Raw genomic sequence first — 55716 nt, 5'->3', positions numbered from 1 at the left:
GCGGCTGTTCGAGGTACGCTTCGAGGCTGCGAATCTGCTGGCTGATCGCCGACTGAGTGAGGCTCAACTCATCGGCCGCCTTGTGAAAACTGCCGAGGCGCGCAGCCGCTTCGAAGCCGCGCAGGGAGCTGAGCGGCGGCCAGTGCTTGAGCATATCGATAAGTTCCTCTAATCAGTTGTGCGCTAAATCCATCGTTTGTTGCTGCGATTTCAGCGCCGTAGCATTCACCTCACGCCAAATCCCGGCAATTTCCATTGAATACAATGGCTTAATCGAGAGGTGCTTGTCATGCCGCGCAACGAGAATAACAACAACGCTTGGATGATGCCTGCCGAATGGGTGACGCATGCCGCGACGTGGATGGTCTGGCCGCATAACCAGGCGCTGTGGGAGTCGGGCTGGCGCGTGACTCTGCCGCTGGTGCAGGAGGATTTCGCCCGGGTCGCCAACGCCATCGCGCGATTCGAGCCGGTGAAAATGGTCGTTGATCCCTCGGCGGTAGCGAGCGCCAAAGCCCTGTGCGGGCCGAACATTGAGCTGATTCCGCTGGCGGTTAACGACAGCTGGTGCCGCGACTCCGGCCCGAGCTTTGTCTGCCACCCGCAACAAGGGCTGGCCGGTGTCAGTTGGCGCTTCAACGCCTGGGGCGGCAAGTCGGCGCACGACCTGGACGAAAGCCTGGCGCGGCGCGTACTCAATCATCTGGGGCTGGAATGCTTCGGCACGCCGCTGGGCAACGAGGGCGGGGCGATTCATGTCGACGGCGAGGGCACGCTGATCACCACCGAGTCGGTGCTGCTCAACCCCAATCGCAACCCGGGCATTGGCAAGGCCGAGATGGAAGACATCTTCAGCCGCTTGCTCGGCGTGAAGAAAACCATCTGGCTGCCGGGCGATCCGGATTACGTCACCGGCGACATGACTGACGGTCACGTTGATGGCGTCTGCGCCTTCGCCCGTCCCGGCGTGTTGCTGGTGGATGCGACCCACGACCAAAGCTCGGTGTACGCCGAAGTGGTCCGCGAAAACCGTCGTGCGCTGGAGTTGGCGACCGACGCCGAAGGGCGCAAGTTCGAGCTGATTGAACTGTTTGAAGCCAGCGAAGCGGTGGACAGCGACGCCGAAGTGTTCTGCGCCTCGTACACCAATTTCTACATCGCCAACGGCGCGATCATCATGCCGGCCTACGGCATCGAGGCCGACGAGGTGGCGGCCAAAGTGCTGGCGCAGGCGTTCCCCGGACGCGAAGTGGTGCCGGTGCGCATCAATCATCTGGCTCATGGCGGCGGCGGGGTGCATTGCATCACTCAGCAGCAACCGGCCTGGCCGGTGGAGGGTTGAGCGATGAGCCATCTGACCATCGCCACTACCCAGATGCCGTGCACCTGGGATCTGCCGCGCAACCTCGATCAGGCCGAGCAACTGGTGCGTGAGGCCGCCGCGAAGGGCGCGCAGGTGATCCTGTTGCAGGAGCTGTTCGCCACGCCATATTTCTGCATCGAACAGAGCCACAAACATCTGGCGCTGGCCGAGGAGTATCGCGACAGCCGTGTGCTGCAGCGTTTCGCCGCGCTGGCCAAAGAGCTGGGCGTGGTGCTGCCGCTGAGCTGGTTCGAGAGGGCCGGCAACGCCTTCTTCAATTCGTTGAGCGTGGCCGATGCCGACGGGCGCCTGTCGGGGGTGTACCGCAAAACCCACATTCCCAACGCCATCGGCTATCAGGAGAAGGAATATTTCAGCCCCGGCGATAGCGGCTTCAAAGTCTGGGACACCGCATTCGGCCGCCTCGGTGTGGGTATCTGCTGGGATCAATGGTTTCCCGAGACCGCGCGTTGTCTGGCGCTGATGGGCGCTGAAGTGTTGCTGTTCCCCACGGCTATCGGCTCCGAGCCGGGCTGCGCGGTGCTGGATTCTCGCGACCACTGGCAGATGACCATGCGCGGCCATGCCGCCGCCAATCTGCTGCCGGTAGTGGCGGCCAACCGGGTCGGGCGCGAAGTGGCGAGCACCGATCAGTCGCTGCAGATGAACTTCTACGGTTCGTCGTTCATCAGCGATCACAAAGGCCAGTTGCTGGCCGAAGCCGACCGCGACAGCACGGGCGTGCTGGTGCACCGCCTCGACCTCGAGGCGATGCGCGAAGAACGCCTGAGCTGGGGCATCTACCGTGACCGCCGGCCGGACATGTATGGCGCACTGCTCAGTCAGGATGGTCGCAACCTTCACGCACGCTGGAACGCTCAAGGGGTTTGATATGACTACGCATCACAAACGACTGCTCGGCGTTCTGGGCCTGGCCCTGACTTGCGTGATCCCGGCGCTGCATGCCGAGGACAAAACCCTGCGCCTGTACAACTGGGCCGATTATTTTGCCGAAGACACCCTGAGCCGCTTCACCGCCGAAACCGGGATTAAGGTGATCTACGACGTCATGGACGGCAGCGAAACCCTCGAGGCGAAGATGCTTTCAGGTGGCAGCGGCTATGACCTGATCTTCCCCGGCGACACTGTGGCCGAGCGCCTGATGCGCGCCGGCAGCCTGATGCCGCTGGACCCATCGAAGCTGACGGCACTGGCCGACATCGAACCCGGCTTGCAGAAATTGCGCAGCCATTACGAACACTCCAGCCAGGCCACCGTGCCTTACACCTGGGGCACCATCGGCCTGACCTACAACGCGGCGCAGATCAAGCAACGCATGGCCGACGCGCCGGTCAACAGCCTGGACATGCTGTTCAAACCGGAGCTGGCGGCGAAGTTTGCCGATTGCGGGATTTCGATGATCGACTCGCCGGATGAAGTGCTGGCAGTGGTGCTCAATTATCTGGGGCGCGATCCGCGTAGTGCGAAACCGGCGGATCTGGCGGCGGCCAGTGAGGTGCTGATGAAGCTGCGGCCTTATGTGCGCAAGTTCCAGTCGCAACCGGTGACCGATCTGGTCAACGGCAACCTGTGTCTGTCGCTGGGTTACAGCGGCGACATGACCCAGGCCCAACGCACCTCGGACAGCGCTGGCAAGACCACGAAATTTGAGTACCGCATCCCCCGCGAAGGCACCACGGTGTGGATGGACACCATGGCGATTCCGGTCGATGCGAAACACCCGGATTACGCCTACGCGTTCATCAACTTCGTGATGCGCCCGGAAAACATGGCGGCGATCAGTAACTTCACCGGTTACCCGACTTCCAACGCCAAGGCACGGGCCAGCGTCGATGCGGCAATGCGCAACAACCCGGACATCTACCTCGACGAGGCGACCTATGCTCGATTGATCCCGGGCAAGGACATTCCTCAGGCCGATATGCGTGCACGGATGCGCACCTGGACCAAATTCAAAACCGCCACCCACCCATGACTCAACCGCCGGCGCCCGGCCGCCGGCCCTTTTCAGGAAAACCAGAGATGTCGACGCGTCGTGAATTCATCAAACAGGTATCGGTCGCTGCAGGTGTCGGCGCTGCGTTCGTGGGGCTGGGCCTGGCACCCGGCAGACTTCTGGCGGCCAGCACGGGAGATTGGTTCATGCCCGACGAGGGTGACAGGCACGAACGCGCCTTCATTGCTTTCGGCGCACAGGATGCGTTCTGGGAAGATTTCACCGCCGATGTGCAGGCTGCGCTGGGCCGCATCGCCCGCACCATTGCCCGTTATGAACCGCTCACGGTGTTCTGTCGCAGCGGCGAACGCAGCCTCGCCGAAGAGTACTGCGGCACCCGCAATGTCACCTACGTAACCGCCGCGCTCGACGACATCTGGATGCGTGACATCAGCGCCAATTTTGTTATCGACGACAAGGGCGGCCTCGGCGCGGTGGACTTCAATTTCAACGGGTGGGGCGACGAACAGCGGCACAGCAAGGATGCGAAAATCGCTGCGCGAGTGGCCGCCGATGCACAGGCGACCTACCTGCGCAGTGAACTGGTGGGCGAGGGCGGTGGTATCGAGGTCGACGGCCACGGCACCGGGATCATGACCGAAAGCAGCTGGATCAACAGCAACCGCAATCCCGGCTGGAGCAAGGCCGATGTCGAGGCCGAACTGAAGGAACGTCTGGGCCTGCGCAAAATCATCTGGCTGCCGGGGATCAAGGGCAAGGACATCACCGACGCCCACGTCGATTTCTATGCACGGTTCATCAAGCCCGGCGTGGTCATTGCCAACCTCGACAACGACCCCGAATCCTACGATCACCAGGTCACGCTGGCGCACCTGGAGATTCTCAGGAAAGCCACCGACGCTGATGGTCGCCCGCTGCAGATCCACACGATTTCGCCGCCACTCAAGCCGCGCAAGAGCAAGTTCAACCAGAACAACCCGGATTTCGCTGCGGGTTACATCAACTATTTCGTGATCAACGGCGCGATCATCGCCCCGGAGTTCGGCGACAAGGAGGCGGACAAAAAGGCTTATGACCTGCTGTCGAAGCTGTACCCGGAGCGCAAAGTCGAGCTGCTGAACATCGATGCGATCGCTGCCGGTGGTGGCGGGATTCACTGCGTGACCAGTCATCAGCCACAAGCGTGATTGACTCTTTGGCCCATCGAGCCAACTATCGGCGCATAACAACATGACCGATGGGCCAGACCTTGATCGAACGACGTCAATTCAGCGGAGGCATGAAGGGTAAAAACCTCCGCTATCTGAATGAGCAATCCGCCGAGACCCGCATCACCCGCACCGGTTTTCTGCTGCTGGAACACTTTTCGCTGCCGGCCTTCACCCAGGCGCTGGACACCATCATCACCGCCAACCTGTTGCGCGCCGGACTGTTCAGCTCGCGCACGTTCGGGCTGAGCGAGGGTGAGGTGATCAGCGATCTGGGGTTGGTGATTCGCCCGGATGCGCGGATTGACGCCGCCAGCCTTGCGGATCTGGACTTGCTGGTGGTGTGCGGCGGCTACCGCACTGAGCTGAAGGCCAGCGAGGAGTTGAACAGCCTGCTGCGCTCGGCGGCGGAGCGCGGGGTCAGTCTGGCCGGTTTGTGGAACGGTGCGTGGTTTCTCGGCCGCGCCGGACTGCTCGATGGCTATCGTTGCGCGATCCACCCGGAGCATCGCCCCGCGCTGACCGAAATTGCCAAAGCCACCCAGGTCAGCAGCGAACCTTATGTGATCGATCGCGACCGGCTCACCGCGTCGAGCCCGTCCGGGGCTTTCCATATGGCGCTGGACTGGATCAAGAGCCTGCACGGCAAGGCGCTGGTCGAAGGCATCGAGGACATTCTGGCGTTCGAGGAGTCGCGGTATCGGCGGATCAAACCGGATGAAAACCTCTGCGTCAGTGCACCGTTGCGCGAGGTGGTCAAGCTGATGGACGCCAACCTCGAGGAACCGCTGGAGCTGGAACAACTGGCGGTGTACGCCGGTCGCTCGCGGCGACAACTGGAGCGCTTGTTCAAGGAGCAACTGGGCACCACGCCGCAGCGCTATTACCTGGAACTGCGCATCACCGAAGCCCGGCGCCTGTTGCAGCACACCGAGCTGTCGCAGATGGAAGTGCTGGTGGCCTGCGGTTTCGTTTCGCCGAGCCATTTCAGCAAGTGCTACAGCGCGTTTTTCGGTTATCGACCGTCCAGGGAAAAACGCCTGGTCAAATAGACCGAGGCGTTTTCTGCCTTCGACCTCAGAGGTGATCGGCGTCGATCACTGCCTGAGCAAACGCCTGCGGATCTTCCTGGGGCAGGTTGTGGCCGATGCCGCCGTTGATCAGGCGGAACTGGTACTTGCCGGTGAAACGCTTGGCGTAATCCTCAGGCGCCGGGTGCGGCGCGCCGTTGGCATCGCCCTCGAGGGTGATGGTCGGCACGCTGATGGATGGGGCGCTGGCGAGTTTCTGCTCCAGCGCCGCGTATTGCGGTTCGCCCTGCACCAGGCCCAGACGCCAGCGGTAGTTGAACACGGTGATCTCGACGTGATCGGGGTTTTCCAGTGCTTTGGCGCTGCGGTCGAACGTGGCGTCATCGAAGGCCCATTTCGGGGAGGCGAGCTGCCAGATCAGCTTGGCGAAGTCGTGGGTGTTTTTACGGTAACCGTCCCGGCCACGGTCGGTGGCGAAGTAGAACTGATACCACCACTGCAATTCGGCCTTGGGCGGCAACGGATTTTGCCCGGCAGCCTGATTGCCGATCAGGTAGCCGCTGACTGACACCAATGCCTTGACTCGCTCCGGCCACAGCGCCGAGACGATGTCCGCCGAACGTGCGCCCCAGTCGTAACCACCGAGCACCGCTTGCTTGATGTTCAGGGCATCCATGAAGTCGATCACGTCGCTGGCCAGCGCCGCAGGCTGCCCGTTGCGTGGCGTCTGATCGGAGAGGAAATGCGTGTCGCCATAACCCCGCGCATACGGCATCAGCACCCGATACCCCTTGGCGGCGAGCAACGGCGCGACCTTGTCATAGCTATGAATGTCGTACGGCCAGCCGTGCAGCAGAATCACCACCGGCCCCTGCGCCGGGCCGGTTTCGGCGTAGGCCACATCCAGCAGCCCGGCCTTCACATGCTTGAGCGGGCCGAACGGCGAGGGCGCGGAATAGCTGACGTTGTGGTCGCCGGTTGCCGGCTGCGCGGCGGCGGCCGTTGGCATTTGCGTCGCCGCCAGCGCGCCGAACAGCGTCACGGCGAGGATGTTCATACGGTTGAATGCTGCGTTTTTCATGCTGAAGTCTCCTTGGCAATCCTGTCGGGGGCAGGTGCGGGCTGAGCCCGGCAAACCTTGCAGGCATTTGAACGCCGGGACGTATCTGGTCCATGTCGAAAAAGCGCGATGATTCAAGTTCATGTATCGCCGGGGTGTCTGTACACACTGTGATACACGGTGGGTGTCGGGGCGGCGTGGCTTTGTATGGCCGTGTATCCAGCTCTGCACGTGATACACGGCGAGACCAAACGCGGGTTTTTCGACACATGGCCGCTACACCCGGCAGTCACAGTGCAGGCCTTCACACCATGACTGTCGAGAGGGCAATTGCATGCAACGCACACTGATTCTGGCCACTGTGGCCGCACTGGTTTCATTCACCGGCCTGGCGCAGGCGGCAGACGCTCAGGCCATGAGCTGGCAGCAGGGCTTGAGCCGTACCGACCTGATTCGTCAGGACCTGGGCGACGCGGATCGCGAGGTGATACAGGCACGTATCGATTTCGAACCGGGTGTCACCGCGCCGCGGCATGCGCATCCGGGTGTCGAAGTGGCGCACGTGCTCAGCGGCACGCTGGAGTATCAACTGGAGGGGCGGCCGGCGGTCACGCTAAAGGCCGGTGACTCGCTGTTCATCCCGGCTGGCGTGGCCCATGTGGCGAAGAACGTCGGCCAGGACCAAGGCGTGGAACTGGCGACCTATGTGGTGAAAAAAGGCCAGCCGCTGTTGGAGCTGAGGCCGTGATCGGGCTTATCTGGCGCGCAATAACTTGCGGTAATCCACTGGCGAAATCCCGCGGGCCTGACGGAAGGAATGGCTGAAAGAACTGGCCTGCGAGTAACCCAGCATCAGGGCAATGTTCATGATGCTGGTCTCGGTGCGGCGCAGGTAATGGTCGGCCAGTTCCATGCGCATGGTTTCCAGCACCTGATTGAAGTTTTCCCCTTCGGCCGCCAGTTTGCGCTGCAAGGTGCGCGGCGAAATCGCCAATTGCCGGGCCAGGCTTTTCAGGCTGAAATCACCGGTCGGCAATTGTTCGGTGAGCAGCGCGCGCAATCGATCTGTGACCGAAAACGCCGGATACGACAGGCACAACTGCCAGTCGGCCTCCAGCAGCATGCTGCGATGCATGCGCGGGTCGGCGCCCTGGATTCGTGTAGAGAGTGTCGACTCGGCAAACACCAGCGCATTGCAACCGGCCTCGAACTGCACCGGACAACCAAAGAAGTGTTCATACAGCGCCGGTTCGCCCACCGCCGAATGCATCATCCGGACTTCCAGCATCGGCTGATTGCTCGCGATCAACCAGCGGCCGAACGCTGCCCAGCCGACCATCAGCGCTTCCTGATGCAGGGCGCAATAGGGCTCCAGTTCACTGATGCGTTGATCTTCGAGGGTTACGCGGCCGTCGCCGATGACGATCCGGGTCTGGCTGGACGGACTGTCGTAAACGATCTTGCCGAAACGCAGAATCATGTTCAGCGATTCGCCCAGTGTCGCGCTGGTCATCAGCACATAACCCAGCACGCCGTAGGTGCCCGGGCGTACGGCGGCGCCGACCAGCAGGCCGAAATGCGGCAGGTTGCTGCTGAGCGCCGCCAGTTCCAGCAAGGCACGCAGTTGGCGCATGGGAATGCGCACGATCGAGTCGGACAACTGCTCGCGTGAGAGTCCGGTCTGCTGCAACAGCCAGTCGCCATCGCAGCCGTATTGTTCGGCGACATCAAGGACGTGGTTAACGAAGGCAGCGCTGGAAGTGGCGGGTCGCATGGGGGGAGGGGAAGTCCGGTAATCCGGTGATCTTGCTTTTCCGAAAGGTGAAGAAAGCGACGTCGCCAAGGCGCGCGGCGTCAATAGACCCTACATGCGCCCGATCACCGGAATACCGGTGCCAGTGACGGCCGACGCTTGTTCCGAGATCAGAAACAGAATGACCGCCGCCAGTTGAGCGGGCGTCACCCAGCGCTGATGCTCGGCGTCGGGCATGGCTTCACGGTTTTGCGGGGTGTCGAGCACGCTCGGTAGCACGGCATTGACCGTGATGCTCATGTCCTTCAGTTCTTCGGCGAGGCTTTCGGTCAGGCGCAAAACGCTGGATTTCGAAGCGGCGTAAGCGCCCATGCCCAGCCCGGCCTTCGCCGCCATGCTCGATCCGATATTGACGATGCGTCCCGCCGAGGATTGCAGCAGCAATGGCAGCAAGGCTTTGCTGGCGTTCAATGCGGTTCGAAGGTTCAGCGAGTAGAGCCGATCCCAGGCCTCTATCGCACTGCCCAGCAACGGCTCCCACGCATAGCCGCCGGCGCCGTTGACCAGGGCGTCGAGGCGTCCGAAATAGCGGTTGATCTGGTGGGCGACTGCCTGGCAATCGGCAAGGGAGGTCAGATCGATGCCGGACAGGACCAGTCGATTGTGGGAACTGGGCATCGCCATCGTCGCCTGATCGATCAGCACCAGATCCGCGCCCTGGGCTGCGGCCATGTCCGCCAGGGTCTCGCCGAGATTCCCCAGGGCGCCGGTAATCGCCACAACGCGCCGTGAGAGTGACTGAGTCATCAAGAGTCCTTTCCTTTTTAAGGGCGCATACTCTAATGATATCGGTGGCCTGTGGCATGCTTTTGGATGTCAACTTGTTGTGCAAAAGTGCCAAAATTTTATGCTTGGCAACACATCACGAAAGGGTCGTGAAACAGGCGTCAGAAAGTTGGCTTCTGACGGTGGGCGCCAAGCGGATTCTGAAAGCCTGGCGATGGTTTGGTCTGGCATTCTTGTCGCTGTTTCGCCAAGCGCAAGTCCTTCCTGAAGTCTTTAGCACGCTTTTTTTCCGGACGACGCCGTGCAATTCAGAAGTACGTTTTTTGCGTCACATAATCTGTTGCTGCAGCGAGTCAGCGCTGCTTGTATCCTTGCGCGCGACAAGGACACGCGGCCGCAGTCATCGAGTCGGTCGACCCGCCGCAGGAACGGAAACCGGACTTTCCCAAAGGTAGTAATGTGAAGCGTGATACCCGCCTGGTTGTGCTTTTGTTGTTGGTGATTGGTTGTTCCCTCGCCTCACTGACGGTGTGGAAAGTACTGGCCTCTCGAGAGCGCGCGCTGGAGGAAGTCAACATTCATGGCTTGAACCTGACCCAGGCGCTGGCGACTTATTCCGAAGGGATCGTTCGCCAGAGTTCGTTGCTGTTGCTCGGGATCGTCGAACGTCTGGAAACCGAAGGCAGTGGCCCCGCGCAGATCCAGCGTCTGAGCGCACTGGTCAATCGTCAGGAACCGCTGATGCCGCAGCTCAGCGGCATCACCATCTACGACAATCAGGGCCGTTGGCTGATGTCGTCCAACCGACCGATTCCGGCCGGGGCCAACAGCAGTGATCGTGTTTATTTCATCCATCATCGTGACGACCCGAGCCGCGAGACCTTTATCGGTCCGCCGATCCAGAGTCGCTCCAATCAGGAGTGGGTGATCACCGTCAGCCGCCGTTTCAATGATGCGCACGGCGAGTTTGCCGGGGTGGTGGCGGTGACCCTGGGTATCGAAAACTTCCTGCGCCTGTTCGGCAAGATCGACGTCGGGCAGGACGGGGCCATCGGCTTGTCCTACACCGACGGTACGTTGCTGGTGCGCTATCCCTTCCGCGAGCAGGACATGGGCCGCAATTTTTCCAAGTCGCCCATCTATGAGAAGTATCTGGTCGATCGATCGGTCGGCACCGCGTCATTTACTTCCAGCCTCGATGGCGTCGAACGGCTCTATGCCTTCCGCAAGAGCGACCGGCTGCCGCTGATCACCACTGTCGCCCTCGGCAAGCGCGAAGCCCTTGCTGCGTGGCGCATGGAGGCCTGGCTGTCGGCAGTGGTGGTCGCGGGGTTGCTGGGGCTTACCGGGCTCATCGGCTGGTTTCTGATTCTCGATATTCGCAGGCGTACCAGGGCTGAAGATCAATTGCGCGGGACGCAGCAGCAGTTGCTTTCCTCCAATCGTCAGCTTGAGTTACTGGCGATGAAGGACGCCTTGACCGGTCTGGCCAACCGGCGCTGCTTCGATGAGAGCCTCGCCATGGAAGCCCGGCGCGCACAACGTGACGGCACGACGCTGGCGTTGCTGATGATCGATATCGATTACTTCAAGCTGTTCAACGACTCGTTCGGGCATGTCGCCGGCGATGCCTGCCTGCAGAAGGTCGGCACAATCCTCGAAGGTTGTGTGCGGCGCCCGTCGGATCTGGTGGCGCGTTACGGCGGCGAGGAGCTGAGCGTGATCATGCCGGCCACCGACAGTGACGGTGCTGCAGTGGTCGCGCAACTGATCCTCGAACGCTTGGAGCAAGCGAACATCGCACACCCGTCCAGCCCATTCGGCCGGCTGAGTGTGAGTATCGGCATCGCTACGGCCTCGGGGGCGCAACTGCAATCCTTGCAAGGGTTGATCGAGGTCGCCGATCAGGCGCTGTATAACGCCAAGACGCTGGGGCGTAACCGGTTTGTGAAGTGATTGGTGGGCATTAATCCGATAGATCGCCGTCGGGCGGACTTTCACGCCGGGCGGCGAACCCGCTGGGTGTCTCTTGATGGCGGACACCCGAACTGGCGACTGTATTCCCGGCTGAATTGCGACGGGCTTTCGTAGCCCACTCGATAGCAGGCACTCGCCACATCCAGCCCTTCGCCGAGCAATAAGCGGCGGGCTTCCTGCAGGCGAAGCTGTTTCTGGTATTGCAGTGGACTCATGGCCGTCACGGCCTTGAATTGATGATGCAATGTGGAGCTGCCGAGACTGGCGACCCGCGCGAGTTCTTCGATGCGCAAGGGTTGGGTGTAGTGGTTGTTCAGCCAATCGATTGCCCGCGTTACCCGGCGTGTTTGCGAGTCAACGAGGGCAAGCTCATACAGACGACGACCGTGCACACCTCGCAGGAGCCGGTAATACAGCTCGCGAAGGGCGAGGGGCGCGAGCATGCCGATGTCTTTCGGTGTTTCCAGCAGCCGGACCAGCCGAAGCATGGTTTCCAGCAGAGGCACATCGACCTTTTCAATGAACAGGCCAAGCTCCGGCTCGTCCGGGACGCCCGTCGGGGGCGCATCGGCGATGACCTGCGCGATTTCCGTGGCTTCGAAATCAATGCGGATACACAGATAGGGCGCCTCCGGGCTGGCCATCAGCACGCGCCCGGACACGGGAAGTGTCACTGAGACCACCAGGTAACTGAGCGGGTCGTACAGGTAATGGTCGTCACCCAGGCCGACTTCTTTTTGTCCTTGCACGATCAGGCAAAGTGCCGGCTTGTGCACGGTGTGGATCAGCTCCGAAGGTGCGTCAAAACGGATTACATGCAAGGGCGCTACGGCGGTCTCATAGACCCCGGGTGCGCTAAACCGTTGCGTCAGCAAGCGAACCAGTTCGTCACGGTAGATGGCCGTGTTTTGCAGGATGAAAGCATCGCTCTGTTGCATTTCAGGCTCTCACAAGTGTCCATGAGCGTCTGCCCGGAACTGTCCAGGCAGACGATATTCACCCGACATCATTAAAGTGCTCATTGCCGATAAAGGACCATGCCGGCGTGATACAGCACGTCGTCATGAAAATGCCCGTCAGCGGTGAAGCCGGTGTCGTCCCAGTACTGGATATAGTCACCGGTTATTTCGTAGCGACCTTCATAAGCACTGTTATTTTTACCACGGGCCTCGTCATAACGCCCAGTGGTCAGAAGCTCGTGACGGATGAACCCATCAGCGGTGACCCACATCCCGGCGTAACGATGGTCAGGCGTGGTTTGTCTGGCATTTTTCATCAGCTTTTCTCCTCAGTCCTCATTCAATCCGAGCGGCCTGCCGTGGCCTGTGTCTGCATCCGTTGCGTGCTTTCAGATTACGTAGCAGAGCGCAGAGGTGTCAGAACAAAACTGCCGCAGATTTGCCTGATCCTCTCGGGCTTGCGGGCGGATCTTTCCTGTAATGGCTCAACCGGCCGTGACGGTCATGCCGCCGTCGGCCATGACAACCGAACCGACCATGAAGCTGGCACGGTCCGAGGCGATGAACGCGACCACTTCGGCGATTTCTTCCGGTTGTGCCGCACGGCCGATCGGCGCGGCCTCGCCGTGTTGGGCGAGAAATGCCGGGCCATCGTCGACTACATTGTTGAGGATGTTGGTCACCACATCTCCGACGCCGACGGCATTGACGCGGATGCCGTGGCCAATGACTTCAAGCGCCAGGGTGCGCGTCAGTTGCGCGAGTGCGCCTTTGGAAGCGGTGTAGGCGGCGATGGTGGGGAAGGCGAAGTAGGAGGCGTAGGACGCGATGTTGACGATCGAACCGGATTTATTCGGCATCATCGCCTTGACCGCTTCGCGGCTATGCAGAAATGCCGCCGTGGCATTGACCGCCTGAATGCGCTCCCAGTCTTCGCGAGTCATGTCGATGACCAGCTTGTTGATGATGATGCCGGCGTTATTGACCAGGATGTCCAGTCGACCAAATTGCTCGACGGCCAATGCGACCGCGCGTTCAGCGGCCCCGTCCTGAGTGATGTCGGCTACCAGTGGTACCAGCCCGGGGCGAGCCAGCGCCTCTACCTCAGGGCTGATATCTTCGGCGATGACTTTGGCGCCGCGGGCATGCAGCAGTAGTGCGATGGCCTTGCCGATGCCACTGGCCGCGCCAGTGATCAGAGCCACTTTACCGGCCACTTCGTTTGGTGTGCTGTGCTTGATATCGGTCATGATGTTCTCCAGCATTTTGATCGAGTAGGGATTGGCCGGGTCGGCGCCCGCAAGGCGCTGTCATCGGCGACGGGCCTACTGTCTCGCAGCGGGGCGAGGTCGGCTTTCGGGAGATTGCCCCGGCTGTCGGGGTTTTGCGCTGAATCTCAGCAAAAGGGCATGTTCATGACCAATACCGGGCAAACGGCGTTGCAACAGAAGTCCACTTCCTCCCAGGACTTGCGCATCACCGGGCAGTCGATGGGAGACTACCTGCCGGGCGAGCCGCAGGCGTTGCCAGCGTGTCCGGAAATCAAGGACATCGTGATCCGGTTTTTTACCCATGGCAGCGTGGTTGAACCCATTCTCGTGCCTGCGGTGGTGGAACCGCTGCTCGTCCTGGTTCTGGCGGGGTCGGCGAGGGTGGAGGAGCGCGTGCCGGGTGGCGAGTGGGAAGCGGCGGAGGTCAGCGCGGGCGATTTTTTCCTCACCAGTTCCGACGAGCCTTATGAGATGCGCTGGCAGACTCAAGGGGCCGACACCTTTGAAGTGATGCACCTTTATCTGGGGCTGCCGTTGATCGAGCACGCGTCGCGTGAGTTGTTGGGGGATTACGGGGGAGCTGTGCGTTTGCGTGATATTTCCGGGGCACGCGACGCGCGCGTCGCGTTTGTCATGGAGCAGTTGCGCACCGAACTGGTTCTGGAGCGCTCGCCCAGCGCTCTGTTTGCCCGCTCGCTGGCACAGGCGCTGGCCGTACATCTGGTGCGCAGCTATCGCGCCGAGGCCCGAGGCGGACGTCGGAGCAACGCTTTGCAAGCCTACAAGCTGCGCAAAGTCACTGACGCCATGAGTGCGGATCTGGGCGCTGAATTCAGTCTGGCAAAGCTGGCCAGACTGGCCGAGCTGAGCGAGTACCACTTCAGCCGTCTGTTCAAGCGTGCGACGGGTTTTTCGCCTTCGCAGTACTTCATCCGCTTGCGCATGATTCGCGCGCGGCAGCTGTTGCTCGAGACCGGGCGCAGTGTCATCGACGTCGGCCTGGAGGTCGGCTATTCAAGCCCCAGTCACTTCTCTCAGGTATTTCGTCGCGAGGTGGGCGTAACGCCCAGCGAGTTCCGTGGGGCTTGAGCATCGCTGCTTTATCTGTTTTGCAGATTGATGCACACCGACACGAATAGGCAAAAGTTGCGCAGGTTTCGGCACGCGCCGAGCAGGCATGTGCCCTTAATCTTTTCGACGTACCCCGCAGCAACGCCCGCACTTCAGCGGTCGCTGCTGAACTTCAATGCTGAGAGCAGGAGCTACGGATATGTCGAACATTCACAACAAAGTCGTGCTGATTACCGGTGCAAGCAGTGGTATTGGCGAAGCGGCGGCCAGGCTGATCGCCAGCAAAGGTGCCCATGTGGTACTCGGTGCCCGCCGTACAGAGCGTCTGGACCAACTGGTCAGCGAGATCCGGGCCGAGGGTGGCTCGGCCAGCGCCCGCGCACTGGATGTCACCGATCTGCAATCCATGCAGGCGTTCGTGACGTTCGCCAAGGCGCAACATGGCAAGGTCGACGTGATCATCAATAACGCGGGCGTGATGCCGCTGTCTCCCCTGGCCTCGCTGAAAGTCAATGAGTGGAACCAGATGCTCGATGTCAACGTGCGCGGGGTGCTGCATGGTATCGCTGCGGTCTTGCCGGACATGCAGGCGCAAGGGTACGGGCAGGTTATCAATATCTCGTCGATTGGCGGTCTTGCGGTCTCTCCAACCGCCGCGGTGTACTGCGCGACCAAATTCGCCGTCCGCGCCATCTCGGATGGTTTGCGCCAGGAAACGGACAAGATTCGCGTCACGGTGGTGTGCCCGGGTGTCGTCGAGTCGGAACTGGCCGATACGATTTCCGATGAGGTGGCACGCGAGGAAATGAAAGCCTTCCGGCGTGTGGCGCTCAACGCCGACGCCATTGCACGAGCCCTCGCTTATGCCATCGAACAGCCCGACGATGTTGATGTAAGTGAGATTGTGGTACGTCCGACGGCCAGCCCGTACTGAGCCATCCTGGAAGGCAATCGCTCTCAGGCTCAAAGCAGTCGTGCATCAACGGCTGCTTTGGGCCGCTTCATTTTCGAGGCCGCAACGAAAACCATCTGTCGCGCCGTCAGTCGCCGCCGCTGAACACTCCAGAACCGCAGCCCTCTACCGACTTACAAGTCCGGGGGTAATGACCATGAGCGACATTCGCAAAGAGCAGGCGTTGGCCGCCTGGCGAAAATTACTGGAAGAGCCAGAGATCCGTATGGACGCCGAGGATCAATACGACGAGTTGCTGAAAATGGCCGACACCATGGAGCAGGAAGGGCTGATTACAGCAACAGAATGGCGCCAGTTGGTGCGCAAGGCCGGTGCGAGGTTCGCCCAGGCCACCGAGGGGCTTTCGGGCGGAACCTGAGAATTTGGCGGGGCAGGGCGCAGAGCGACGGTGCCGCATTGACAGCGGCAACTGTTGTTAATGGGAATCTGTATTAATTGCGAATAATTTTGTATAGCATGCGCGGGAGTTTTTTGGCGGATTCACCCCCTGCATTGGCCTATTCGTAAAGGTTTCCCTCTCCATGCGTCGAACCCTGCTTTCCATTTGTGTGCTGCAAGCATTGTCGCCTGCCTCATGGGCTGATCAAACGGGGGCATCACCCTCAACGCTGGAGCTGGACGCTACCGATGTCATCGGTACGGCGAATTACGAAAGGGCGGACGGCCCGGTGCAGGGTTATCGCGCGACGCGCTCGGCCAGCGCCACGCGTACCGACACCTCGATCCATGAAACTGCGCAATCGATCAGTGTCGTCTCGAAGGATGCGGTCGAAGATCTGGGCGCCACCCGATTGCAGGACGCGCTGGACTACGCCGGCGGCGTGGGGCGGGCGAACAATTTTGGTGGGCAGGGTCTGACCACGTTTACCGTGCGTGGCTTCACCACTGGCGAGTTCTATCGCAACGGTTTTCCGATCAACCGCGGCTATCCGAACATGCCGGATGCCAACACAATCGAACGCCTCGAAGTGCTGCGCGGCCCGGCCACCATGCTTTACGGTCGGGGTGATCCTGGCGGCACCTTCAACGTGGTGTCCAAGCAGCCGTTGCCTGAAAGCAGCGTCACCCTGGGCAGCCAACTCAACGATCAGGGCATGAAACGCGGCACGCTGGACGCTTCCGGCCCGCTCGACGAAGAAGGGCGTCTGGCCTATCGCTTGAACATTGTGGGCGAGGGCGGCGACACCTTCCGCGATCATGTCGAAACCGAGCGCTACGGCATCGCACCGGTGCTCACCTGGCAGGCAACCGACGCGACCAAGCTGATTTTCGAAGGCGATTTCATGCGCAACAACGCGCCTCTGGATCGCGGCCTTACCCGTTACGCAAAACAGACGGGAACCGCTTCGCGCGACAGTTTTTTCGGCGAAAAAGACGCTGGCAAACTGCATAACGACAACAACATGGCGCAAATGCGTTTCGAGCACATGCTCAATGACGACTGGACCCTGGGCGGCGGGTTCCAGTGGCTCGACGGTTCGCTCAAGGGCAACGCAATCGAGGCCAATGGCATTGCCGATGACGGCCGCACTTTGGGGCGCAATTTCAACTATCGCAAGCTGGAGTGGACCGACAAGGATACCCAGCTCAACCTGACAGGGCATTTCGATACCGCGGGTTTGCAGCACACGTTGCTCACCGGCATCGAGTACGAGGATTACGACTACAAGTCGATCATCCAGCGCTCCAGCGGCGCCGTCGGTGCGTACCCGATCGACATCTTCGACCCGGTCTACGGCCAGCCGCGCCCGGCGCTCACCCGCACGCCGACGCACGACAAGGAAAACCTCAAGACGTATGCCGCGTTCGTGCAGGATCAGGTGGCGTTGACCGATAAACTCAAGGTGTTGGCCGGGGCGCGTTTCGAGCGCTTCGAACATGACTACGAAACTTACGTGCCCGGTGGCAAGAGCTGGCAGGCCAGTGACAACGCGGTGACTCCGCGCATCGGCGTGACCTATGACCTGACCGAGACATTGGCGATCTATGCCGACACGGCGCGCTCTTTCAAGCCGAACACCGGCGCCAGTCGCCAGGGCGGAGGGTTCGAGCCAGAGAAGGGCAAGTCCTATGAAATGGGACTCAAGTGGGAAGCGCTGGATCAGCAGTTGAGCGTCGACGCGGCGATCTATCAGATCGAAAAACGTAACGTGCTGACCACCGACCCGGTTGACTCGACCTTCAGCGTTGCGGCCGGCGAGGTGCGCAGCCGTGGATTCGACGTCAACGTGGCCGGCAACCTGACGCCCGAATGGCGGGTGATTGGCGGCTACGCCTATGTCGATGCCGAGGTAACCAAGGACAACGTGCTGCGCTCTGGCACGCGGCTGATGAACATCCCGAAGAACAGCTTCAGCCTGCTGAACATGTATGAGTTCCAGGACGGCACCTTCAAGGGACTGGGCCTGGGCACTGGCCTCAAGTACGTCGACGAGCGCGCCGGCCAAACCGCCAACACCGCGTTTTCGATGGGCAGCTATACCGTTGTCGACTTGCTCAGCTTCTACAAGATCAATGACAAGGTGCGGCTCAATCTCGACGTGAAAAACCTCTTTGACCGTGATTATGAAGAGGGCGCATTCGGCAACGTCTATGCCTACCCGGGGGCGCCGCGAACCGTGCAGGTCGGCGTTTCCTACACCTTGTAGCAGGGTGGAGCAAAATTCTCACAGGCCACAAATGAAACAGCCCTGAATATTCAGGGCTGTTTCTTGATTATCCGATAACGCTTGAAACGTTCTTGCTGTAGCCGCTGCCGGCCTCCGTCAGATTCGCGTAAAAGATACAGCCGATCAGTCTCGCGAACAGGCCTAACGTGTCTGCAAGATCCGGGTCATCGAAAATCACCGCCCTGGAGTCCAACGCACACAGCGCGCCCCAAAGTTGTCCGTCAGGAAGGAAAATGGGCGCGCCTGCGTAGCTTTCAATCAAATATTGCTTCACCACGGGGCGTGTGGAAAATCTGCCGTCGCGACTTATCTGCGGCACGAAAAGCACCTGAGGGTCTCTGCGAAACTCACTGCACAGCGTGGTTTCCAATTCCAGTGTGTCGCCGGAGTTGATCCCAAGCTCGATCGGATCGTAGGCGGAACAGACGATCCAGTCAGTCTCGGTGAATTTCGCGATCGCCGCGAACCGCGTCCCGGTCATGCGTGTAACAAGCTGCAGAATATTGGTTGTAGCTTCAATTTCAGCGATAGAGGAACGTTCCTCTGCGCTTAGCAACGCTCTGTCAATGGTGTCACTGAGGGGCATGCATTGTTCTCCGGTCATGATTTTTTAAGTTGGCGACTGCTAAACGCTTTTGAAACTGCCCATTTTGATACTAAACAAAATGGATTCGTTCACATCAAAGGTTTCTGATGGCTGCAATAGCGAAGCGTCATTGGCGTGCGGCTTGAGGCGCCGTTATCGGCGGCGTAGCCTTGATCTCATAAATGTTGGATGTCGCATTGAATGAAAGGTGAGGAAAGTGGAAGGTGTAGTGTTGAGCGAAAAGATGCAACGTGAAGCTGATCGGCTCCTGGCGCAGATTGTCCGGGCAGACTCGATGATCATCGCCGTGAAGGCGGGGGCTCGTGCGGATGGCTTCGTGCTTGGGCTGGAAACCAGCGAGGTTCTGCGTGCCGGCGATGCTGAAAAGCTGTACGTCATTTTTGAAGCGGCTTTGGTCGAGCGGCTGAAAACGCTTTCTCGCAGTTGAGCTGCAGAACATTTATCCGCTTGAACTAACGATTGACCGGTAAGTCAGGGTAGTTATCTGCCACGCTGATTTTGAGGTTATTAATGCGCAATTACACCATCGAGTACCTGTTCAACGGCGAGTCCCGTACGCATCAACTCGCGTTGCAGCAGTCGAAGCTCTCCATTCACGACGCTGCCATGCATCTGCTGGAACTGCATTTTGGGGATGCTGAGAACAGTCTGATCATGCCAACAGCTGACTCGACTGCTGAAGAGATACTGGAGCAGGCCAGTCTGGTGGGTATTAAGCAAATCGACGTGAAGGATGCAGGCGCTGACTGATTTCTTCTTCGCTCGCCCCCAGCCCCTGCGCGATGCCCAACCCTGTATTGACGATACTCACGTCGACACTCAGGCGAATTGACACGCAGTCGTTCGGAAATCGGGACATCAGCGTCCTTGAACCGCCAGTTGGTTCCAGTGGACAGGAGGGTATAACTGAGGCAGGCGGCGAAGGCGTCCCAGGCCATGGCTGCGCTGTTGAAGGAGATCGCTATTGGTTTGATTGCTACAAAAAAGCGAGTTTGCTTGTGAGTGGCGGCTAATGGCCGATCTGTGGCATTCGTGGAGGGCAGAAAACGGCCAAAAGCGGACACTCATAGCGCTGAAGCGGGCAGTCGCTTCCCATATCCACCTCGTTCAATCAGGCGGTGGTGCTAGCAAGCTTCGGTGCTTCCCTTTCAGACACGTCAGCAGCACATACAGCGGCATCGCCATCGCAAACCTGTAACCTTGCCTTTCGTTACAGTCACCTACAAAAAATAAAAAAATACTATTTTTGATTTTCCAGTTTCTGTAAATCTATCAGCCGAGACCCAAAACTAAACGTGCCGGGGATGTTAAAGGCTTTCTTCAGCCTCACATGAGCGTAGTCAGGGCCGGAAAGTAGCTCTCTAACTTTTCCCTCGTCAGCCTGCGATGTTTTAGCGCCAATAATTACCTCCACTAATGCGGTGTTCGGAAATGAGCGGTTTCCAGGCGCCGACGTCAACCTAAACTCTTTCTCATACCTCCAATCCTCGGATTTCGTGTACAGCCCTATCTCAAGCATTGCTTCAACCTGTTTATTATAAAAATTCTTCCCTTGCTCTTCCGTAAAATGCAATCCGTCCCAAGGCCGGCAGAACTCACCGAACTCATCAGTTAGCTCCAAAAATTTTTCCATATAGGGCGGATTAGGTAGGTACTTCACGTCCCCCATACCAGTGACACCATCAATCTGCAGGATTTCCGAATTGAATCCGAGGCATACCCCTCGATGGCCGTCTGCGTAATGGGACCAAAGCAACGCGTCATGGGCAGTTTTAGACAGTGAAAGTACGCCTATAGTCTGCATGAATAGATAGAGGGCTCGGTTTAAATATATATCCTTGCCATTCTCATCAACCCCCTTTCTAATACTGTCAAGCATAGTAACGAGGAATGATCGCCGCCCTTCGGGATGCGTATCTGTCTTATAGACATGTAATTTCGCGCGCTCATATTCAGACTGAATATCAATAGATACATCTAGAGGATCGTTCAGGTTCTGAGGTAGTGAGAAATACAATTCCTGATTGGTAATTATGTCCCAAGTCCTATTGAGGCACCCACGATACTTGTAGTAAGTCACTCCGTCGTCGTTACTCATGTTCTAGCTGCCTCCAATATATTTTATTTTAATACTTAAATAATACATCAAAGAATAAAGACTTAGGCCGCAGAAGTATCATAGGAATCGATAATGACGCAATAGTAGGAAGATGACATAAAGCTGCGCAAGGCGGCATAGTGACGACTGAGCAGGCACACAGGTCGTTGTACCTAAAGGACGCACGCATGATGCCGCTTCGATTGTCCACGGTAGGGACAACATGATCGATATCAAAGTCATGAGGCAGCTTCGCGTCGGCTGCGGCCCTTCGCGAAAGGCAGAAAACGGCCAAAAGCAGTCATTGCGACGATGCCGTACGATACACGCCTGCCGTTAGATCATTAGGGCTTACCCATGCAATTTCATGGTTTCGAATTCGGGCATATTGAGGTTGAGATTCAAAACCGTGCGTATGACCTTCATAACTTCTACCACGCCAGCACCATTAATTACGACATCATGGATAGGTCGGCTGTACTCATCTTTACTCGACGGACTGAAGCCTGGGTGCCGACCGAAGAAGCACACAAGATTACTATCAGCTTCCATGAGGTCGATTACTTTTCATCAAGTGGGCGGAATGATTACCCAATCGATGGCGACGATAGTGTTATTCATTCGATCGGAGCCGTGGAGTCCAACGCAGAGACACAGGCCTTTTACCTGACAGATCACATCCAACCAGATCATCATCTTGTCATGTGCTTCGAGTCTGGTCTTACATTACGAATACAGTCCGCTGAAGCACGATGCAAAATCGATTTTTAAACGGCAAAAATTTAGAAAAGGGGACAGAAAAGGGGACGGATTTATTTTCCAGAATGGGAAGTTCAGCTCGATCACCCGCTCTTGGGTCACGCTCTACCCATTTCCTCATACGAAGCATCGACGAACATGATGTGTTCATCGCAAGCCGCTTCAGTTACATCCCGGATTATTTCAGCAAGAGTATCAACATCCAACCCCTGAGCTTCGATGCAGGCCAGGCGTCCGGGTGACCAATCTATGACAGAGCACTGTGGATACTTCCCTAGCAGTGCGGACAGGGCCTTCTGAGGCGGCTCTTTGCAGGTGTACATGAAATCAAAGTACGGGGCGCTGGTGTCCTGAAGCGAGTACACCAGAGCCCAAGCATTTGATGGACCGGAAAAGTACATCGTGACGTAACGATGTGCCCATTCTGGCCCGCCATGTTTGATGAGGCGAAGTACTTCGACGATTGAATGACAATCGGGGATTCGGATCATGCGATCAGGGTCAAACGTTCGGCCAGGCACAGGTTGGGCTGCTACTTTACTGAGCAGAAATGCAGTCATTCTTGCTTTCTTATTCATCGTATTGTCTCGAGTTCGAATGTCCGCTTTTGGCCGAAAGCCGTCGGTCGCGAACGGCAGCAATCGGCCACAAGCTGACATTCTCACAGTATCTTGATAGACATCCTTGAGGCCTGAGAGGCTCTTTGAAATTGGGGACGACTCAATGCAACTCCACTCTAGGGCCGCGCTGTACTAGTCCTCTTAACTACCTGCCCAGAAGTCTGCTTGAGGTAAGGACTAAATAGTATTGCTGCCCTCAACGAATGTGCCGCCGACATGCAACTGCTCAAGTATTTTGAGAGCCAAGAGGCCATAGACTACTTCAGGCTTGGTGTCATTTCGGGCGTACCGGATGTGGGTAACGACATGTGAGGTGCCAAAGCGTCGATTCGCCTCCGATGTTCCTTCGAGTACGCTTGCAACGATAACAGCCTCAACTAATGGTTCGTGATTACATGCCCCCTGCGGCGGGAGACACTCACAGATCGGCTCATGCTGCTCACCAACTCCTAGGCGCAGTTGCAGGAGATTATGCCGAGGCCCAGTAATACGTGAAGCGGCAAGGTACTCTCCGTGGCGGACGAAATGCATGTGATGTGGCTCTGCTGTTTGGTTAGAGGGTGCACTCTTCGCGTCAGGAACTGCGTCCGCCCCCATTCATTGTTTGAGCGTCCCGAAGGAAAAGCGAGCACGAGAGGGCGGTCGCGTAAGTTGCCCGGCTTCTGTGCGGTACGCCCGTCGCGGTGTTCGCCACTGCGACGTGGGCGAATCATGTTTCGTCGCGGACCTGCATCAGCGCGAACCCCAGCAGATTCAGGCCTTGCCACAGGTTGGGGTTATTCGCGTTTACGTGATCCTGGGCGAGTCCGATGCCCCAGATGCTGTCAACCGGGCTGGCCTCAACGATGATGCGAGAACCGGTATTCTTGAGGAATGCGTTCAACTCCGGGTTTTGCGAGAACTTGGCCTGGTTGGCCCGGACGACAATTGCATATCGGTGTTGCAACCAATCGTGCTCGTTGAATCCGCGCACGTTGCGGCCAAGCGCCTTGGCCGCGTTGGGCGTAGGCGCCGTTAGCACTTGAGCGCGAATGTCCTGATCGCCGAACAAGGCTGCTTTCTCTGCCATCATGAAATGTTCGGCAGTCGCGTAGCGTTGCCCGTCGACAACAAATTCGGCTTCGAACCACTGGCTAAAGCACGAAGCGCTGACTCCGTGCCTGCTTCGCTGGTGTCCCCAGAAAAAGACATAGTTCAGCTCCTCACCAGCGTTGAAGCGGGAGCGGAGGTCTTCCAGATATTTGGAGTCGTGCAATTGGACTTCCTTCATGCTTTGTCAAAACCAAACAATGAACGCAGCCAGCCTGCCGACTTCCGTTCATAGAAGGGCGTGGTTTGCTTGAGCAAGTAATCGCTAAGGCCTGAATCTGCGTCATGAACGCGGTACAGGTCAACGGGTTCGCCATCCGGAGCCAAGTCCGCGGCAACGCTGCCCGCTTCGCGCATGACCTGTTCAAAATCGCCGTCCGCTTCGATCCCGATGATCAGATGAGGCTTTTGGTCAGACGAAGCGTCATGCATCAATGCCAGAAACGCGCGCTTCACATTGCGATGTCTGGCGAGTAGTTGCTTGAGCGAATGGACCATCTTCGAGGGATATTGCGACGGCTGTCCCAGCAGTACCTGAGTGTCCTTTTCGACCGTGCGCTGCACCGGTCCCTGGCCGATCTCATCGGAGAGCAGGTAGCGCACTTCCTCGGGGAAAAACTCTTTCCCGTAAGGAGACTTTGGATTGAGGAAAAGAGGAGTGCCCAGCGTGATTTCAAACAGCGATCTGGCCGGGATCTCTATATAGGACTCCTCGCTGTTTATGGATCTTCGTAGTGTATGCAACGAAGTGAAAAACGGGATGACAGCGGAGCCGTCGGGCTTTTGCCAGTGCGCAATGCTGATGTTGCTGCCTGCCTCAAGGTTGACTCGCCCTTCGCCAGTGCCGGCGGTGCCGAGGACGTAGATATCCGAATTCAGCAGCGTCTTGAAAAAATCAGGTCGGTGGGCGGGTTCATCCGCCGCCAGTCTGAGTGACTTTTCGAGGGTGTTTTCTTGCTGGGTATCCATGATGTCCATCGGCCGTTCCATCAATGCAGGCAAAAAATGGGTGACAAAGAACGCGCAGTTTTTCACGCTGCTGTGAAAACAGGAAGAACTGAAGCCTGATAAATCTGCCGCATCAGGAAGGCAACACCGCGTGATGACGCCGAGCCGCGTGGAAAGAATGCTCTATCTCGTCTTCAGTTTTGCGCACCGTAGAAGTGGTTGAGCAGTATCAACTCAATCACCGCTACAAAAACGCACAGCACGAGAAAGCCAGGACTGAAGACGCGCTTGCGGCCGGATGAGCTTATATCCATCCAGTTAGCGCCGGAATCGCCGGAAGTCAGCAGCAGGAACATTACCCACGCACAAGCCCAAACTTTGCCCCAGAAACCAGCATTTCTGAAAGAAGTCATCCGTGTTTTTCCGTATGCCGCTTGATTCGGCAGATCTTTATTTGCTGGTTAAGCTTGGCGGGAGGGCATTTACGCCTTCCAGAGAACGCTTCCGTGCCAAACGAGACGGCCGATTGATTTCCTCAACCCCCAGAAACGACAAAGCCCTGAATAATCAGGGCTTTGTCGTATCAAATATGGCGGAGGCGATGGGATTCGAACTCATGGACCTGTTACAGTCGACGGTTTTCAAGACCGTTGCCTTAAACCACTCGGCCACACCTCCGTTTGCGTTGCGGGCGCCATAATACCTGAATGAAACACACTGTCAAACTCTGTGCATGGCTTGTTACAGAGCGTCTGTTATGATCTTTGCCACTGAACGTTTCAAACCAACAGGAGTGTCGCCATGCGCGAACAGGATTACGCAGTTCACAACAGCGTGCAGGCTGAGCAGCTAGAGGTTAGCCGCGTCCTGCGCAACACTTACGGTCTACTGGCGCTCACCCTCGCATTCAGCGGTGTGATGGCTTTCGTGGCCCAGCAGATGCGCGTCGGCTATCCGAACATTTTCGTGGTGCTGATCGGTTTCTACGGGCTGTTCTTCCTCACCAACAAACTCCGTGATTCCGCGTGGGGCCTGGTGTCCGCCTTTGCGCTGACCGGTTTCATGGGTTTCCTGCTCGGCCCGATCCTCAACCGTTACCTGGGCATGCAGGGCGGCGCAGAAGTGGTCAGTTCGGCATTCGCGATGACCGCGCTGGTGTTCGGTGGTCTCTCGGCCTATGTGCTGATCACCCGCAAGAACATGAGCTTCCTCGGTGGTTTCATCACCGCCGGTTTCTTCGTGTTGCTGGGTGCAACGCTGGCGAGCATGTTCTTCCAGATCAGCGGCCTGCAACTGGCGATCAGCGCCGGTTTCGTGCTGTTCTCGTCGGTGTGCATTCTGTTCCAGACCAGCGCGATCATCCACGGTGGCGAGCGCAACTACATCATGGCAACCATTAGCCTGTATGTATCGATCTACAACCTGTTCATCAGCTTGTTGCAGATCTTCGGCATCATGAGCCGCGACGACTGATCGCTGTTTGTGAATCAACAAAAAACCCGCTTCGGCGGGTTTTTTGTTGCCCGTGCGAAAGCGTAGTGGCCTTTCGCCGACATTTTTTCAAGAAATCATGGCGCCTTTATGGAATTGGCCTACACCTAAGACAAGGAAGAACGGCAGGCGGTCGACAGGAGTCGGCATGCAGTAACACCTTCTACAGCCCCCGCGTCCCATTTTTCTTCTTCTGTTCAAGCCCGTAGCTTCGCCCGGGTTGTCGTATTCGTTCATCCGGAAAACAGGAGGTCCTCCAAGCCAGCCTACCCAGATTCAACCGTGAGTTGCTCTCGGCCCGCAAGCCGAGTCCCTGATTAACAAAAAAATAATGGAGGCCCTGGTGGTCGGACTCGATTCATGGGTCGCTGCAGGCGTTGTCCCAATCAAGGAGATCATCGATGAACCAGCCCCAAGGAAAGCGTGCCGTATTGGCTATCACAACAGCACTGTTCAGTGCCTCGACTCTTGCCGGTGTCTACCCCGATTTTGGCTATCAGCCACCCGCCAGCCAATATTCAGGTCCGTTGTTCGAACTCAGCCAGAGTTACCCGACCCAAGCTCCCCAAGGAGCGCTGCCGGATTTTTTCAAAAAACTTCCGGCCAAACCCGACAACAACTTTGAAACCTGGCGTGCCTACATGGAGGAGGTGAAGCACTATTGCCTGGAAGGCAATGTCGAGGTCGATTGGAATGTACAGAAGAACAAGCTGCGTCAGTGGTACCACATGCCTTGGCAGCACTATGGCCCGCTGGGGCGTGAAGGTATTCATGGTCTGACCAAGGAAGCGCAGATTCCGGTCAAACAACTGGCACAGACGCAGATCGCCAGCGGCCAGACCTACGCCGTGGGCATTTACAACGACATTGGCGCCTACACCATTGGCGAGGTCTGGAAAGATCCGAACAACCCGGATCCTGGCTTCACTTCGCAACCCAAAAGCTTTGCCAATGGCACCGTAGTCTGCAAGGCATTGTTTGCCGATATTGATCGCACCACCGTACCGTTCCTCGTCAACCCGGTGTTGTGGCAAGGCTATATCACTGAAACTTTCACGTCCGCAAATCGCAAGATCAAAGATGTTGCGCTCATTCAGATGGACATCGCCGTGCGTGATATCCGTATGAGCGACACCGGCTGGATTTTCGGCACCTTCCAGTACAACGGAGCTAAAACCGGCAAACCCGGTTGGGACAATCTCGTTCCGGTCGGGATCATGTGGGGTAACGATCCGAAAGAAACCGGCAATGACTTCACCAATCCGACGCCGACTGAAACCAGAATCAACCCGGCATTGCAGCAGACGGCAATCAACGCCAACACCAAAGAACTGCCGCCCACCCACCTGGGCTGGAACGGTCGCCTCAACGGGCCTGTAGACAACCCCAACAGTTCTTGCCTGAGCTGCCACGCCACGGGTGAGTCGCCACAGGTGGCGATCATGAATCCCACCTTCCAGCCCAAGGACAAAATACCGAGCCCGGGTTCTGCGGAATGGATGAAGTGGTTCCAGAATATTCCGGCGGGTCATCCATTCACGCCAGGCACCAAGAGCACGGACTACAGTCTGCAACTGTCAGGCGGTCTGGTTAATTATTTCGAATGGAAATGTGACATGAGCGGGATCTACGCCGATGGCAAGAACGCCTGCGCCAAGGTTCAGAACCTCAAGTTGAAAATGCTCAAGACAGGCGACGACAATTCGCAGCCTCAGCAAAAAGTCATGCGTGACCCAAGCTTGCAGCAATTGCTCGAGTAAAGTGCAGCAGCCTCCAGACGTCTCGGCGTTTGGAGGTTTTCAATCAGTTGATCACGATGCTGCCATCGGCCTGTTGCTTGTAAATCGTGTAGGGCAGCAGAAACGTATCCAGCACACCTGAGACTGCTGCATCGACCACCAGACCAAGGGAGGCGTTGTTGTAATTGAACGCGTCGACGTCATCAGGCTTTTCGGCGTGCAGCATGCAGAAGTCGTAGGTTGCACCGCTGTAAATGCGCGGAACAGCGCCGCAGTAGCTCTTCTTGGTCTTCAGCTGGTCCACAGAAGCCTTGTCGCTGAGCACGACGGTCTGCACCGTCCCGCACCCGCCGAGCATCAACACCGTCAGCATCACTGCCTGAATTCTCATTACCGCCCAATCCTTTCGCCGGGAAAACCTCAATCTACGCCGCGCAGGCGCAAAAAGCACTCACGCCATCGGCGGTAAACGGCGCTTGACCGGGGTTTTCTTGACGATCGCGGTGTTGGTTTCGGCCAGCGTATTGAGGCGGTCGAGCAGGGTGTCCAGCTGTTCCATCGAACGCACATGCAATCGGGCGATGAAGCAATCTTCCCCGGTGACCTTGTCGCACTCGGTGAACTCCGGGATCGACATGATTTGCCGCTCCACCTCCTGCAATTGCCCCGGCAGTGGTCGCACCCGGACGATCGCCTGGAGCTGATAGCCGAAGCATTTGGGGTCGATCTCGACGGTATAGCCCTTGAGCACGCCGCGCTCCTCCAGGCGGCGCAGGCGTTCGGCCACGCTGGGTGAGGACAGGCCGCTGATTTGCGCCAATGCCTTGAGCGAGCGACGCGAGTCGTCCATCAAGGCGCTGATGAGGAGCTGGTCGATATCGTCGGTCATGGCGCAACTCCGGTATTAGGCATTTAAGGGAAACCACCCACGATAAAAAAGGCAGAAATCGAGTTTAGCCTGCTTTTTGCGCTGGAGGCGCTCGTGGTCGGCTTGGCATACTTTTGCCACGCTTTCGTCAAACGCTTAGGGAGATCGATGATGGACAACACAATCCGCCGTGGTTCATTGGAAATGACCGCCGCCATGCTGATTTCCGGGACCATCGGCTGGTTCGTGCTGGTGTCCGGGCAACCGGTGCTGGATGTGGTGTTCTGGCGTTGCGTGTTCGGCGCCGGCACCTTGCTGCTGATATGCGCGGCGTTCGGCTTCTTGCGTCCGGGCATTCTGACCCGCACCACGTTCCTGCTCGCGGTGCTCAGTGGGGTGGCGATTGTCGGCAACTGGGTGTTGTTGTTCGGCTCCTATTCCCGGGCCTCGATTGCCATCGGGACGGCGGTCTACAACGTGCAGCCGTTCATGCTGGTCGGCTTGGCGGCGCTGTTTCTCGGCGAGAAAATCACCTTGCAAAAGCTGTTCTGGCTGGCGATTTCCTTTCTCGGCATGCTGGCGATCGTCAGTGCCCATGGCGGGCAGGGCGAGGGCGGTAGCGAATATCTGCTGGGGATTGCGCTGGCGTTGGGGGCGGCGCTGCTCTACGCGATGGCGGCGCTGATCATCAAGCGCCTGACTGGCACGCCGCCGCATCTGATCGCGCTGATCCAAGTCTGCACCGGAGTCCTGTTGCTCGCGCCGTTCGCGCACTTCAACGGCCTGCCGCAAACCAACGGAGCCTGGGCCAGTCTGGTGACGCTGGGCATCGTCCACACTGGCCTGATGTACGTGCTGCTGTACGGCGCGATCCAGAAACTGCCGACTGCCCTGACCGGTGCGCTGTCCTTCATCTACCCGATTGCGGCGATTTTCGTCGACTGGTTCGCCTTCGGCCATCGCCTGCAGATCCTGCAATGGATCGGGGTGGCAGCAATTCTGCTGGCCGCCGCCGGGATGCAACAGGGCTGGGGCCTGAAAGCCCGGCGCCAGCTCAAATCGGTTTGATCAGATCCTTGAACAGGCCTTTGAGCTGTTGATTGCCGGCATCCACCAGATGATTGTCGTCAAAGTACAGCGGCACGCCGTCCATGGAGCCCATGCAATTGCCGTTTGGGCACAGGTACGGCGTCGGGTCGATCACCGTCGCGTTGCAGCGGCTGGCGGCGGCTTCGATGGTTGCGATGGCGATGCGGTTGCGCTTTTCATAGGCCTGCAACGGCAAGGAAATGTCTGTGTTTTGCCGGAACAAGCGCTGATTCAGATTCAAGCCCTTGTAGACGCTGAAAGGCATCTCCGGGATCGGTTTGACGATGTACACCGGATGGTTTTCCGCGATCGAGCAGACCGTGCTGACGTACTCTTCGGTATACGCTTCGGCAAACGTAGCCTGGCGCTCGGGAAAGGAAATCCGGTAGCTGTTTTCCCGGCCCGAATCCGCATACAGCGCCGCACGGCTGAACAGCACCACCGGCACCCCGGCGTACGCGGTTTTCAGTTGTTGCAGCTTTTCCTGATTGAAGCCCCAGCACTGGCTTTCGACGGTCTTGTCGTGCATGGCGAAGTGCGTCAGGGTCGGGCAACCGCCCCGTGACCATGACAGTGCCGCCTGAGGATTTTCCATCTGCACCGCCGCTGCGGTGGATTGCGCATGGCTGTCGCCGTACAGAATCACCGACACATCACCCGTGCCCAGTTTGCAATCCGCCGCCGCATAGGCATTCGGGTAGCACTCCTGCGGATACAGCTTGCTGGTGTATTCCGGCTGGCCAAGTTCGACCAGTGCCGGGCGCCAGTCGGGGTGTTGCTTGACCAGCGACGACGTCGTTGCCGACACGGCCACCACCGCTACCGTCAGTGACGCGAACTTGATCACTGTTCGAGTAGCGCTCGTACCTTTCTTCACCTTCGATTCCACCAGGTAGAACGACAGGGTGCCGAGGGCGAACGAGGCGATGATTGCGCCGATCACGTGCGGCCAGCTGTTCAACAGCCCGCACAGGTAAAGCAGTACCACCAGCGGCCAGTGCCACAGGTACACCGAGTAGGAAATGCTCCCGACAAATTGCAGCGCAGGATTGCCGCTGAACATCGACCGGGTGTTGGTGTGAATCACCAGCATCGTCCCCAGCACCGGCACCAGTGCCAGGTAGCCCGGCCACAGATCCGCCTCAGAAAAAACCAGCACGCTGACGGCAATCGCCAGCAAGCCGAATCCTTCGCAAATCGCGCCGCCGCGCTGGCTCAATCGTAGGGGAAACAGAAAAACCAGCCCGCCAGCGATCATTTCCCAGGCGCGGGTGGGCAGCATGTAGAAGGCGAACGTCGGGTTGACGCGGGTCACGATGATGGACGCCAGCAGCGAAATCAGCGCCACGGCCAGCAAGGCAAAGCGAGTTTTATCGGTGCCGAAGAACCGGTGCAGCCCCATGATCAGCACGGGGTAAAGCAGGTAGAACTGCCATTCGACCGACAGCGACCAGGTATGCAGCAACCAGTTTTCATGCAGCGGCGCCGCGAAGTAATTGCCGCTTTGGGCAAAGCTGAAGTTCGAGCTGAACAGCAGACTGCTCTTGATCGTACGGATGGTTTCGCGCAAGTCATCCAGCGGCAGATAAAAGTAGCCGAAGATCAGCAGCGCAACGCACAGGACCAGCAGGGCGGGAATGATGCGGCGGGCGCGGGAGGCGTAGAAACCGAGGAGGGAAAAGTTCTGCTGCTGCACGCCATTGACGATGATGCCGGTCATCAGGAAGCCGGAGATGACGAAGAACACGTCTACGCCGACGAATCCGCCTTCAAACCCTGGCACCTTGAAATGAAACAGCACGACCGAGAGCACGGCCAGTGCCCGCAAGGCGTTGATACTCTTCCTGAATTGCATTTATGCGTCCATGTCACATCCATTGTGCGGCGCATTGTAGTGATGATGTCGGCTTTGTTACATGGATTTTTCCGCTGATTCAGATGTTCCAGCGCGGCGCCGTCATCGCCAGGCGTTGGCGCAGCTCGCCAATGTTCGCGGCCAGTTGTCGGGTCAGTAACCGGTAACCGTCCAGCGTGTTGTAGACCGGCGTGTCGAGACTGGCGTCCGGCAACTCCAGCGGGCGCTCCAGACGTTGCGTGGCGCCGGATTTCAAGGCCCGGGCCATGCCGATCAGTTGCACGCGGATCACCCGGTGCTCGGCCCGCAGTGCCGATTGCAGGTGTGCCATGGCGTCGGGGTCGTTGGCATCCGGGCGGGTGTTGCCGAGGATTTCCAGGGTACTGACGCACATCCGCAGGTTACGTTGAATCGCATCCAGTTCGGTCATGGAGATTTTCACTTCCTTGGACACCGAAGGCATCAGCGAGCGCAGTTGCACCATCACTGTGGTCACCCGGCCCATCAGCTTCAGATGTTCATCGGCGCTGACCGGTTGGCCGCTGATGATCCGCCCGTACAACGTGGCGCAGTCGCGCAAGGCATCGGCCAGGTTGTAGCGCCACGAATACACGGCGTACAGCGGCAGGGCGAAGGAAAATGCCAGGGCCAGGGCGATGCCGATCAGGATGTCGACCCCGCGCCATAAGCCATCGGTGATCGGGTTGTCGCCATGCCCGGCGACAATGAATACGGTGATTGCCGAGAGCAGGGCGGTGTACCCGCCCTTGCCGATCGCGTGATAGGAGAAGAACCCGCAGACCACCGCCATGGCAAAGTAGGTCAGCCACGGCAGGCCCAGCCATGCCTGTTGCGCCACCAGCAGCAGACCGACGCCGGCACCGATCAGGGTGCCGGTGGCGCGTTCGGCGGCTTTCTTGCCGATGTTGCCGTGGTGTTGCAGGCCGCCGATCACTACCAGCATGGTCACCGACGCCCACTCGCCGTGGGGCAGGTTGATGCCGGTGGTCAGCAGGATGGTCGCCAGCAGCCCCAGCGCTACCCGCACCGCGTGAATCAATCGGGCGTGCTGGTAGCGGCGGTACGGGTCCAGCAACGGACGCAGGATTCGCCGCAGCAGCGGTGGCAGTCGTTGGGTGCTGAAGGTGCTCAGTGCAAAGTCCTCGTCAGAAGATGTAATCGGTGGTCAGGAAGCTCGAATCGCGGCCGCGAATGATTTCGCTGATCAGGTCCTTGTTGCTGTCCTGGAACTTGGTTGCCACCAGTGTGCGGATCGAAAACACCCGCAGGGCATCGTGTACCGACAGCGTGCCTTCGGCGGAGTTCTTGCGCCCGTTGAACGGGTAGGTGTCCGGGCCGCGCTGGCACTGGGCGTTGAGGTTGATCCGCCCGACCTGGTTGGCGAAAGTGTCGACCAGTCGACCGATCGCCACCGGGTTGGTGCCGAACAGGCTCAGTTGCTGGCCGAAGTCCGATTCCAGCACGTAATCGATCACAGTATCGAGGTGACGGTACGGCACGATCGGCACCACCGGGCCGAACTGTTCTTCGTTGTACACGCGCATCTGCGGCGTCACCGGGTACAGCACGGCGGGGTAGAAGAACGACTCGCGACTCTCGCCGCCATTCGGGTTGACCACTTGTGCGCCCTTGCTCTGCGCGTCGGCCACCAGACCGTGCAGGTAGTCGACCTTGCCCGACTCCGGCAACGGCGTCAGCGCCACGCCGCTGTCCCATGGCATGCCCGGCTTGAGGGTGGCGAGTTTGGCGTTGAATTTTTCGATGAAGGCGTCGACCACGTCCTCGTGCACAAAGAGGATCTTCAGCGCGGTGCAGCGCTGGCCGTTGAACGACAGCGAACCGGTGACCGCTTCGCTGACCGCATTGTCCAGATCGACTTCCGGCAGGACGATGCCGGGGTTCTTCGCATCCAGGCCCAGCGCGGCGCGCAAGCGGTGTGGTTTCGGGTGCAGTTTCTTCAGGTCGCTGGCGGCCTTGTTGGTGCCGATGAAGGCAAAGATGTCGATCTTGCCGCTGGCCATCAGCGCGCTGACGGTTTCGCGGCCGCTGCCGTAGATCACGTTGATCACGCCGGTCGGGAAACTGTCGCGGAACGCTTCGAGCAGCGGGCGGATCAGCAACACGCCGAGCTTGGCCGGTTTGAACACCACGGTGTTGCCCATGATCAGCGCCGGAATCAGCGTGGTGAAGGTTTCGTTCAGTGGATAGTTGTAAGGCCCCATGCACAGTGCCACGCCGAGCGGCACGCGCCGGATCTGGCCGAGGGTGTCCTGTTCCAGTTCGAAACGGCTGGAGCGGCGGTCGAGTTCTTTCAGTGCATTGATGGTGTCGACGATGTAGTCGCAGGTGCGGTCGAACTCTTTTTCCGAGTCCTTGAGGTTCTTGCCGATCTCCCACATCAGCAGCTTGACCACGGCTTCGCGCTGCTGGCGCATGCGGCCGAGGAACGCTTCGACGTGCTGGATCCGTTCGGCCACGCGCATGGTCGGCCACAGGCCCTGACCGCGATCGTAGGCACGCACGGCGGCGTCGAGGGCGGTGAGGGCGGTGTCGGCGTCGAGCAGTGGGGTGCTGCCGAGAATCACTTGTTCATCGCCGTTTTCGCCGTGCAGATACACCGGGCTGCGCACCGTGGCCAGTGGGCCGTCCCAGCGCCGCAGTTGGCCATCGACGAGGTATTCGCGTTGCTCGACCTGACCGTCGAGGCGGTATTTTTCCGGGATGTCGCTGACAGAAGGGAACAGATTGCCAAGGATGTTTGCTGTGGTCATGTCGCTACCCCGTGTTGATGTCCGTATACAGATCAAAAAGTCTTTACAGGTTATACGCCTGAATGCGCCGACATTTAAACCCGCCAATGTCACGCGAATGTCACGCAGAGATGCGGAACAGAGGGATATCAGCAATGCCGTTTACCCTGTGGGAGCTGGCTTGCCAGCGATTAGGCCGGCACTCCCGCGACTTTCATTGGCTGACACTCCGCTATCGCTGGCAAGCCAGCTCCCACAGGTTTTGTGGTGTTGTCCGAGCCCGAGCTCAATCCTGACTGGCCCCGTTTGGCCCCATCGTTGTCCGGCAATGCCCTCAACCCGCTGCCGTGCCTGCCTTAAGGTGTGATCACAACAAAAAGCGATGCCACCCTCGAGGATCGTTATGCGGGCAATCCCACTCACTTTACTGCTGGCGCTGATGATGACGCTGTGCGGCTGCGACGAAAAATCCGCACCGCCGGCGACCACTCACAATGCTACTCCCACCGACCCGGTACTGGCGCAGATCTACGCCAACAGCTGCCAGCTCTGTCACGCCAATCCCGCCGCCAACGCACCATTGACCGGTGACCGAAAAGCCTGGGAACCACGCATCCGCCAGGGCGCCGACACGCTGCTCGACCACGCCATCAACGGCTACAACGGCATGCCGCCGATGGGCCAGTGTGTCGAGTGCAGCGAAGAACAATTCCTGCAACTGATCGGCTTCATGGCCGACCAGCCCCTCCCACAATAAGGGCGCGCGCATGAGCATGGATCTGACACGGCGTCAGGTGTTGCAACGGGCAAGCATCGTCGGCGCGTTAAGTGCACTGGCGGCCAACCCCGCGCTGGGGCAATTGATGCGCGCCCCGCGACTGATTCCCTGGCGCAACTGGTCGGGCGGGCAGAGTTGCCTGCCGGCGGCGCGGCTGGCGCCGAAGAATCTTGATGAATTGACCGCCGCGATTCGTCAGGCCCAGGGCAAGATCCGCCCGGTCGGCTCGGCACATTCGTTCAGCGCACTGGTGCCCACCGACGGCACTTTGCTGTCGCTGAGCTACTTCACCGGGCTGCTCGACCACGATCCGAACACCCTGCAGGCGGAATTCGGCGCCGGTACGCCAATGTCGCGCATGGGCGTGCCGCTGAAGGACGTCGGCCAAGCGCTGCAAAACATGGCCGATATCGATTACCAGACTCTCGCCGGGGCGATTTCCACCTCGACCCACGGCACCGGCAAAACCTTTCAGTCGTACTCGGCACACGTCTGTGGCCTGCAACTGGTGACGGCCAATGGCGAGGTGCTGGACTGCGACAGTCAGCGTCACCCCGATGTGTTCAACGCCGCGCGGGTGTCCCTCGGGGCACTGGGCGTGGCGACGAAAATCCGTCTGCAAAATCGCCCGGCCTACCGCCTGCGCGAACGCCAGTGGATCGCCAAGACCGAAGAGCTGCTGGAAGACCTCGACAAGAACACCCGGGAAAACCAGCACTGGGAAATGCTCGTCGTCACCCATTCCGACTACGCGCTGTCCATCGCCCTCAACGAAACCAGCGACCCGGCCACACCGCCGATCCCGCCCGAAGAGGAGGGCGGCAACGAGTTCGTGACCCTGATCGAGAAGATCGATAAATACGGCAGCGACTTCCCCGAGTTGCGCCGCACGCTGCTCAACAGCCTGCGGCATATGGCGAGTTTCGATGATCGGGTCGGCGACTCGTTCGACATCTACGCCAACGTGCGCACCGTGCGCTTCAACGAGATGGAATACTCAGTGCCCGCCGAACACGGCCCGGCCTGTCTGCGTGAAATCCTCAAGCTGATTCAGGACAAGGACCTGCGCACCTGGTTTCCCATCGAGTACCGCTACGTCAAGGCCGACGACATTCCGCTGAGCATGTTCGAGGGCCGCGACAGCTGTTCGATCTCGGTGCATCAGCATTACCAGATGGACCATCACAATTTTTTCGCCGCAGTGGAGCCGATTTTCTGGAAGTACAACGGCCGTCCGCACTGGGGCAAATTGCACACGCTCAATGCGAAGAATCTGCAACCGCTGTATCCGCGCTGGCGCGAATTTGTTGACGTGCGCCAGGCGCTAGACCCGAGCGGACGCTTTCTCAACGCGCATCTTTCGTCGATTCTGGGGGTGAGCTGATGGCGGTCAATCGACGTAATTTTCTTCTCGGCGCGCTGGGTGTCGGCGCTTTGTTAGTGGGCGTAGGCGCCTGGCTGCGACCGGGTGATCGTGGCGGCCCGTACAGCGAGTATTTTCGCGCGCTGAATAAAGAGTTGAAGGGCAACGGCCCGATGCGCCCGGTGTTGTTGATCGATCTGGATCGCCTCGATCACAACATCGACGTGGTGATGCAGTCGGTCAAACGCGGCGGCAAGCAATTGCGTCTGGTGGAAAAATCCCTGCCGTCGCCGGGCTTGCTGAGCTACATCGCGCAACGGGCCGTGACGCAAAAACTCATGTCGTTTCACCAGCCGTTTCTCAATCACGATGCTGTAGCGTTTCCGCAGTCCGACATCCTGCTCGGCAAGCCGTTGCCGGTGCGTTCGGCCGAGCTGTTTTATCAGACTCACAAAGGCCCGTTCGATCCTTCCAGGCAACTGCAATGGCTGCTCGACGGGCCTGTACGGCTGCAGCAATACCTGGCGTTGGCGCAAGGGCTGGGCACTCGGATGCGCATCAACATCGAACTGGATGTCGGCCTGCATCGCGGCGGGGTCAGTGATGTGAATGTGTTGGGGCAGATGCTCACGCTGATCAGCGCCAATCCACAGCATCTGCAGTTCGCCGGGTTCATGGGCTACGACCCGTTCGTGGGCATGGGCGTGCCGGGGATTCTCGGTTCGCCCGAGGAACTGTTCGCCAAGGTGATGGTGATTTATCAGCGCTGCGTGGATTTCACCCGCCTGCAGTATCCGACGTTGTGGAATGACAACCTGTGCCTGAACACCGCCGGCAGCCCGAGTTATCGCATCCATGAAAACGAGCAGTTGAGCACCGAGGTTTCGGTGGGCACGGCGATGCTCAAGCCGACGCATTACGACCTGCCTTCTCTGGTTGACCACGTGCCGGCGACCTACATCGCCACGCCTGTGTTGAAGAGTACGGGGGCGGTGAACATTCCGGCGCTGGATGACAATTCCAAATTGTTTTCGTGGTGGGACCCGAATCAGCGGCAGACTTATTTCATCTATGGCGGCAACTGGATGGCCGAGTTCGAATCGCCGCCGGGGTTGCAGAGCAATGGGGTGTACGGGCGCAGTTCGAATCAGGAGATGGTCAACGGCTCCAACGCCGTCGGCCTGACCGTCGAGGATCAAGTGTTTCTGCGCCCGACCCAGACCGAAGCTGTCCTCCTGCAATTCGGTGATCTGCTGGCGGTGCGTGACGGCAAGATCGTCGACACCTGGCCGGTCTACACCTGACCCGCAGCCACCACAAATTTCCTCTGTAGGAGTGAGCCTGCTCGCGATAGCGTCCTGTCAGCTGAACTGTATTTTGCTGATCCAACGCCATCGCGAGCAGGCTCACTCCTACATTAGATTGATGTACACCTGACATCCCGCGCCATCTCCCACATTCTGTAATGAAGCTTTTATGACAAAAGTTCGGTAGCACATAGCCAGTCCGGTCATGCCTATGTAACGCGCTTGAGGGGCCCAACGGGGCGCTTTTCACAAGCCGAGGCGGGACGCCGGGAGTGAGGCAATGGGGACTATGGAACGCTACTCGAAAGTGGGCATGCAGGAACTCGATCAGCGCCTGTCGAAGATCGTCGAGGCCGCGCGCAAGAAGCCGGTTTCGGTGTATCGCTACGGCGCGCCGTGGGTCTGGATCGTCTCGCAGGATGACTGGCAGGGCGCCTTGAAAGAGGTCTCCAGCTACATTCCGCCCGGCCATTCGCTGGTGTTGCTGCGCCCGCAGATCGACGACTTGCTCGACGCCCACCAAGGCCTGCTGCACGAGCTCAATGTCGAGCCGGGCATGCTCATCCCCGCGCAAACCGTCATGCACATCCTGCTCCTGCAACTGCTGTATTCGGTGCCCAGCGAGCAGCAACTGTATGAACAACTCAATTACAACCTGCTGTTCCGCTGGTTCGTCGGCCTTGGCCTGAACCAGAAAGTCTGGAGCTTCAACGTCCTCAGTCGTGACATCGCCACGCTGCTCAACAACCCGCGTGCGGTGCAGCTCATTCAAAAAATCATCGGCGAAGTGTTCTGCGGTGCCTTGCTGCAAATGCCCGAGTTCTCGTTGAACTTCGCGCTGCTGCACACCTGGCTCGGCAAGCACAGCGGTGCCTCGACGGTCAGCAACTGACGCAACACACAAGGCGCGCAACCGCGCCACCAGGTCATCGCGAATTCAGGGGGTAGTGTGGATCAGATTTTCACGTCACGGCTGGCGCTGTGGGGCTGGCTGCTGGTGACGGCCGGCGCGCAACCGGCATTCGCCGAAGAGGCTGCCGAAAGCGTAGCGCCGCAACGTCTGGTGGACGTCAACGAATACTTCGTGCGCGGCAACACCGTCCTCGACGCGCGGGCCATCGAAGAGGCGGTGTATCCGTTTCTCGGCCCGCAAAAAGCCATGACTGACATCGAAGGCGCCCGCGATGCCTTGCAGAAGGCTTATCAGCAGCGCGGCTACCAATCGGTGTTCGTCGAACTGCCGGAGCAAGCGGTAGCGGACGGCATCGTCTATCTGCAAGTCAGCGAAACCAAGGTCGGCCGGGTGCGTGTGGTCGGCGCCAAACACTATTCGCCGCTGGACATCCGCGACAACGTCCCGGCGCTAAAAGAAGGCGAGGTGCCGGATTTCGCCAAGGTTCAGGGCGAACTGGCGCAGCTCAATAAAACCCCGGGCCGTCAGGTCATGCCGCTGGTGCGCGAAGGTCAACGCCCCGGCACCATGGACGTCGATTTGCAGGTCGAGGACCAGAACCCGTGGAGCGCCAGCGTCGGCCTCAACAACGATTACAGCGCCGACACCGAGAAACTGCGCGCCGTGACCAACCTCGGCTACAACAACCTCTGGCAACTCGGCCACAGCATCAACCTGACGTACTTCACCGCACCGCAGGACACCGACAACGCCAAGGTCTGGTCGGCTTCCTACACCGCGCCGCTGAGCGAGCGCTGGAGCGTGCAGTTCTCCGGTTATCAGTCCGACAGCAACGTCGCAACCATCGGCGGCAGTAACGTGTTGGGCAAGGGGCACTCCTACGGCGTGTCGGCGATCTACACGCTGCCGTCCAGCGGCAACTGGTCGAACTCGCTGTCGGCAGGTATCGACTTCAAGGACTTCGACGAGCGCCTGACGCTGTCCGGCGAGAGCGACAAGGTGCAGCTGAAATACGCGCCGTTCACCTTCGCCTACAACGGCTTCCGTTACACCGAAAAGAGCCAGCTCGGCCTCGGTCTGAGCCTGGTGGCGGCCACCCGCAGCATTTTCGGTTACGGCAGCTCCGACGAAGACTTCGACTACAAACGCTACCGCGCCAACCCGAGTTTCGCCGTGCTCAAGGGCGACAGCAACTTCACCTGGACCTTCGACAACGACTGGCAGAGCGCGAGCAAAGGCGCGTTCCAATTGGCGTCGGGACCACTGGTGTCCAACGAACAGTTTTCCGCTGGCGGCGCGACCTCGGTGCGCGGCTATCTGGCGGCCGAGCGCACCGGCGATGACGGCGTGCTGCTCAGTCAGGAGCTGCGCACCCCGTCGCTGGCGAAATACGCCGGCAGCTGGATGCAGGAATGGCGCTTCTACGCCTTCGCCGAAGGCGCGCAACTGTATCTGCGTGACGAGTTGCCGGACCAGGACGCCAGTTATGCCCTGGCCAGCGTCGGCCTCGGCACCCGCGCCAGCCTCAGCAAATGGCTGTCCGGCAGCCTCGACTGGGGCTACCCGCTACTCGAAGGGCCGAACACCTCGAAGCAGGAATCGCGCCTGCACTTCAACCTTCAAGCCACTTTCTAAAGGAGCACGTTCATGCAGCGCCTCATTCTTTCGTTGTTGATCTGCCTGGGCTTCGTGCTCCCGGCCACGGCGCAGGCCTGGTGGCAGGACGACTGGCATTACCGCAAACAGATCGCCGTCGACACCACACCGCAGGGTGCCGGGATCAATCAGGCGCTGGGCCGCACCGCATTGCTGGTACGCCTGCACACTGGCAACTTCACCTTCGACGGGGTCAAGGAAGACGGCGCGGATTTGCGCTTCGTCGCCGCCGATGACAAGACCGTGCTCAACCACCAGATCGAAAGCTTCGATGCGCTGATGGGCATGGCGCTGATCTGGGTCGATGTGCCGAATGTCGAGGGCGGCCAGCGTCAGGACATCTGGATGTACTACGGCAATCAGAAGGCGCCGGCGACCGGCAACGGCCAGTTGACGTTCGATCCGAATTACACCGCGCTGTATCACTTCGACGGCGCCACCGGCACGCCGGCCAAGGACACCACCGCCTACGGCAACACCGCACAAAGCGCCACTGGCGCGGCGATTGACGGCGTGGTCGGGCGCGCCTTGCAGTTCAGCGGCCAGCCGTTGCTGCTGCCGGCCAGTCCGTCGTTGCAGCACAGTGCTGGCAGTGCGTTCACCTTCAGCGCCTGGCTGCGTCTGGATCAGGCCAGTGGCGAACAACTGATCCTCGCCCGCCGCGAAGGCGCCAACAGCCTGTTGGTCGGGGCCAATCAGGGCGTGCCGTTTGTGGAGATCGACGGCCAGCGCGCCGTGGCCTCTCAGCCGCTGAATCCGGGGCAATGGCAGCATGTTGCGCTGACCGCCGAAGGTTCGAAAGTCAGCCTGTACATCAACGGTCGTGAGAGTGCGACCCTCGCGCAAGCGATGCCGGCGTTCAATTCAGTGATGGCGATTGGCGGCGATCTGGCCGCTGGCCCGTACCAGCCGTTCGTGGGCGCCATCGACGAACTGCGCCTGTCGAAAGTCGCGCGTCCGGCGCCGTTGCTGCTGGCTGATGCCACCGCGCAAGGCGCCGAGTCGAAACTGGTGGCCTACGGCGTCGACGAAGAACAGTCCGGTTTCGGCTTCGGCAGCCTCGGTTTCCTGCTCAATGCGGTGCCGGTCGACGCCTGGGTGATCATCGCCGTGCTGGTGCTGATGATGTTCCAGTCGTGGATCATCATGCTGCGCAAGAACCACACCCTCAGCCGCGTGAGCAAGGCCAACGAGGATTTCCGCGAGCAATTCGCCAAGGTCGGCACCCGCCTGGAAATGTTCGCCGACGACGCGCAACTGGCTCAGCGTCTGCAGCATTCGCCGCTGTGGCGCCTGTACTCGGTGGCGGTCAAGGAAATCCGTACCCGCCGCGAGCAGGGCGCCGATACCTCTTCGGTGTCGGCAGCGACGATTGAAGCGATTCGCTGCTCGATGGACGGCGTGCGCACCCGCGAGAACCAGGCGCTCAGCTCGAAACTCTCGACGCTGTCCAACGCCATCGCCGGCGGCCCGTACATCGGCCTGCTCGGCACCGTGCTGGGGATCATGGTGGTGTTCCTCGGCACGGCCATGGCCGGCGACGTCAATATCAACGCCATCGCGCCGGGCATGGCCGCCGCATTGCTGGCCACCGCCATGGGCCTGTTCGTCGCGATCCCGGCGCTGTTTGGCTACAACCGCCTGATCACCCGCAACAAGGAAGTCAGCGCCGACATGCGCGTGTTCGTCGACGAGTTCATCACTCGTCTGGCGGAGATGCACGGCGAAGGCCAGTCCAGCGAAGCGGCGCATCAGCGCGGCCATCACGCCAACCACACCGTACCGGCCTGAGGAGCACTGCCATGGCGTCCGTAAATGCCTCCCACGACGATGACGAAGATGCAGCGGTGGACAGCATCAACATCACCCCGCTGGTCGACGTGCTGATGGTGGTGCTGGTGATGTTCATCCTCACCGCCACCGCGCAGGTCTCCGGGATCCAGATCAACCTGCCCAAGGCCAGTGCATCGGTGTCGCTGTCGGAGGCCAAGACCAAGGCGATTTCGGTCAACGACGGCGGTCAGGTGTTCCTCGACGCCTACCCGGTGACCTTTGCGGAGCTGGAAGAGCGCCTGCGTATCGAGAAGGCGCAGAGCCCGGACTTCCCGGTGATCGTGCGCGGCGACGCCACGGTGCAGTACCAGAAGGTCATTGAAGTGCTGGATCTGTTGCGCCGGCTCGAACTGTCTCAGGTCGGTCTGGTGACCGGCAAACCGACGCAGGGCTGAGTGATGACCGCACAACTTCCGATCGAGCCGCTGCCGGTGAAAAGGTCGCCGATGCGCTTTGTAAAGTGGGGCGCCGGGCTGCTGCTCGGCGCGCTCGCCGCGTGGTTCCTGTGGCAGTGGGCCAATGACATGAGCGGCGTGCGCCGTGAAGCTCCGAAGGTGCCGACGATCATTCCGTTGCCGCCACCGCCGCCGCCACCTCCGGAAAAACCACCGGAGCCGGAAACCCCGGTGGAAGAAAAAGTCGTCGAGCCCGAGCCCACGCCCGAGCCGCAAGAGGTCAAGCCCGAGGAAGAGGCGCCGCCATCGCCGGCGGACGATCTGGCCAACCCGATGCAAATGGACGGCGACGCGCAGAGTGGCAACGACGCTTTCAACATCGGCGCCGGCAAGGGTGGCGGCATGGCCGGCGCGGGTGGCGGACGCCTGGGCACCGGCACTTACAGCCAGTTCCTCGCGTTCACTTTTCAGCGCTTGCTGCGCGAGAACCCCGATCTGCGCAACCTCGCATTCTCGCTGCAGGCCGATGTGTGGCTGAGCAGCGTCGGCGAAATCACCCGGGTCGAGTTGGTCAAGTCCAGCGGCAAGCCCGAGATCGATACCCAGGTGCTGGCCGCATTGCGTAACGCGCCCCATCTGAGCGAACGGCCACCGGCCTCCATCACCTTGCCTGTGCGCCTGTCCCTGCAAGGGCGGCGTCCGGGTTAACCGAATTCATAAAGCTGTATGAAAAGGAGTTGTGTGCAGATGATTTCCAACGTGAATCGATTGTCCCTGGCGGTCGGCATGGTCATCGCGACCCTGGTCGGTCAGGCCGCGGCAGCGCCTGCGCCTTCGGAGAACGCCACGATCAATCTGATCCGCTTGCTGGTCGAGCAGGGCATTCTGAAACAGGACAAGGCTGACGCGCTGATCGCCCAGGCGCAGAACGAAGCCGCCCAGGCCAAGCAGGCAGCGGCTTCTACTGCGGTGGCGGCAGGTCCGGTCGCAGCACCGGGCGATGTGCGCGTGCAGTACGTGCCCGCCGCGGTGCGCGACCAGATCCGCGATCAGGTCAAGGCCGAGGTCATGGCCACCGCCAAGCAGGAAAACTGGGCGGCGCCCAACACCTTCCCGGACTGGGCTTCGCGCATCAGCTTCGATGGCGACATCCGCCTGCGCGATGAATCGCGTTACTACTCGGGCAGCAACAGCAACGAAATCGTCGACTTCGCCAAACTCAACAACAACGGTCCGTACGACGTGAACCCCAACAGCAGCACCAGTCTGCCGCCGTTGCTCAACACCCGTGAAGACCGCACCAACCAGTTCCGCCTGCGCGCACGGCTGGGCATGAAAGCGGTGATCTCGCCGGAATGGACCGCCGGCATCCGCATCGGCACCGGCTCGGACAATAACCCGGTGTCGACCACGCAGAACCTCGGCGGTGGTTTCGCCAAGAAAGACATCTGGCTCGACCAGGGTTACCTGAACTGGAAACCCACCGACGAGCTGACCCTGACCGGCGGGCGCATCGCCAACCCGTTCATGTCCACCGACATGCTCTATTCCAACGACCTGAATTTCGACGGCGTGGCGGCGATTTTCGACCACAAGCTCAACCGCGACTGGGGCGTGTTCGGCACCGTCGGTGCGTTCCCGGTGGATTACACCAACGACACCACCACCAGCAACGGTTTCGACAAGGAAGAAAGCGACAACAAGTGGCTCTACGGCGCGCAGATCGGCGCCAAGTGGGCAATCAACAGCAACAACCGCCTCAAGGGTGCGCTGGCCTACTACCGTTTCGACGACATTCAGGGCCAGCGCTCCAGCCCTTGCGAACCATGGGCCGGCGCCCCGGGCTGCGACACCGACGGCACGCGTGCGGCGTTCATGCAGAAGGGCAACAGCGTATTCCTGCTGCGCGACATCACGCCGAACCCGGCCAACCCGACCACCACGCCGCAGCCGCAATTCGTCGGCCTGGCGTCGGAGTTCAACCTGCTCGACCTGAACCTGGTGTGGGACGCCGATCTGCCAGAGGACTTCAAGCTGCGCAGCCAGGGCAACTACATCCACAACCTCGGTTACGACGAAGGCGACATGCGCAAGCGCTCCGAGGGGCAGATCGTCAACAACCTCAACAGCAACGGCGAGATCGAAAGCGGCGCCAATGCGTGGATGGTGCAGTTCACCCTCGGCAATGCGCTGGACCTGAAGAAGCAGGGCGACTGGAACCTGTTCGCCGGCTACAAGTACATCCAGCCGGACGCCTTGCCCGACGGCTTCAACGATTCGTCGTTCCACCTCGGCGGCACCAACGCCAAGGGCTATTTCCTCGGCGGCAATTACGGTCTGGCGAAGAACGTCTACGCCACCGGCCGCTGGCTGAGCACCGAGGCGGTGTACGGCGCGCCGTTCGACATCGACGTCTTGCAGCTTGAGATCAACACGCGCTTCTAAGGCGCCGGGAGTACGGTCATGCACGCACGAGTTTTTCTGTTGGGGCTGAGTTTTTTCATTGCACAAGGCGCGCACGCCGAAGGCATGGAGGAGCGTCTGCGTACCCAGTTGCGCAGCACCACTCAACAGTTGCAGGCCCTGCAAAGTCAGCAGGCCCAGGCCAGCGCCGCGCAACTGGCGGCGCAGAACGAGGCCAAGGCCGCGCAGGCGCAGATCAAGCAATTGACCGCTGAACTGGCCAAGGCCAAAGGCGTCGCCGAGCAGTTGGCTGGCCAGCAGCAGAGCCTGCACAGCCAGGCGCAAGCGCAAGTCGCCGCCAGCAGCGAACAGGTCGGCAAGTTCAAGAAGGCCTACGACGAGTTGCTGGTCATGGCCCGTGCCAAAGAGGCAGAACGGTCTAAGCTTCAAACGCAATTGGCTGAACGTGACACACAAGTGCAGCAATGTTCAGTCAAGAATCAGCAGATGTATGGCGTCGCCAAGCAGATCCTCAGCGCTTACGAAAACATCGATGTGGCCGAGGTGATGAAGATCCGCCAGCCCTTTGCGGGCAGCGCCCGGGTCAAGTTCGATGAGCTGGCCCAGGGGTTTGGTGACGAGCTTTACAAGACTCAATTCGACGCGCCGCAAGCTGCGCTCTCGCACTGATAAACAAGGAAGAAGTCATGACTCAATTGATCAGCCACGTATCCCCACAATCCCTGACCGACGTCCTGCAAGCCGCCGGTTATCGCGTCAACCAGACCGAACAGAACGGCATCGTGCAGTTGCTCAGCGCCAGTCAGGGCATCGGTTATGCCGTGCGTTTCGGCAACCCGGCGGTGGAGCAGGGCAGCTACGTCGATTTCACTTTCAGCTGCGCGCTGCGGGTGCAAGGTGAGTTGCCACAGGGCGTGGCCGAACAGTGGAACGCCACCCGGCGTTTTGCGCGGTTGTCATTGCAGGGCGAGTTTCTGGTGATGGAAATGGACGTGGTGCTGGCGGCCGGTGTGAGCAACGATCACCTACGCGGCAATCTGGAATTGTGGGATCGCCTGTTGCAGGAGTTCATCGTCTACCTGCGTGATTTCAGCCAGGCCGCACAAGCTTCGACAGCAAAAGTCGCCACCGCTGAGCAAGAGGAAGTCGCGCTGTGAAAAAGCCTGCCATGGTGATCGGCGCCGGGGCAGTGGCGCTGTTGGTGGTAGCCGTGGCGCTGGTGCTGCGACCGGGTGCTGACCCGGTCGCCGCCCAGCAATCGTCGCCGTTGGCGGCGGTTGCTGCGGGGCCTGCGGTAGCGCGGTTGGGCAATCAGCAGGTGACGCCGCAGGAATTGCAGGCGCTGCTGGCTACCGTCCCGCCGGCGACTCGCGAGCAATTGCGCGGCAACCGTGAAGCGCTGGAGCGCTGGATTCGTACGCGGTTGGCGGAGAAAGCCGTGCTGGAACAGGCCGATGCTCAGGGCTGGGCGCAGCGTCCGGACGTGGTGCGGCAAACCCGCGCGGCCACTGAGCAGATCGTCTTTCGCGATTACCTGCGCTCGGTCAGCACGGTGCCGGCGGACTACCCGAGTGCGAGCGAGTTGCAGCAGGCGTATGACGCTGGCAAGGGCAACTGGCAGACGCCGGCGTTGTACCGGGTGAGCCAGATTTTCCTCGCTGTGCCGGATGCCCAGAGCCTGGAAGCCGTGCGCAAGCAGGCCACCGAGCTAAGCAAGAAGGCCCAGAGCACGCCGGGGGATTTTGCCGCGCTGGCGACTCAGTATTCGCAGGATCGCCTGACCGCCGAACGTGGCGGCGACACCGGGCTGCAACCGTTGCAGCAACTGGTGCCGGAGGTACGGGGTGCGGTGGCGAAATTGAAGGTCGGTGCGGTGTCCGATCCAGTGCAGAGCGCGGCCGGCTTCCATGTGATCAAACTCACTGAACAGCAACCGGCACGTACTGCGACCCTCGACGAGCTGCGCGATCAACTGACACAGGCCTTGCGTGCGCAACGGCAGGAGCAGATTGCTCAGGCGTATCTGGACGGGATGCTCAATACCGCGACGTTGAGTATCGATGGGGCCGAGCTGAACAAGGTCCTCGAAACCAACAATTAGAGCACTGGCACACCACAAACCCTGTAGGAGTGAGCCTGCTCGCGATAGCGGTGTGTCAGGCAAAGAGATGTCAGCTGTGCCGACGCCATCGCGAGCAGGCTCACTCCTACAAGGGGCTGCGCAATGTCTAAATACAAAGATCGACAGGGAGTCATCGATGTCATTCACCGAACCCGCAGGACGACAGGGTAGCCCCGACTATCGCTGGGCACAGGGCGAGCGCGAACCATGGCTGGCGCAAGCCGCGACCATTGATGCCGAGGTCGCGCAATATTTTCTGGTCAGTGCCCGCTGTGGCTGTTTCATGCAGGCCGCGCGCAGCCTTAACGTGCGCTCGACCTTGCTGCGCAAGCAGTTGGCGCAGCTTGAGCAGGAGCTGCAGCACTCGCTGTTCAGCTTTCAGGGCAGCGCCCTGAGCCTGACCCGCGAAGGTCAGCAGTTGCAGGCGCAATTGGTGGCGCTGGCCCACGAACGCAAACTGCCGGTGGTCGAGCAGCCACTGGTGCGTTTGGCGGTAGCCGAATCGATCCTGCATGACATTCTCGGTCGCGACCTGATCGCGTTGCTGCGGCGCAATGCCAGCGTGCGCCTGGAGATCATTGCGCTGGACAGCGAGTTGGCCTTGCGCGCAGTCAGTGCCGACGTGGTGCTGTGGCTGGCCCACGGCGAAACCCCGAATCCCGGCCCGACCTTCGCCACCAGTCAGCCGCAGGCCCTGGCGCGCCTGGATTACCTGCCACATATCGCCAAACGCTATTCCCGGGTCACCGCGCGCCCGGCGAGTGCCGACGACCTCAGCGATTTCATGCTGGTGCAATGGCAACACGACCGGCAGATCGACAGTTTCCGGCCGTGGAATGAGCTGGTCGAACAACGCTTGGCGGGCGTGGTGCAGATGCAGTCTTATGAACTGATGCTGGAAATGATCCGTTGCAGCGCTTGCATCGGGTTGCTGCCGGCGTACATGAGCCGTTTCGATCGCGGGCTGATTGCGCTGCCGGGGCTGTTTGACGAGCCGATGCAGTTGCAGGCATGGCTGGCGGTGAATGCTGAATCCCGGGACGTCGCCGAAGTGCAAGCCTTGGTCGAGCTGATCCAGCACACCTTCAACGAACGCCAGGAATGGTTTCAGACCTGACCCGATCTTCCCGGCACCCCAAATCCCCTGTGGGAGCGGGCTTGCTCGCGAAAGCGGTCTGAAATTCAACATCTGTGTTGCCTGACACACCGCTTTCGCGAGCAAGCCCGCTCCCACATTTTGATATTCGCCAGCCAGAGGCTCAACGGTTTAGAGTAAGCGGCCACCCATCGATCCAGGAAGGATCCGCCATGCCCGACCACAACCCCGCCATCACCCTCGAACGCTTCAACGAATCCCATATCGAGGCCGTTACCGCGCTGTACAACGATCCGGCCGTGACCCGGCAGGTGCTGCAGATGCCATTTCAGTCCACTGAAATCTGGCGTCAGCGGCTGCTGGCGGAGAACGAGCGAATGGTCAAACTGGTGGCGCTGCATCAGGGCGCGGTGGTCGGTCATCTCGGGCTGGAAAACTATTCGCGGATCCGCCGCGCCCACGCCGGCAGTGTCGGCATGGCGGTCGCCGTGGCGTGGCAGGGCAAGGGTGTCGGGTCGAAACTGCTGGCGGCGGCGCTGGACGTCGCCGACAACTGGATGAACCTGCACCGGGTCGAACTCTCGGTGTACGCCGACAACGAGGCGGCCATCGGTCTCTACCGCAAGTTCGGCTTCGAGAACGAAGGCCTGTTTCGTGACTACGCCGTGCGCGACGGGCAATGGGTCGACACCCTGAGCATGGCCCGTCTGCGTCGTCGATAAGCCAAAAAATCCTGTGGGAGTCAGTTGCCCAGAGCGAACGCCACCGCCGACTGCGCATGCAGCTCGGTGGTGTCGAGCAGGGGCAGGGCGCTGTGTTCGGGTTTGACCAGCAGGCCGATTTCCGTGCAGCCGAGGATGATCGCCTGGGCACCGCGCGCGGTCAGCGCTTCGATCACCTGTTGATAGATTTTGCGTGATTCGTCACTGATCACCCCGACGCACAATTCGTCGTAGATGATCCGGTGCACGTCCTTGCGCTCGGCGTCGTCCGGCACCAGTACCGTCAGACCCTGCGCAATCAGGCGCTGCTTGAGAAAATCCTGCTCCATGGTGAACGCCGTGCCGAGCAGACCGACCGTGCGCGCATCGATGGCCAATGCTGCCTGCGCCGCCGGTTCGGCGATGTGCAGGAACGGAATGCTGATCGCTGCCTGAATCTGCGCCGCGACCTTGTGCATGGTGTTGGTACACAGCACCACGCATTCGGCGCCGCCGGCCTCGAGCCTGCGCGCGGCATCCACCAGAATCGCCGCCGCATCGTCCCAGCGCCCGGCGTGCTGCGCCTGTTCGACCGGGCCGAAGTCGACGCTGTACATCAGGATTTGCGCCGAGCGCAGCGAGCCGAGCCGGTCACGAACCTGTTGATTGATGAGACGATAATATTCCGCGCTGGATTCCCAGCTCATGCCGCCGATCAGGCCGATGGTGCGCATTGAAATTCCTCGAACAATGGCCCGTATTGGAAAAGTCGGGCTCCGGCCGAGTGTCCATCGGTTCAATGACGGATGCCAGTACAAAGCAACTGTACCGTTGATCCTGTTGCCAAGTGTCCCGGTGCCGGCGATCGAGGTTTAACGTACGCCGGCGCCTCGATCTGTCACTATCGACTATCGCAGGCTCTCCCCGAGGAACGTACCGATGAACGACGTACAACAACTGGGCGAAATGCTTCGTCACTATGCCGAGAGTGAAGCGCACAAGAAGCAATTGTTCGAAACGCAGTCACAGGCGTGGGCCAGCCGCATCACCGAGCTGTTCGGCCAGATCCAGCAATGGCTGGAACCGGTGCAGGCACCGAACCTGCTGGAGGTGAGCCGCGAGGCTTACGTCGCATTCGGGCCGAGCACGCCGGTGGAAACCTCGACCTTCAAGACTGAAAAACTGAGCATCGTGATTGCCGGCAAACCGGTGGAATTCGTGCCGGACGTGATGGGCAGCGCCGGGCAGATTTCCCTGGCGGTGATGGGGCTGACGGCGGCGCGCTACGGCAGTATTTCGCTGGTCGGGCTGCCGAACGGCGAGTGGCAATGGCGCAAGACCAATGGCTTGAAGGATCCGGACACCTTCGTGTTTGATGCGGATTTTCTCGCACAGCAGTTGCAGAGCCTGATCCCGCGCGATCGCAGCTGATATCAGGGCTTCACCCATTTCCCATTGTGGGAGCGGGCTTGCTCGCGAAGGCGGCAGCCCATTCGACATTGATGGCGACTGATAGACCGCTTTCTCGAGCAAGCCCGCTCCCACAGGGGATTGAGGGTGATCCTACATATCGAGGTTGATCCAGCCCGGTTTCGCCTCTTCCGGCGCCACGGCTTTCACGGTTTTACCGGTGGCCAACTCAACCCGCCGTGCCACCTCCGGATCATCAGCAAACGGCACCATGCTCGCATCGTCGAGGCTCTCTGAAGTCTGATGGCGCAGGCAGTACTCCACCGCCAGCCACAGAAACACCACCCCCAGCACATTCAAGAAAATATCCATCCTCTGCGGCTCCCTGCCTCAGGCGATCTGCGCCTGGCTGCGTGCCAGCGCCACGTCGGCGACCCGCACCGTGCGCCAGACGTTGTAGGCCATCAGCAGCATGCCGCTGAGGAAGAACACCCCGCCGGCAAAGCGCACGATGAACCCCGGATGACTGGCCTGCAGCGCTTCGACGAAGGAGTAGGTCAGCGTGCCGTCCTCGTTGATCGCCCGCCACATCAGGCCCTGGGTGATGCCGTTGACCCACATCGACGCGATGTACAACACGGTGCCGATGGTCGCCAGCCAGAAGTGCAGGTTGATCAGCGGCGTGCTGTACATCTGCTCGCGGCCAAAGACTTTCGGCACCATGTGATACGTCGCGCCGAAGGTGATCATCGCCACCCAGCCCAAAGCCCCGGCGTGAACGTGGCCGATGGTCCAGTCGGTGTAGTGGGAGAGAGCGTTGACCGTCTTGATCGCCATCATCGGCCCTTCGAAGGTCGACATGCCGTAAAACGCCAGCGACAGCACCAGAAAGCGCAGGATCGGGTCGGTGCGCAGCTTATGCCAGGCACCGGACAAGGTCATCATGCCGTTGATCATCCCGCCCCAGCTCGGCGCCAGCAGGATCAGTGACATCGCCATGCCCAGCGACTGCGCCCAGTCCGGCAGTGCGGTGTAGTGCAAGTGGTGCGGGCCGGCCCAGATGTATAGGGTGATCAGCGCCCAGAAATGCACGATCGACAACCGATACGAATACACCGGGCGATTCACCTGTTTTGGCACGAAGTAATACATCATTCCGAGGAAGCCGGTGGTCAGGAAGAAACCCACCGCGTTATGCCCGTACCACCACTGCACCATGGCATCGGTGGCCCCGGAATACACCGGATAGGATTTGAACCAGTCCACCGGGATCGACAGGTGATTGACCACGTGCAGCATGGCGATCACCAGAATGAACGCGCCGAAGAACCAGTTGCCGACATAGATGTGTTTGGTCTTGCGCTGCACCACGGTGGTGAAAAACACGATGGCGTACGCGACCCAGACCACCGCCATCCACACCGCGCCGGAGAATTCGATTTCGGCGTATTCCTTGGTGGTGGTGTAGCCCAGCGGCAGGGTGATCAGCATGATCACGATCACCGATTGCCAGCCCCAGAAGGTGAAGGCCGCGAGCTTGTCCGAATACAGCCGCACCTGGCAGGTGCGCTGCACCGCGTAGTAACTGGCGGCGAATTGCGCGCTGCCGGCGAAACCGAAGATCACCAGGCTGGTGTGCAATGGCCGCAAGCGGCCGAAGGTGGTCCAGGGCAGGTCGAGGTTCATGTCCGGCCATACCAGTTGCGAGGCGATCCATACCCCCATCGCCATGCCGACGACACCCCAGAAAACCGTCGCGATAACGAATTGGCGGACGACCTTGTAGTTATACGCCTGTCCGATTGTTGCTGTGCTCATGGTCAGTTCTTCCACGGTTGCAAAGTCTTGCCAGGCCACCCGGTCTGGCACGAGCTGCACTGTAGGAACAGCGCCGGAAACAAAACAGGCTCAGGAATCTTTCATTTGTACGGATCAGATTGAAGTGCTGCCTGCGGCGTTCTGCCGCGCCCTGATATGGTTTTTATCGTTTCAGGTGAATCTGTTGCGTGCTGCGCTGCTCGTCCATAGTCGGGGAAAATCCTGTGGGAGCGGGCTTGCTCGCGAAAGCGGCGTGTCAGGCAACTGACTTGTTGGCTGACACGCCGCTTTCGCGAGCAAGCCCGCTCCCACAGTTTTGATCTGGGATCAAACCTGATGGGGTAGCCGCTGCATGTATCAATACGATGATTACGACCGGGCGTTGGTGTTCGAGCGCGTTGCGCAATTTCGCGATCAGGTCGAGCGCTTCATGGCCGGAGAGTTGAGCGAGGAAGAGTTCCTGCCGCTGCGTCTGCAAAACGGCCTCTACCTGCAGAAGCACGCGTACATGCTGCGGGTGGCGATTCCTTACGGCACCCTGAGTGCCGAGCAGATGCGCACGCTGGCGAGCATTGCCGCCGACTATGATCGCGGCTACGGCCACTTCACCACGCGGCAAAACCTGCAATTCAACTGGATCGAACTGGCGCAGGTGCCGGACATCCTTGAACGCCTGGCGCAGGTCAACATGCACGCGATCCAGACCTCCGGCAACTGCGTGCGCAACATCACCACCGAAGCCTTCGCCGGGGTCGCGGCGGACGAGTTGATCGACCCGCGCCCGTTGGCAGAAATCCTCCGCCAATGGTCGACGATCAACCCGGAGTTCCTGTTCCTGCCACGCAAGTTCAAGATCGCCATCTGCTCGGCGAAGCAGGATCGCGCGGCGATCATGATGCATGACATCGGCCTGTATCTTTATCCGGGGCGCGACGGGCAGATGCTGCTGCGGGTGATCGTCGGCGGCGGGTTGGGGCGCACGCCGATCCTCGGTCTGCAGATCCGCGACGGTTTGCCGTGGCAGCATCTGCTGTCGTACGTCGAGGCGATCCTGCGGGTCTACAACCGCCATGGCCGGCGCGACAACAAGTACAAGGCGCGGATCAAGATTCTGGTCAAGGCGCTGGGCATCGAGGCGTTCGCCAAAGAGGTCGAAGAAGAATGGCAACACCTCAAGGACGGCCCGGCGCAGCTGACCGAGGCTGAATATGAGCGGGTCGCCAGTGCCTTCGTGCCGCCGATCTATCACACCCTGGGCGATACCGATCTGGACTTCGGCACGCGTCTGGCCCAAAGCCCGGCGTTCGCCCGCTGGGTCGCGCGTAACGTGCAGCCGCACAAGAAACCGGGTTACACCAGCGTGGTGCTGTCGACCAAACCGGGTCTGAGCGCACCGCCGGGGGATGTCACCGGATTGCAGATGCTGGCGGTGGCCGACTGGTCGGAGCGCTTCGGTTTTGGCGAAATTCGCATTGCCCATGAGCAGAACATCGTCCTGCCCGATGTTCGAAAGTCTGACCTGTATGAACTCTGGCAGTTGGCCTGCGGGCGCAATCTGGGCAGCGCCAACGTCGGCCTGCTGACCGACATCATCGCCTGCCCAGGCGGCGATTTCTGCGCGCTGGCCAACGCCAAGTCGATCCCGATCGCCCAGGCGATTCAGGCGCGTTTCGACAACCTCGACTACCTGCACGACCTGGGCGACATCAGCCTGAACATCTCCGGCTGCATGAACGCCTGCGGCCACCACCACATCGGCAATATCGGCATTCTCGGCGTCGATAAAAACGGCAGCGAGTGGTACCAGATCACCCTCGGCGGCGCGCAGGGTAAGCACAGCGCACTGGGCAAGGTCATCGGCCCGTCGTTTAGCGCGACCGAAGTGCCACAGGTGATCGAGCGGATCATCGGTACGTTTGTGCGTTATCGCGAAAGCGAGGAGTTGTTTGTCGACACCGTGGCGCGCATTGGCCTGGAGCCTTTCAAGGAACGCGTCTACCCGAAAGTGCTGGAGGCGTCGGCATGAACAATCTGCTGCGTCTGGAGCAAGGTGTCGCACGCCTGATCGAGGACGACCCATGGACGCTGGTTCGCGAGCCGGAGCAGGGCAGGCCGCAAGGGTTGCTGATCCTGCCGCTGGGGCACTGGCTGCAATCGCCCTCGACCCACGCGGTGTGGCTGGGGCCGGACGATGAAGTTGAAAGCGTGGTGCCGTGGCTGGCCTCGCTGCCGCTGATTGCCCTGGATTTCCCGAGCTTTCGCGACGGTCGCGCCTACAGTCAGGCGTATCTGCTGCGTAGCCGGTTTGGCTGGGCTGGCGAGTTGCGCGCGATTGGTGATGTTTTGCGTGATCAGCTCAGCCATATGCGCCAGTGCGGGTTCGACAGCTTTGCGGTGCGCGAGGACAAATCGGCTGAGGATGCGCTGAAGGGACTGGCCGGCATGAGCGTGCTGTACGGCCGTTCGGTGATCGAACCACGGCCGCTGTTCCGCAGACGCTGAATATCCATTGCTTGATAGATACTTTGTGGTGAGGGGATTTATCCCCGATGGGCTGCGAAGCAGACCTAAAATCTGCCGAAGCATTTCTTCAGCTCAAACCTGTTGGCTGGTTCTGCGGCCGCTGCGCAGCCGGTCGGGGATAAATCCCCTCACCACAATTGTCTAGCGGCCCCTTCTACACCGGGGAAACCCTTACATCCCGCACCATTCCCGGATTTTTCCTTGGGTCGATGCTGGCCTTTTGGTAGAGTCCCCGTCGCCAGCGGGTTTTCGGCTGGACGACGGAACGAAGAAGGGAGTCTGTTTTGTGACTGCGGGTAAAAAAATCCTCGGTCTCACCGCGTTGCTTTTGATGCTGACGCTGTGGGCCAGTTACTTCTATGTGTTCAAGGAAAACCGCGACGGCCAGTTGGGCGGCGCCGGTGAAAGCACCGCCTGGTGCGGCGCGCCGCCGTCCACCGAAGCGGCGCTGTTGGGCAAGGATCAACTGACCTTGCGCGTCACCAACAACCTGCGCGGCGAGTTCATGCTCAGTGGCTCGCTGGTGGTCTCCGAACGCACCTTCAACCGCTACGATCTGGGTCGCAACGAACTGCGTCTGCGCCTGGAGCCGTTGCAGTGGTCGTACGGCGTGACGCCGATCTTCCTCGAACAGGTCAAGGTTCAGCCGCTGAGCCGCAACCTCGCCTCACCGACCAAAAGCGCCTACGCCGAGCTTGAGCCACGGCCCATCGGCGTCCAGGGCCAGGTTACCGAATTCCCCTTCGACACCTATCGCTACGGCTACAAACCGGTGCTGTATTACCTCAAGGGCAGCGAGCGCATCGACCTGCGCTTCAAGAACATCACCACGCTGATGGAGATGTCCAACACCTTTACGCCGATTCAGAAATACAACCGCGTCGAGTACATCAACGAGAAGAACTCGATGATCCGCGACGAGGATTACAAGGCCTACGGCCCGCACGAATGCGCGTTCAGCGTCGAGCGCAAAGGCTCGTTCAAGGTCGTGGTGCTGTTGTTCCTGCTGGTGCTGTGCCTGCCGCTGTTGCACGTGTTCTATCGCGACGAGCCGGGGATCGACTTCCTCGCCACGCTGGTGACGATTGCCGTGGTGCGGGTGCTGCTGGTCGGGCCGGTGCAGGACTTCCAGCTGTACAACATCGACTTCCTGTTCGGCGCGGCGATTCTGCTGGTGGGCTCGGTATCGCTGATCAAGGCGATGCGCGCCAACAGCCGGCGCGAGATGGCGTTGAAGAGCGGGGCGACTTCTTCCTGGTAACACTCAGTGTTTGAGACCAATCACTGACCCTGTGGGAGCGGGCTTGCTCGCGAATGCGGTACATCAGTCACCCTTGATGTTGG

The 55716-nt window shown here is 59.9% G+C and carries 56 protein-coding genes, 1 tRNA gene and 1 pseudogene (1 of these 58 cut by a window edge); 35 read left to right on the top strand and 23 right to left on the bottom strand.

From position 1 onward, the window contains the following. Positions 1 to 154 carry the beginning of a LysR substrate-binding domain-containing protein gene (locus tag QRN61_RS23725; protein ID WP_285375761.1) on the bottom strand. The gene continues 734 nt to the left of window position 1, outside the view, so only the first 154 of its 888 coding nucleotides appear in the window; its start codon is at positions 152 to 154; its stop codon lies beyond the left edge, outside the window. Between the two features lie 135 nt (positions 155 to 289). Between QRN61_RS23725 and QRN61_RS23720 the strand changes: the two genes are divergently transcribed. From QRN61_RS23720 to souR, 5 genes are read left to right on the top strand one after another with little or no spacing between them, the layout of a single operon-like run. Next, positions 290 to 1342 (top strand): agmatine deiminase family protein, encoded by a 1053-nt coding sequence (locus tag QRN61_RS23720; protein ID WP_285375758.1) that lies wholly within the window; start codon positions 290 to 292, stop codon positions 1340 to 1342. Positions 1343 to 1345: 3 nt separating this feature from the next. After that, positions 1346 to 2254, top strand: coding sequence for an N-carbamoylputrescine amidase (gene aguB, locus QRN61_RS23715; RefSeq protein WP_285375757.1), 909 nt, complete (start codon positions 1346 to 1348; stop codon positions 2252 to 2254). Between the two features lies 1 nt (position 2255). After that, complete coding sequence (locus QRN61_RS23710; protein WP_285375756.1) at positions 2256 to 3359, top strand: extracellular solute-binding protein; 1104 nt, start codon at positions 2256 to 2258, stop codon at positions 3357 to 3359. Positions 3360 to 3406: 47 nt separating this feature from the next. Next, positions 3407 to 4528: an agmatine deiminase family protein gene (locus tag QRN61_RS23705; protein ID WP_285375753.1), complete on the top strand. Its 1122-nt coding sequence runs from the start codon at positions 3407 to 3409 to the stop codon at positions 4526 to 4528. Positions 4529 to 4578: 50 nt separating this feature from the next. Further along, positions 4579 to 5601, top strand: coding sequence for a transcriptional regulator SouR (gene souR / locus QRN61_RS23700; RefSeq protein WP_183785298.1), 1023 nt, complete (start codon positions 4579 to 4581; stop codon positions 5599 to 5601). A gap of 25 nt (positions 5602 to 5626) precedes the next feature. On the opposite strand, the gene QRN61_RS23695 is transcribed toward souR, so the two are convergent. Beyond that, on the bottom strand, positions 5627 to 6661 hold the full coding sequence (locus tag QRN61_RS23695) for an alpha/beta fold hydrolase (RefSeq protein WP_285375750.1): 1035 nt from the start codon (positions 6659 to 6661) through the stop codon (positions 5627 to 5629). Between the two features lie 313 nt (positions 6662 to 6974). Here QRN61_RS23695 and QRN61_RS23690 point away from each other — a divergent pair, with 313 nt between their 5' ends. After that, positions 6975 to 7388 (top strand): cupin domain-containing protein, encoded by a 414-nt coding sequence (locus tag QRN61_RS23690; RefSeq protein ID WP_285375748.1) that lies wholly within the window; start codon positions 6975 to 6977, stop codon positions 7386 to 7388. A gap of 6 nt (positions 7389 to 7394) precedes the next feature. Here QRN61_RS23690 and QRN61_RS23685 read toward each other — a convergent pair whose 3' ends face one another. After that, positions 7395 to 8414, bottom strand: a complete 1020-nt coding sequence (locus QRN61_RS23685; protein WP_027613830.1) for an AraC family transcriptional regulator — start codon at positions 8412 to 8414, stop codon at positions 7395 to 7397. Between the two features lie 90 nt (positions 8415 to 8504). Further along, a complete protein-coding gene (locus QRN61_RS23680; protein WP_027613831.1) occupies positions 8505 to 9200 on the bottom strand; it encodes an SDR family NAD(P)-dependent oxidoreductase in 696 nt (231 codons plus the stop codon). A 438-nt stretch (positions 9201 to 9638) separates the two neighbouring features. On the opposite strand from QRN61_RS23680, the gene QRN61_RS23675 reads away from it, so the two are divergent. Beyond that, complete coding sequence (locus tag QRN61_RS23675; protein ID WP_285375746.1) at positions 9639 to 11135, top strand: sensor domain-containing diguanylate cyclase; 1497 nt, start codon at positions 9639 to 9641, stop codon at positions 11133 to 11135. Between the two features lie 41 nt (positions 11136 to 11176). On the opposite strand, the gene QRN61_RS23670 is transcribed toward QRN61_RS23675, so the two are convergent. The 3 genes from QRN61_RS23670 to QRN61_RS23660 all read right to left on the bottom strand — a co-directional run bounded on the left by QRN61_RS23670 (position 11177) and on the right by QRN61_RS23660 (position 13365). After that, positions 11177 to 12094, bottom strand: a complete 918-nt coding sequence (locus tag QRN61_RS23670) for an AraC family transcriptional regulator (protein ID WP_097089988.1) — start codon at positions 12092 to 12094, stop codon at positions 11177 to 11179. An 80-nt stretch (positions 12095 to 12174) separates the two neighbouring features. After that, complete coding sequence (locus tag QRN61_RS23665; protein WP_096796853.1) at positions 12175 to 12432, bottom strand: Atu4866 domain-containing protein; 258 nt, start codon at positions 12430 to 12432, stop codon at positions 12175 to 12177. Between the two features lie 168 nt (positions 12433 to 12600). Further along, a complete protein-coding gene (locus tag QRN61_RS23660; protein ID WP_027613835.1) occupies positions 12601 to 13365 on the bottom strand; it encodes an SDR family NAD(P)-dependent oxidoreductase in 765 nt (254 codons plus the stop codon). A 165-nt stretch (positions 13366 to 13530) separates the two neighbouring features. Here QRN61_RS23660 and QRN61_RS23655 point away from each other — a divergent pair, with 165 nt between their 5' ends. The 4 genes from QRN61_RS23655 (at position 13531) to QRN61_RS23640 (ending at position 18078) form a co-directional block, all read left to right on the top strand. Continuing rightward, positions 13531 to 14475: a helix-turn-helix domain-containing protein gene (locus QRN61_RS23655; protein ID WP_027613836.1), complete on the top strand. Its 945-nt coding sequence runs from the start codon at positions 13531 to 13533 to the stop codon at positions 14473 to 14475. Positions 14476 to 14656: 181 nt separating this feature from the next. Next, entirely contained in the window at positions 14657 to 15391 is a 735-nt protein-coding gene (locus QRN61_RS23650) for an SDR family oxidoreductase (RefSeq protein ID WP_096796850.1), read from the top strand. 175 nt (positions 15392 to 15566) lie between these two features. After that, positions 15567 to 15788, top strand: a complete 222-nt coding sequence (locus QRN61_RS23645; RefSeq protein WP_027613838.1) for a hypothetical protein — start codon at positions 15567 to 15569, stop codon at positions 15786 to 15788. A 163-nt stretch (positions 15789 to 15951) separates the two neighbouring features. Continuing rightward, positions 15952 to 18078, top strand: coding sequence for a TonB-dependent siderophore receptor (locus QRN61_RS23640; RefSeq protein WP_285375743.1), 2127 nt, complete (start codon positions 15952 to 15954; stop codon positions 18076 to 18078). Positions 18079 to 18145: 67 nt separating this feature from the next. Here the strand turns inward: QRN61_RS23640 and QRN61_RS23635 are convergent, their stop codons facing one another. Then, positions 18146 to 18685 (bottom strand): GAF domain-containing protein, encoded by a 540-nt coding sequence (locus tag QRN61_RS23635; protein WP_027613840.1) that lies wholly within the window; start codon positions 18683 to 18685, stop codon positions 18146 to 18148. Between the two features lie 217 nt (positions 18686 to 18902). Here QRN61_RS23635 and QRN61_RS23630 point away from each other — a divergent pair, with 217 nt between their 5' ends. Both QRN61_RS23630 and QRN61_RS23625 read left to right on the top strand, forming a co-directional pair. Continuing rightward, entirely contained in the window at positions 18903 to 19133 is a 231-nt protein-coding gene (locus QRN61_RS23630) for a hypothetical protein (RefSeq protein ID WP_027613841.1), read from the top strand. 83 nt (positions 19134 to 19216) lie between these two features. After that, a complete protein-coding gene (locus QRN61_RS23625; protein ID WP_103367568.1) occupies positions 19217 to 19456 on the top strand; it encodes a hypothetical protein in 240 nt (79 codons plus the stop codon). 22 nt (positions 19457 to 19478) lie between these two features. Here QRN61_RS23625 and QRN61_RS27640 read toward each other — a convergent pair. Beyond that, positions 19479 to 19620: pseudogene (locus QRN61_RS27640) on the bottom strand (LysR family transcriptional regulator); the annotation flags it as partial. 326 nt (positions 19621 to 19946) lie between these two features. Beyond that, positions 19947 to 20804, bottom strand: coding sequence for a DUF2971 domain-containing protein (locus QRN61_RS23620; protein ID WP_285375739.1), 858 nt, complete (start codon positions 20802 to 20804; stop codon positions 19947 to 19949). A 357-nt stretch (positions 20805 to 21161) separates the two neighbouring features. On the opposite strand from QRN61_RS23620, the gene QRN61_RS23615 reads away from it, so the two are divergent. Continuing rightward, positions 21162 to 21575, top strand: coding sequence for a hypothetical protein (locus QRN61_RS23615; protein ID WP_285375737.1), 414 nt, complete (start codon positions 21162 to 21164; stop codon positions 21573 to 21575). Between the two features lie 86 nt (positions 21576 to 21661). Here the strand turns inward: QRN61_RS23615 and QRN61_RS23610 are convergent, their stop codons facing one another. The 5 genes from QRN61_RS23610 to QRN61_RS23590 form a co-directional block, all read right to left on the bottom strand. Further along, on the bottom strand, positions 21662 to 22141 hold the full coding sequence (locus QRN61_RS23610) for a hypothetical protein (RefSeq protein ID WP_167797073.1): 480 nt from the start codon (positions 22139 to 22141) through the stop codon (positions 21662 to 21664). A 751-nt stretch (positions 22142 to 22892) separates the two neighbouring features. After that, a complete protein-coding gene (gene ybiA, locus QRN61_RS23605; protein WP_027613778.1) occupies positions 22893 to 23438 on the bottom strand; it encodes a riboflavin biosynthesis intermediates N-glycosidase in 546 nt (181 codons plus the stop codon). A gap of 11 nt (positions 23439 to 23449) precedes the next feature. Beyond that, entirely contained in the window at positions 23450 to 24250 is an 801-nt protein-coding gene (gene sseB, locus QRN61_RS23600) for an enhanced serine sensitivity protein SseB (protein WP_096797645.1), read from the bottom strand. A 164-nt stretch (positions 24251 to 24414) separates the two neighbouring features. After that, positions 24415 to 24633 (bottom strand): hypothetical protein, encoded by a 219-nt coding sequence (locus QRN61_RS23595; protein ID WP_096797644.1) that lies wholly within the window; start codon positions 24631 to 24633, stop codon positions 24415 to 24417. A gap of 177 nt (positions 24634 to 24810) precedes the next feature. After that, positions 24811 to 24898, bottom strand: a tRNA-Ser gene (locus QRN61_RS23590). Between the two features lie 123 nt (positions 24899 to 25021). On the opposite strand from QRN61_RS23590, the gene QRN61_RS23585 reads away from it, so the two are divergent. Both QRN61_RS23585 and QRN61_RS23580 read left to right on the top strand, forming a co-directional pair. Continuing rightward, positions 25022 to 25693, top strand: coding sequence for a Bax inhibitor-1/YccA family protein (locus tag QRN61_RS23585; RefSeq protein ID WP_285375732.1), 672 nt, complete (start codon positions 25022 to 25024; stop codon positions 25691 to 25693). Positions 25694 to 26112: 419 nt separating this feature from the next. Beyond that, on the top strand, positions 26113 to 27471 hold the full coding sequence (locus tag QRN61_RS23580) for a hypothetical protein (protein ID WP_285375730.1): 1359 nt from the start codon (positions 26113 to 26115) through the stop codon (positions 27469 to 27471). Between the two features lie 43 nt (positions 27472 to 27514). On the opposite strand, the gene QRN61_RS23575 is transcribed toward QRN61_RS23580, so the two are convergent. Together QRN61_RS23575 and QRN61_RS23570 are read right to left on the bottom strand one after the other, a co-directional pair. After that, on the bottom strand, positions 27515 to 27841 hold the full coding sequence (locus QRN61_RS23575) for a YceK/YidQ family lipoprotein (protein ID WP_027613773.1): 327 nt from the start codon (positions 27839 to 27841) through the stop codon (positions 27515 to 27517). A gap of 60 nt (positions 27842 to 27901) precedes the next feature. Continuing rightward, positions 27902 to 28339, bottom strand: a complete 438-nt coding sequence (locus QRN61_RS23570; RefSeq protein WP_285375727.1) for an Lrp/AsnC family transcriptional regulator — start codon at positions 28337 to 28339, stop codon at positions 27902 to 27904. Positions 28340 to 28489: 150 nt separating this feature from the next. On the opposite strand from QRN61_RS23570, the gene QRN61_RS23565 reads away from it, so the two are divergent. Further along, positions 28490 to 29386, top strand: coding sequence for a DMT family transporter (locus QRN61_RS23565; RefSeq protein ID WP_027613771.1), 897 nt, complete (start codon positions 28490 to 28492; stop codon positions 29384 to 29386). Here the strand turns inward: QRN61_RS23565 and QRN61_RS23560 are convergent. From QRN61_RS23560 to QRN61_RS23550, 3 genes are all read right to left on the bottom strand, one after another. After that, entirely contained in the window at positions 29373 to 31262 is a 1890-nt protein-coding gene (locus QRN61_RS23560) for an acyltransferase family protein (RefSeq protein ID WP_285375724.1), read from the bottom strand. The genes QRN61_RS23565 and QRN61_RS23560 overlap by 14 nt on opposite strands. A gap of 79 nt (positions 31263 to 31341) precedes the next feature. Further along, positions 31342 to 32382 carry an FUSC family protein gene (locus QRN61_RS23555; protein ID WP_027613769.1) on the bottom strand — a complete coding sequence of 347 codons (1041 nt, stop codon included), beginning with the start codon at positions 32380 to 32382 and terminating at the stop codon, positions 31342 to 31344. A gap of 46 nt (positions 32383 to 32428) precedes the next feature. Further along, positions 32429 to 34054 carry an NADP-dependent glyceraldehyde-3-phosphate dehydrogenase gene (locus QRN61_RS23550; RefSeq protein ID WP_027613768.1) on the bottom strand — a complete coding sequence of 542 codons (1626 nt, stop codon included), beginning with the start codon at positions 34052 to 34054 and terminating at the stop codon, positions 32429 to 32431. A gap of 382 nt (positions 34055 to 34436) precedes the next feature. Between QRN61_RS23550 and QRN61_RS23545 the strand changes: the two genes are divergently transcribed. The 14 genes from QRN61_RS23545 (at position 34437) to QRN61_RS23480 (ending at position 48642) form a co-directional block, all read left to right on the top strand. Continuing rightward, positions 34437 to 34790 (top strand): c-type cytochrome, encoded by a 354-nt coding sequence (locus QRN61_RS23545; protein ID WP_285375721.1) that lies wholly within the window; start codon positions 34437 to 34439, stop codon positions 34788 to 34790. A 76-nt stretch (positions 34791 to 34866) separates the two neighbouring features. After that, entirely contained in the window at positions 34867 to 36195 is a 1329-nt protein-coding gene (locus tag QRN61_RS23540; RefSeq protein WP_285375801.1) for a D-arabinono-1,4-lactone oxidase, read from the top strand. Between the two features lie 74 nt (positions 36196 to 36269). Next, positions 36270 to 37478 carry a DSD1 family PLP-dependent enzyme gene (locus QRN61_RS23535; RefSeq protein ID WP_285375800.1) on the top strand — a complete coding sequence of 403 codons (1209 nt, stop codon included), beginning with the start codon at positions 36270 to 36272 and terminating at the stop codon, positions 37476 to 37478. A 283-nt stretch (positions 37479 to 37761) separates the two neighbouring features. Then, the gene (locus QRN61_RS23530) at positions 37762 to 38373 is read left to right on the top strand and encodes a transposase (protein ID WP_027613764.1); all 612 of its coding nucleotides are present in this window, start codon (positions 37762 to 37764) and stop codon (positions 38371 to 38373) included. A gap of 57 nt (positions 38374 to 38430) precedes the next feature. Next, entirely contained in the window at positions 38431 to 40029 is a 1599-nt protein-coding gene (locus QRN61_RS23525) for a ShlB/FhaC/HecB family hemolysin secretion/activation protein (RefSeq protein WP_285375718.1), read from the top strand. Positions 40030 to 40041: 12 nt separating this feature from the next. Beyond that, positions 40042 to 41841, top strand: coding sequence for a DUF2341 domain-containing protein (locus QRN61_RS23520; RefSeq protein WP_285375716.1), 1800 nt, complete (start codon positions 40042 to 40044; stop codon positions 41839 to 41841). Positions 41842 to 41852: 11 nt separating this feature from the next. Continuing rightward, positions 41853 to 42278 (top strand): ExbD/TolR family protein, encoded by a 426-nt coding sequence (locus QRN61_RS23515; protein WP_285375714.1) that lies wholly within the window; start codon positions 41853 to 41855, stop codon positions 42276 to 42278. Positions 42279 to 42281: 3 nt separating this feature from the next. Next, entirely contained in the window at positions 42282 to 42986 is a 705-nt protein-coding gene (locus QRN61_RS23510; RefSeq protein WP_027613761.1) for an energy transducer TonB family protein, read from the top strand. Between the two features lie 39 nt (positions 42987 to 43025). Beyond that, a complete protein-coding gene (locus QRN61_RS23505; RefSeq protein WP_285375710.1) occupies positions 43026 to 44723 on the top strand; it encodes a putative porin in 1698 nt (565 codons plus the stop codon). Between the two features lie 18 nt (positions 44724 to 44741). Continuing rightward, positions 44742 to 45371 (top strand): DNA repair protein, encoded by a 630-nt coding sequence (locus QRN61_RS23500; RefSeq protein ID WP_285375709.1) that lies wholly within the window; start codon positions 44742 to 44744, stop codon positions 45369 to 45371. Between the two features lie 17 nt (positions 45372 to 45388). Continuing rightward, entirely contained in the window at positions 45389 to 45859 is a 471-nt protein-coding gene (locus QRN61_RS23495; protein ID WP_115987509.1) for a YbjN domain-containing protein, read from the top strand. Continuing rightward, entirely contained in the window at positions 45856 to 46803 is a 948-nt protein-coding gene (locus QRN61_RS23490) for a peptidylprolyl isomerase (RefSeq protein WP_285375708.1), read from the top strand. The genes QRN61_RS23495 and QRN61_RS23490 overlap by 4 nt, the downstream gene beginning before the upstream one ends. Before the next feature lie 157 nt (positions 46804 to 46960). Next, positions 46961 to 47941: a LysR family transcriptional regulator gene (locus QRN61_RS23485; protein WP_285375706.1), complete on the top strand. Its 981-nt coding sequence runs from the start codon at positions 46961 to 46963 to the stop codon at positions 47939 to 47941. 191 nt (positions 47942 to 48132) lie between these two features. Continuing rightward, positions 48133 to 48642, top strand: coding sequence for a GNAT family N-acetyltransferase (locus tag QRN61_RS23480; protein WP_098963904.1), 510 nt, complete (start codon positions 48133 to 48135; stop codon positions 48640 to 48642). Between the two features lie 20 nt (positions 48643 to 48662). Here QRN61_RS23480 and QRN61_RS23475 read toward each other — a convergent pair whose 3' ends face one another. After that, complete coding sequence (locus QRN61_RS23475; RefSeq protein WP_096797628.1) at positions 48663 to 49355, bottom strand: aspartate/glutamate racemase family protein; 693 nt, start codon at positions 49353 to 49355, stop codon at positions 48663 to 48665. A gap of 205 nt (positions 49356 to 49560) precedes the next feature. On the opposite strand from QRN61_RS23475, the gene QRN61_RS23470 reads away from it, so the two are divergent. Continuing rightward, positions 49561 to 50052: a hypothetical protein gene (locus tag QRN61_RS23470; RefSeq protein WP_096797627.1), complete on the top strand. Its 492-nt coding sequence runs from the start codon at positions 49561 to 49563 to the stop codon at positions 50050 to 50052. A 132-nt stretch (positions 50053 to 50184) separates the two neighbouring features. Here QRN61_RS23470 and QRN61_RS23465 read toward each other — a convergent pair whose 3' ends face one another. Continuing rightward, positions 50185 to 50403, bottom strand: a complete 219-nt coding sequence (locus QRN61_RS23465) for a CcoQ/FixQ family Cbb3-type cytochrome c oxidase assembly chaperone (RefSeq protein ID WP_096797626.1) — start codon at positions 50401 to 50403, stop codon at positions 50185 to 50187. An 18-nt stretch (positions 50404 to 50421) separates the two neighbouring features. After that, positions 50422 to 51849 (bottom strand): cytochrome-c oxidase, cbb3-type subunit I, encoded by a 1428-nt coding sequence (ccoN, locus tag QRN61_RS23460; RefSeq protein ID WP_047294666.1) that lies wholly within the window; start codon positions 51847 to 51849, stop codon positions 50422 to 50424. Between the two features lie 352 nt (positions 51850 to 52201). On the opposite strand from ccoN, the gene nirA reads away from it, so the two are divergent. The 3 genes from nirA to QRN61_RS23440 all read left to right on the top strand — a co-directional run bounded on the left by nirA (position 52202) and on the right by QRN61_RS23440 (position 55633). After that, positions 52202 to 53875 carry a nitrite reductase NirA gene (gene nirA / locus QRN61_RS23450; protein ID WP_285375701.1) on the top strand — a complete coding sequence of 558 codons (1674 nt, stop codon included), beginning with the start codon at positions 52202 to 52204 and terminating at the stop codon, positions 53873 to 53875. After that, the gene (locus tag QRN61_RS23445) at positions 53872 to 54351 is read left to right on the top strand and encodes a DUF934 domain-containing protein (RefSeq protein ID WP_285375699.1); all 480 of its coding nucleotides are present in this window, start codon (positions 53872 to 53874) and stop codon (positions 54349 to 54351) included. The genes nirA and QRN61_RS23445 overlap by 4 nt, the downstream gene beginning before the upstream one ends. Positions 54352 to 54658: 307 nt before the next feature. Further along, positions 54659 to 55633 (top strand): hypothetical protein, encoded by a 975-nt coding sequence (locus tag QRN61_RS23440; RefSeq protein ID WP_123587967.1) that lies wholly within the window; start codon positions 54659 to 54661, stop codon positions 55631 to 55633. Positions 55634 to 55716 lie beyond the last annotated feature (83 nt).

It is taken from the genome of Pseudomonas sp. lyk4-TYG-107, assembly GCF_030209055.1.
GTDB classification, from domain to species: Bacteria; Pseudomonadota; Gammaproteobacteria; order Pseudomonadales; family Pseudomonadaceae; genus Aquipseudomonas; species Aquipseudomonas putida_A.
This window is presented reverse-complemented; position numbering and strand designations above follow the sequence as displayed.

Bases quoted from the DNA above. Each gene is read 5' to 3' on its own strand.
- QRN61_RS23505 (WP_285375710.1), top strand. From the start codon at position 43,026: ATGATTTCCAACGTGAATCGATTGTCCCTGGCGGTCGGCATGGTCATC.
- QRN61_RS23610 (WP_167797073.1), bottom strand. From the start codon at position 22,141: ATGAATAAGAAAGCAAGAATGACTGCATTTCTGCTCAGTAAAGTAGCA.
- QRN61_RS23445 (WP_285375699.1), top strand. From the start codon at position 53,872: ATGAACAATCTGCTGCGTCTGGAGCAAGGTGTCGCACGCCTGATCGAG.
- QRN61_RS23720 (WP_285375758.1), top strand. From the start codon at position 290: ATGCCGCGCAACGAGAATAACAACAACGCTTGGATGATGCCTGCCGAA.
- QRN61_RS23475 (WP_096797628.1), bottom strand. From the start codon at position 49,355: ATGCGCACCATCGGCCTGATCGGCGGCATGAGCTGGGAATCCAGCGCG.
- QRN61_RS23465 (WP_096797626.1), bottom strand. From the start codon at position 50,403: ATGGATATTTTCTTGAATGTGCTGGGGGTGGTGTTTCTGTGGCTGGCG.
- QRN61_RS23660 (WP_027613835.1), bottom strand. From the start codon at position 13,365: ATGACCGATATCAAGCACAGCACACCAAACGAAGTGGCCGGTAAAGTG.
- ccoN (WP_047294666.1), bottom strand. From the start codon at position 51,849: ATGAGCACAGCAACAATCGGACAGGCGTATAACTACAAGGTCGTCCGC.
- QRN61_RS23550 (WP_027613768.1), bottom strand. From the start codon at position 34,054: ATGACCACAGCAAACATCCTTGGCAATCTGTTCCCTTCTGTCAGCGAC.
- QRN61_RS23645 (WP_027613838.1), top strand. From the start codon at position 15,567: ATGAGCGACATTCGCAAAGAGCAGGCGTTGGCCGCCTGGCGAAAATTA.
- QRN61_RS23545 (WP_285375721.1), top strand. From the start codon at position 34,437: ATGCGGGCAATCCCACTCACTTTACTGCTGGCGCTGATGATGACGCTG.
- nirA (WP_285375701.1), top strand. From the start codon at position 52,202: ATGTATCAATACGATGATTACGACCGGGCGTTGGTGTTCGAGCGCGTT.
- QRN61_RS23695 (WP_285375750.1), bottom strand. From the start codon at position 6,661: ATGAAAAACGCAGCATTCAACCGTATGAACATCCTCGCCGTGACGCTG.
- QRN61_RS23485 (WP_285375706.1), top strand. From the start codon at position 46,961: ATGTCATTCACCGAACCCGCAGGACGACAGGGTAGCCCCGACTATCGC.
- QRN61_RS23500 (WP_285375709.1), top strand. From the start codon at position 44,742: ATGCACGCACGAGTTTTTCTGTTGGGGCTGAGTTTTTTCATTGCACAA.
- sseB (WP_096797645.1), bottom strand. From the start codon at position 24,250: ATGGACATCATGGATACCCAGCAAGAAAACACCCTCGAAAAGTCACTC.
- QRN61_RS23515 (WP_285375714.1), top strand. From the start codon at position 41,853: ATGGCGTCCGTAAATGCCTCCCACGACGATGACGAAGATGCAGCGGTG.
- QRN61_RS23530 (WP_027613764.1), top strand. From the start codon at position 37,762: ATGGGGACTATGGAACGCTACTCGAAAGTGGGCATGCAGGAACTCGAT.
- QRN61_RS23670 (WP_097089988.1), bottom strand. From the start codon at position 12,094: ATGCAACAGAGCGATGCTTTCATCCTGCAAAACACGGCCATCTACCGT.
- QRN61_RS23565 (WP_027613771.1), top strand. From the start codon at position 28,490: ATGGACAACACAATCCGCCGTGGTTCATTGGAAATGACCGCCGCCATG.
- QRN61_RS23635 (WP_027613840.1), bottom strand. From the start codon at position 18,685: ATGCCCCTCAGTGACACCATTGACAGAGCGTTGCTAAGCGCAGAGGAA.
- QRN61_RS23595 (WP_096797644.1), bottom strand. From the start codon at position 24,633: ATGACTTCTTTCAGAAATGCTGGTTTCTGGGGCAAAGTTTGGGCTTGT.
- QRN61_RS23665 (WP_096796853.1), bottom strand. From the start codon at position 12,432: ATGAAAAATGCCAGACAAACCACGCCTGACCATCGTTACGCCGGGATG.
- QRN61_RS23625 (WP_103367568.1), top strand. From the start codon at position 19,217: ATGCGCAATTACACCATCGAGTACCTGTTCAACGGCGAGTCCCGTACG.
- QRN61_RS23580 (WP_285375730.1), top strand. From the start codon at position 26,113: ATGAACCAGCCCCAAGGAAAGCGTGCCGTATTGGCTATCACAACAGCA.
- QRN61_RS23620 (WP_285375739.1), bottom strand. From the start codon at position 20,804: ATGAGTAACGACGACGGAGTGACTTACTACAAGTATCGTGGGTGCCTC.
- QRN61_RS23575 (WP_027613773.1), bottom strand. From the start codon at position 27,841: ATGAGAATTCAGGCAGTGATGCTGACGGTGTTGATGCTCGGCGGGTGC.
- souR (WP_183785298.1), top strand. From the start codon at position 4,579: ATGGGCCAGACCTTGATCGAACGACGTCAATTCAGCGGAGGCATGAAG.
- QRN61_RS23710 (WP_285375756.1), top strand. From the start codon at position 2,256: ATGACTACGCATCACAAACGACTGCTCGGCGTTCTGGGCCTGGCCCTG.
- QRN61_RS23650 (WP_096796850.1), top strand. From the start codon at position 14,657: ATGTCGAACATTCACAACAAAGTCGTGCTGATTACCGGTGCAAGCAGT.
- QRN61_RS23655 (WP_027613836.1), top strand. From the start codon at position 13,531: ATGACCAATACCGGGCAAACGGCGTTGCAACAGAAGTCCACTTCCTCC.
- QRN61_RS23640 (WP_285375743.1), top strand. From the start codon at position 15,952: ATGCGTCGAACCCTGCTTTCCATTTGTGTGCTGCAAGCATTGTCGCCT.
- QRN61_RS23520 (WP_285375716.1), top strand. From the start codon at position 40,042: ATGCAGCGCCTCATTCTTTCGTTGTTGATCTGCCTGGGCTTCGTGCTC.
- QRN61_RS23495 (WP_115987509.1), top strand. From the start codon at position 45,389: ATGACTCAATTGATCAGCCACGTATCCCCACAATCCCTGACCGACGTC.
- QRN61_RS23480 (WP_098963904.1), top strand. From the start codon at position 48,133: ATGCCCGACCACAACCCCGCCATCACCCTCGAACGCTTCAACGAATCC.
- QRN61_RS23560 (WP_285375724.1), bottom strand. From the start codon at position 31,262: ATGCAATTCAGGAAGAGTATCAACGCCTTGCGGGCACTGGCCGTGCTC.
- QRN61_RS23510 (WP_027613761.1), top strand. From the start codon at position 42,282: ATGACCGCACAACTTCCGATCGAGCCGCTGCCGGTGAAAAGGTCGCCG.
- QRN61_RS23615 (WP_285375737.1), top strand. From the start codon at position 21,162: ATGCAATTTCATGGTTTCGAATTCGGGCATATTGAGGTTGAGATTCAA.
- QRN61_RS23705 (WP_285375753.1), top strand. From the start codon at position 3,407: ATGTCGACGCGTCGTGAATTCATCAAACAGGTATCGGTCGCTGCAGGT.
- QRN61_RS23680 (WP_027613831.1), bottom strand. From the start codon at position 9,200: ATGACTCAGTCACTCTCACGGCGCGTTGTGGCGATTACCGGCGCCCTG.
- QRN61_RS23470 (WP_096797627.1), top strand. From the start codon at position 49,561: ATGAACGACGTACAACAACTGGGCGAAATGCTTCGTCACTATGCCGAG.
- QRN61_RS23685 (WP_027613830.1), bottom strand. From the start codon at position 8,414: ATGCGACCCGCCACTTCCAGCGCTGCCTTCGTTAACCACGTCCTTGAT.
- QRN61_RS23690 (WP_285375748.1), top strand. From the start codon at position 6,975: ATGCAACGCACACTGATTCTGGCCACTGTGGCCGCACTGGTTTCATTC.
- QRN61_RS23570 (WP_285375727.1), bottom strand. From the start codon at position 28,339: ATGACCGACGATATCGACCAGCTCCTCATCAGCGCCTTGATGGACGAC.
- QRN61_RS23585 (WP_285375732.1), top strand. From the start codon at position 25,022: ATGCGCGAACAGGATTACGCAGTTCACAACAGCGTGCAGGCTGAGCAG.
- aguB (WP_285375757.1), top strand. From the start codon at position 1,346: ATGAGCCATCTGACCATCGCCACTACCCAGATGCCGTGCACCTGGGAT.